The following is a 46,494-nucleotide window of genomic DNA, read 5'->3' as shown; positions in this document are numbered from 1 at the left end:
AGGTGGTCCATGACTCGCTCCTTCTGGCCGGAAGGGTTGCAAGCTCAGGGGCAAACTGCCTGCCGCTTTTGTCCACAAAGTGCTAAAGTCTAGATAAATCCGCCGCTCAAAAAGCGGGAAGCCCCGACACGACGCCCACAGGCGCCGTTCGGGGCTTCAACTGCATCGGGGCCTACGACAAGGTCACGGCCACAGTCCGCGCAGGCGGACATCGTGTCTTTCGAGGCGCGGTTTCAACCGCCGGACCGGGGTTGCCGCCGCGAGCCGAACCCGATCCCGCACCGATCCTGGGGTGTGCTCCCTCTCCCACATCTGTTCGTGGGAGAGGGTCGTCGTGCGCAGCACGCGGGGTGAGGGCGTCGCGTCCTACCCGACCTGCTTGCCGCCACGGAATACGCGCAGGCCCAGGCTGCCGCCGTGCAGCAGCAGACGCGCGTCCTGGGCGCCAAAGGTGCGCATCAGGTCCTGCATCATGGGCTCTTCGCCGGTCCACGGGTAGCCGTAGACCACGTCGAAGTCGTCCAGCGCGCGCCCGAGTTCCGGGTACGCCGAGTCGCCGGTGCCGATGGTGCCGATGCGCGCGTCGCCGCCGCCGCGGGGGCGCCAGCGATAGCTGTTGGGCAGAAAGCTTCCCGCCACGAACGTGGCCTTGGAACCGTGGCGCGCCGCCAGCCCGCGCGCCGTCTCCACGAGGCTGGCATCCAGCTCGATTCCGTACGCCTCGAACCCCAGCATGTCTGCCATGATGGTGATGACGCCCGTGGCCGAGCCCCACTCCAGGAACCGCTGTCCGGGCGCGCGTAGCGGCAGCAGCGCCCGCAGCACCTGCTCGTAATCCGCCGCTACGAACGGGTGAAAGTCCTGGGTGCGCACCTCCAGATCGAAGCGCTCCCAGATCTGCCATCCCTCGTCGATGAGCGCTGCCAGCCGGGTGCGCGTTTCGTCATCGAGCCCGGGCAGGTTCTCCAGCGTCCCGAGCCCGTCGTCTGCCTTTGCTGCGTGTGGAATCTTTCCCATCCGTGTTCGTCCCGTGCGCGAGAGCCAGCTTTTGGTGCTGCCCAGACCGTAATCGCGATTTCAAGTGCACATCGCGGTCCCGGCGGCAAACGTCGTCGCCAAGAAGAGCAAACACCCACTGCAGAACGCGGAGGACGCGGGGGTGGCGGAGGTACGCGGGGGAACAGATGGGGGATTCAAAAGGCATCCGCCACTTTCCTTTCATCCCTCCGTTTTTCCACTTCCTCCATTTCCCCCGCGACCTCCGCGCCCCCCGCGACCTCCGCGTGAGATGCCGTTTTCGCGAGTCCGGCGCTCAGAATCCGCCGGGGATGAGCACGAAAGGCGGCGAGCCCTCCGCGTTCCCCCGCTCCCTCCGCGTCCTCCGCGTTCCCGCCGTTGGTGTTGCCGTTGCGCACCTCACGGCACCGGTTGTCTGACCCGCGCGCGCCGCCTATACTCGCCGTCCGAGCAGAATCCCCGAGCCGAACAGGATCCACCGTGCCCGAACGCCGTCTTCCCCGCATCGCGATCACGTTGGGCGACCCGCGCGGCATTGGCCCGGAGGTGACCGCGGGCGCGCTGTCCGACCCGGAACTCGCATCCGCGGCGGATTACGTGCTCGTCGGCCCCCGCTCGCTGCTCCGCCCCGGCACGCAGGACGTCAGCGTAGGCGAGTGGAGCGCGGAGCAGGACGAGGCATCTGCGGGGCGGATCGCGGGCGAGGCCATCCGCCGCGCGGTGGAGATGGCGATGGTGGGAGAGGTGGATGCGCTCGTCACGGCACCCATCGAAAAGTACGCCTTTCGCGCCGGTGGATGGCACTATCCCGGTCACACGGAAATGCTCGGCGAGCTGTCCGGCGCGCCCGAGGTGGTGATGATGATGGCGGCGGAACGCACCGCGCTGGGCGGCCCGCTCCGCGTCGTGCTGGCCACCACGCACCTGGCGTTGCGCGACGTCCCCGCCGCGCTCTCCACGGATCTGCTCGTCCACCAGGCGACGATCACGGCGGAAGCGCTCACCCGGCAGTGGGGGATCGAGCGACCGCGCGTGGCCCTGTGCGCCGTCAATCCGCACGCATCGGACGGCGGGCTGTTCGGCGATGAGGAAGCGCGCATCGTCCAGCCCGCGCTGCAGCGGCTGCGCGAGGCGGGCGTCGACGCGTTCGGCCCCATTCCGGCGGACACGGTGTTCACGCGCGCCGTGCGCGGCGAGTTCGACGCCGTGATCGCGCCGTATCACGATGTCGGCATGGCGGCGTTCAAGACGGCCGCGTTCGGCGCGGGAGTGAACGTTACGCTGGGGCTTCCCTTCCCCCGCACCTCGCCGGACCACGGCACCGCGCTGGACATCGCCGGCACCGGCCGCGCCGATCCATCGTCCATGAAGGAGGCCGTGCGCCTCGCGATCCGTTTGAGCCGCACGCTTTGACAGCGGGCGGCCCGGGGACTAAATTGTTCCACTCTCCGGGCTTGCACCATTCGCTCTCCTCTCCCGCGGAAGTTTCTCGCGTGATCAGGCTAACATCCGTATACAAGGAGTACCCGCGCTCCGGCACGGCACTCCGCGACGTCACCCTGAACGTGGGCAAGGGTGAACTCGTGTTCCTGACGGGCCATTCCGGCGCCGGCAAGAGCACCGTCATGCGCCTCCTTCAGATGGCCGAGCTTCCTTCGGGCGGCGAGGTCCGCGTCTCCGGCTTTTCCTCCAAGCTCATCCGCCGCCGCGAAATTCCGCAGCTGCGCCGCAAGATCGGCGTGGTGTTTCAGGACTTTCGCCTGCTGCGCGACCGCACCGCGGAGGAAAACGTCGCCTTTGCGCTGGAAGTCACCGGCACCAAGCGCCCGCTGATCGGCCCGCGCGTCAACAAGCTGCTCACGCAGGTGGGGCTGGCGCACAAGGCGCGCGCGTACCCGGACGAGCTGTCCGGCGGCGAGCGCCAGCGCGTGGCCGTCGCGCGCGCTCTGGCCAACGAGCCGCTCGTCCTCCTCGCCGACGAACCGACCGGCAACCTGGACGAGTGGGCGGCCAAGGGCGTGTTCGAACTGTTCCGGGAAATCAACGCCATGGGGATGACCATCCTCATGGCCACCCACGACCTGGACCTGGTGCGCGCGCATCCGGAATACCGCGTGGTGGAGCTGTCGCAGGGCTCCGTGGTCTACGATTCGGCCGCCGCGGCGGTCGAGGCCGGGAGCGCCTGATGCCGTACGCCCTTCGCGAAGCGTTTTCCGCCATCCGGCGCACGCCGCTGCTCACGCTCCTTTCCGTCTTCGCCATCGCCTTTGCCCTGTTCGTCATCGGCCTGTTCGGGCTGACGGCGTTCAACATCCGCCGCGCCATCGAGCAGGTGGAGGAAAAGGTGGAGGTCATCGCCTATCTGAGCGACGCCACGACGGACGCGCAGCTCAAGCAGGCGCAGCGCGAACTGGCGGCCATCCCCGAGGTGCAGACGGTTCAGTACGTCACCAAGACCGAGGCGCTGGCCACGGCCATGGCGGAAATGGAGGAGTTCCGCGACGTCTACAACGATCTGGAGCAGAACCCCCTTCCCGCCTCGCTGGACGTGCGGATGAAGCCCGGCAACCGCGGCCCGGCGCAGGTGGAGCGCGTGGCCAAGCGGGTGCAGGCGTATCCGTTCATCGAAGACGTGCGCTTCGGGCGCGACTGGCTGGCGGCCATCTTCACCATCCGGCGCATCGCGGCCGGCGTGGCGATGGTGATCGGCGGAGCGTTCGCCATCGTCGCCGCCATCGTGATCGCCACGGCGGTGCGCATCACCGTCTTCGCGCGGCGCGAGGAGATCAGCATCATGCGCCTCGTCGGGGCGACGGACGGCTTTGTCCAGAGCCCGTTTCTGCTGGAGGGGATCGCGTCGGGGCTGATGGGTGGCCTTCTGGCGGCGGGGCTCACGTACGGCACCTACCGCCTGCTGAGCGACACCACCTTTCGCGTGGCGTGGATTCCGGGCGAGTGGATCGTGATGACCATCCTCGGCGGCACCCTCTTCGGCCTGCTCTCCAGCCTGTTCGCCGTCCGCCGCCACCTGTCCCAAGTCTGATGACGACCCACCGCCACCGCATCCGCCTCGCGCTCGGCGCGATCCTCCTGGCCGGCGCCGCCGCCGGGCCGTGGGTGGCGCGCGCGCAGCAGGACCCTTCGCGCGAGCTGAGCGAGAGCCAGCGCCGGCTGCAGCAGATCCGGCAGGAGCGCCAGCGGCTGCGCGGCGAGCTGGAGGGCATCCGCAGCCGCGTCGGCGACGTATCCGCCGAAATCCGCAACATCCAGCGCCAGCAGCAGGTGTCGTCGCAGCTTCTGAGCGAACTGAACACCCAGCTTTCCGTCACCACCCGGCAGATCGACTCCACCACGGCGGAGATGATCTGGACGGAGGCGGAACTGCAGGACAAGAAGACGCTGCTGAACCAGCGGCTGCGCGACATCTACAAGCGCGGACCGATGAGCTCGGCGCAGGTGCTGCTGAGCGCGCACTCGTTCGGCGAGCTGATCAACCGCTACAAGTACCTGCACCTGGTGGCCCGGCGCGACCGGCAGCTGGTGACGGAGGTGGCGGAGCTCGCCCGCGAGCTTCAGGTGCGCGAGCGCGAGCTGCGGCGCAGCCTGGCGGACGTGCAGTACCTGCAGAACGAGCGCGCGCAGGAAAGCGCCATGCTCAGCGACATGCGGCAGACCCGCGGGCAGACGCTCAGCAGCCTGCAGTCATCCGCGCGCTCGGCCAACGCGCGCCTCACCGCCCTCGCGCGCGATGAGCGCCGGCTGACGGGGCTGATGGCGGACCTGGAGCGCCGCCGCCGCGATGCCGACCGCCGGCGCGAAGCCGAGCGCCGCGCCGCGGCCGCCGCGCCCCGGACGCCCTCCGCCGCGGGCGCCCCCTCCGCGCCGCGCCCCGTGGAGCGCGCGGCCGCGTCCACCATGACGACGGCGGACCTGGGCGCGCTGGACTGGCCGGTGGGCGGGCGCGTGGTCTACAACTACGGGCGTGCCACGCAGGCCAACGGCACCACCATCCGCTACAACGGCATCGGCATCGGCGCCGCGGCGGGGTCGCCGGTGCGCGCCGTGGAGGGCGGCACGGTGGAGATGGCCGCGCCGTTCGAGGGGTACGGGCCGACCGTCGTCGTGAGCCACGGCGGCGGCTACTACTCGCTGTACCTGTACCTCAAGGACATCCAGGTGCGGCAGGGGCAGCAGATCGCCAAGGGCGCCGTGGTGGGCGCCGTGGGTGGCGAAGGCACGCCGGAGGGCGCGCACGTGGAGTTCCAGATCCGCGCGCCCGGCGGCGGCGCGGTGGACCCGCTCACCTGGCTGCGCCGCCGCGGCTGATCGTTCCGCACCATGCCCATCCCTCCCGTCTACGGCCACGCCGAGGCGCGCGCCATGCTCGCCTCGGCCGCGCGGCAGAACAACCTCGCGCAGTCGCTCCTCCTTCACGGCCCCGCCGGGATCGGCAAGGAGCGCGTGGGGATGTGGATCGCCCAGCGCGTCGTCTGCGAGCAGCCGGGCGCCGACGGCCCGTGCGGCGTCTGCAACTCGTGCCGGATGGTGGACCGGCTGGAGCACCCGGACGTCCACTGGTTCTTTCCCCTCCCCCGCCCCGACGCCGCCACGCCCGAGAAGCTGCGCGACAAGCTGGAGGAGGCGCGCGGCGTGGAACTGGTCGCCCGCCGCGGCGATCCGCTGCACGTTCCCCGGTATGAAAAGGCGCCCGCGTACTTCATGGGCACCATTCAGAACCTGCAGCGGCTGGCGGGGCTCAAGCCGTCGGTGGGGCGCCGCAAGGTGTTCGTGGTGGGCGACGCGGACCTGATGGTGCCGCAGGAGTCCAGCCCCGAAGCCGCGAACGCCTTTCTGAAGCTGCTGGAAGAGCCTCCGGCGGATACCACGCTGGTCCTGACCTCGTCCAACGCCGGCGCGCTGCTGCCCACGATCCGCTCGCGCGTGCTGCCCATCCGCATGAACCGGCTTTCGGTGGATGACGTGGCCGCGTACCTGGTGCGCGAGGCGAAGATGCCAGCGGACGAGGCGGCGTCGCTGGCGGGCGGATCGGAGGGCGCGATCGGGCGTGCGCTGCGGATGCTGCCCAGCGGTGGCGGATCGGGGAGCTACCAGAAGCAGCGCGAGGCCGGACGCGCCCTGCTGGCCGCCGCGCTGGCGGACAGCGAAGCGACGCGGTACGCCGCCGCGAACGGCGTGGCACCCGCGGGGGCGCGCGGCGACTTCACCGGCATTTTGGAAGCGCTGGCGCTCTGGCTGCGCGACCTGATGGCGGTGAGCGCGGGCGCGCCGGACTCCGTGGCCTACGCGCTGGCGGGGGAGCACGCCCAGCTGCGGGCGTGGGCGGAGCGCCGCGGCGTGGATGCGCGCGGAGTGGCCGCGGCCATCCTGCACGTGCAGGAGGCGCAGGACCTTGCGAGCGGCAACGTGAACCCGCAGCTGATCCTGGCCGGCCTGCTGCGCAACCTGCGCCGCGAGTTCACCCCGGCCTGACCGGCGGCTTCAGAGCGGCCCCCACCCGGGCCGGCACCACCGGCCCACCCTCCCCCAAAAAAGACTGGGGGAGGGTTGAGGCGGGCGGAGAGTTCGGCGCGAGCGGCGGAGTGAGCGCGGCGGTAAGTATCTGGAGCGAATGAATCCGCCGCTCAAACAGCGGTAAGCCCCGACACGACGCCCACAGGCGCCGTTCGGGGTTTCAACTGCATTGGGCACGCGAACAGAGGCTCGCGTTCCAGTCCGCGCAGGCGGACTTCGTGTTTTTCGAGCGCGGTTTCAACCGCCGGGCGACACCCTCGCCTCTGCCTCTGCGCGGTCCGGCGCGGAAGTCTCCGCCGCGAGCCTCCGCACCAGATTGTCCGGAGTGCACCAGACTGGTGTGTGCTCCCTCTCCCACATCTGTTCGTGGGAGAGGATCGTCGTGCGCAGCACGCGGGGTGAGGGCCCCCCGCCGACGGCCGGAACAACATCGAGAGCACGCACCCGACCGCTCCCGCGATCCGTCAGTTTCGTTGATCTCGTGCCGGGCACCCTTGCGCATGGACGCGCCGCACGCGCGCCGTCCGCGTCGCGTCCGAACGACACGGCGCATGCGGCGACATTGCCGCAGCAGGTCCAAGTCATTGCACCGCATCGATTTGGGCACTTGTGACAAAATCAGTCCCGGGCCGCTCTCCGTCTGCTCCGCGCGGGATAACGCAGCAGCAAAGCCGAAAACAAGCCGAAACCCTTCCGATCGCGTACCCGGACTCGCGCGCCCCAGCGTGGGGACACCACTCCCGCCACAGACGATGTCAACAAACTCCGGCTTCACGCACCTGGACGAGCAGGGCCGCCCTCGCATGGTGGACGTCGCCGAAAAAGCCGTCACCCGCCGTATCGCCGTGGCGGAAGGGCACATACGTACCTCGCCTGAGACGCTTTCCGCGATCGTGGAGGGGCGCACCGCGAAGGGAAACGTGCTCACGGTGGCGCAATTGGCTGGCATCATGGGAGCAAAACGCACGTCGGACCTCATCCCGCTCTGCCATCCCCTCCCCCTCACCTCGGTGGATGTGGAGATCGCTCCGGAGGCGGATGGAAGCGGGCTCAGGGTGACGGCAACCGCGAGGGTGGACGGCAAGACCGGGGTGGAGATGGAGGCCCTCACGGCGGTATCCTGCGCCCTGCTCACGGTTTATGACATGTGCAAGGCGCGCGACCGGGAAATGGTCATTGGCGGCATCCGGTTGCTGCGAAAAGAGGGCGGGCGCACGGGGACGTGGGAAGCGCCCGCGCGGGGCTAATCCGGCACACAGGTTGCCTTACAGGGTTCCGACTTGTGCAATGGAGACCCGCCCGATGCAATCCGTTATTCTGAAACTGCAGGCCGACGTCCAGGCCCGTAAGACACCGCGCCTGGACCTGTCACCCACGCTCAAGAACACCCTGATGGCCGGCGCGCTCTGCCTGTTCGCGTTCGCCATCGGCGCGCAGACGGCCAACAGCGCCGTCGCCGAACTCAGCGGGCTGGTGGGCACCACCTCGCCGGAGGGTGTGATCGAGCTGCAGAAGGTGGAGATCGACCGCCTGAAGCGCATTCACGAGGCGTCGTCCACCTACGGCATTCCCGCGGACCTCGCGGAGCGCATCGAAGACATTGCGCTGGCGGAGGGGATTGAGCCCCAGGTGGCGTTCGGGCTGGTGCGCGCGGAGAGCGAGTTCAACCGCCGCGCGGTGAGCCCCGTCGGCGCCGTGGGCCTGACGCAGCTGATGCCGTCCACCGCCAAGTACTTCAAGGCCGGCCTGGCGCGCGAAGACCTGTTCGACCGCGACACCAACCTGCGCATCGGCTTTCGCTACCTCAAGACGCTGATCGAGAAGTACGACGGCAACCTCAAGCTCGCGCTGCTGGCCTACAACCGCGGCCCGGACCGGGTTGACCAGCTGCTGGCGAACGGGGACGATCCCAACAACGGGTACGTAGAGATGGTGCTCGGCAAGCGCCGCCACCGCTGAGCCGTTCCCGCTCCTGACCGAAAGGCCCCGCGTGCATCGCGGGGCTTTTTTCGTTTTCCAGGCTGCCTCAACTGCCCTCACGCGGAGGCCGCGGGGGTCGCGGAGGTCGCGGGGAGGAACTGCAGGGGCAACAGAGATGGATAGAAAACAAAGAGGGGCGTGGAGATCGATCATCTCCACACCCCTCCGTTATGCTTTCTCTGCGTCTCTGCGGCTCTGCGTGAGGCTTTTCTGTTGCCGTCCCCGCGACCTCCGCGAACCCCCGCGGCCTCCGCGTGAGATCAGTTCAATCAGTCCCCCACGTGCGCCGCATCCTCTTCGGCGGGCTCGGCGGCCGGGCCCTGCGCGGGCTGCGGCGGATCGTCCGTGGCCACGGGAAGCGGAATCCCCTCTCCGGACACGAGACGCATGTCCAGCTTGGCGGGAAGCGTGAGGCAGAAGGTGCTTCCCTCGCCCACCTTGGACGTCACCGTCAGCGTGCCGCCCAGCAGGACGGCAAGGCGGCGCGAGATCGGCAGTCCCAAGCCCGTGCCCAGCTGCTGGTCCGGGTTGGACAGCTGCACGAACTCGTCAAAGATGCGGTCGAGGTCCTGCGGATCGATCCCGCGCCCCTGGTCCGAGACCTCCACGTGCAGCCCGCCATCTTCCGAACGCCGGCAGCGCACGGTGATGGGCTTGCCCTCGCCGAACTTGATGGCGTTGCTCAGCAGGTTCAGCAGAATCTGCCGCACCCGCCGCGGGTCCGTCGTGACCGTGGCGTCGCCCTCGCACTCCAGCGTGAGCGCCGAGCCGTGCTCGTCGGCCAGGGGACGCACGGTGACGAACAGGTCCTGCGCCAGCGCCGGAAAGGTCGCCGGCTGCACCTCCAGATCCACCTTGCCGGCTTCGATCTTGGACAGGTCCAGAATGTCGTTCACCAGTTCCAGCAGGTGCTTGGCCGCCGCGTTCGCCCGCTCGATGCCGCGCGCCTGCTCCGGCCGCAGCTCGCCGTAGATGCTGTCCAGCAGCAGCGAACTGTAGCCCAGAATGGCGTTGATGGGCGTGCGCAGTTCGTGGCTCATGCTGGCGTAGAAGCGGCTGCGCGACGCCATGGCGCTTTCCAGCTCGCGCTGGCGGGCCTGCAGCTGGTCGTTCAGCGACTTCAGCTCCGCCGAGGAGCGGGCCAGCGTTTCCGCCTGCCGGCGCAGCTCTTCTTCCGCCGCCTTGCGCTCCGACACGTCGCGCGCGATGACGGTGAAGACGCGCTCGTTCTCCAGCTGCAGGCAGCTGAGCGACGCCTCCAGCGGAAAGGTGCGCCCGTCCGCGCGAACGCCCACCAGAGCGTGCTCGCGCGGGCCGTCGTCCGCGCCCGGAGGCGTGCCGTCGCGCACGGAGCCCGCGCGCGTGGCGGCCGCGTTGCACAGCTCATCCAGCGGCGCGCCGCGGAACTCGGGCGCCAGCAGTTCATCCACCGGCATCCCCTGCGCGGTGGACGCCCGCCGCCCGAAGGTGCGCTCCGCCGCGGCGTTGAAGAGGGAGATGCGGCGGTCGTCGCCGAAGGTGACGATGGCCTCCATCGCCGAACCCACGATTTCCGCCAGCCGCGCCTCGGACTCCAGCAGCTCGGCGCGGTGGGCCAGCTGCACCTCGCGCAGCTCGCTTTCGCGCAGCCGCTTTTCCTGGTCCTGCAGCTGCTCGGTCTTCAGGTACAGATCAATGAAGACCGACACCTTGCTGCGCAGCACGTCCGGGTTGAAGGGCTTGAACATGTAGTCCACCGCCCCCACGGAGTAGCCGGTAAAGACGTACTCCTCGTCCTTGCTGATGGCCGTCAGAAAGATGATGGGCGTGCTGCGCGACCGCTCGCGGCTCTTGATGAGCTGCGCGGCCTCGAAGCCGTTCATCCCCGGCATCTGCACGTCCAGCAGGATGACGGCAAAGTCGTGCAGCAGCACCTGCCGCAGCGCCTCCTCGCCGGAGTTGGCGCGCACCAGGTCCTGCTCCAGCGGCTCCAGGATCGCCTCGAGCGCCATCAGGTTCTCGGGGCGGTCGTCCACCATGAGAATGCGGGCGCGCGGGCGCGGCTGCGGGGCGGGCACGGCTTCGGTGGTTCCCGTCATGCGTCGCGCGGCGGGCACGGGGGAACGCGGCGGCCGCGGATGCCGGCCAGGTGCGGCCCGATCTCCTCAAGCGTCAGCACGCACGCATCCGGCACCGCCTTGAGGGCGGACCGCGGCATCACCCGCACTTCGGCCGTCTCCGGGTCCTGCACCACGCAGTGGCCGCCGGCATCGGCGATCTGCCGCAGCCCGGCCGAGCCGTCCTGGTTGGCGCCCGTGAGCACCACGCCCACCGTGTCCATGCCATACGTTTCCGCGGCCGATTGAAACATCACGTCGATGGACGGCCGGCTGTAGCGCACCGGGTCATCCGTGGAAAGCGCGAAGGAGCCGTCATCCACCAGCAGGTGGTAGTCCGGCGGGCCGATGAACACGCCGGGCCCGATCTCCTGCTTGTCCATCACCTCCGTCACCGGCAGCGGCGTGCACTCCTGCAGCAGTTCGCACAGCAGCTCCGACTCCTTGGCGCGGTGCTGCACCACCACCACGGGCATGTCGAAGTCCGCGGGAAGCCCGGCGATCAGCGTGCGCAGCGCGTACAGCCCCCCCGCGGAGGCCCCCACCACCACCATGCGGTACCCGGCCTCGGACTCGCCGCTCACGCCGTTCTCCGGTAGATCTTTTCGCGCGTGTCCACCACCTCGTACTTGTCCTCGAAGTCGGTGAAGCGGAGAGTTTCCTTGTTGCCCAGCGCCAGCACGCCGCGGCGCGACAGGCTGTCGTAGAACAGGCGGTGCACGCGGTTCTGCAGCTTGCGGTCAAAGTAGATCATGACGTTGCGGCACACGATCACGTTGAACTCGCTGAAGGATCCGTCGGTCACCAGGTTGTGCTGGCTGAACACCACGTTGCGCGTAAGGGTGGTGTTGAACAGCGCCCCGTCGTACATGGCCGTGTAGTACTCGCTGAAGGAGCGCGTGCCGCCGGCCCGCAGGTAGTTCTGCGTGTACTCCTGCATCTTTTCCAGGGGAAAGATTCCCGCGCGCGCGCGCTGCAGCACGACCTCGTTGATGTCGGTGGCGTAGATGCGCGCGCGGTCGTACAGCCCTTCTTCCTCCAGCAGGATGGCCATGGAGTACACCTCTTCGCCCGTGGAGCACCCGGCGTGCCAGATGCGGATGAAGGGGTACGTGCGCAGGGTGGGCACCACCTTTTCGCGGAACGCGGCGTAGAAGCCCGGGTCGCGGTACATGGCGGTGACGTTGATGGACAGGTCCAGCAGCAGCTTCTCCATCAGGCTGGAGTCGTGCAGCACCCTGTCCTGCAGCTGGCTTACGCTGGCCAGCCCCTCCTGCGTAATGCGCTTCCAGATGCGCCGCTTGAGCGACGAGTACGCGTAGCTGCGGAAGTCGAAACCGTAGTGGCGGTACACGCCCTCCAGCAGCAGCTCCACCTCAATGCGCTCCACGTCGCGGTTGTACGCGGCGGGGGTGTCCGGCAGTTCCACCCGTTGGTTCGACACGGACCTTCGCTTCGGGACTTCCTTCGTTGCCGCGCGCGAGTCGCGCGGACCGTGCTCCCCGACAGAGGCAAGCCGCGTGCGAGAGCGGGTTTCCGCCCCCGCACGCTGAACACCTCAGTCCCAAGTGCCCAGTATCAAGTGCCCAGTACCAAGTGCCCAGTGCCCGGTCTCCAGTACTTGGCACTGGGCACTGGGCACTTGGTACTTTCCCCTGTCTATCTGTACAGCCACACCCGCATTAGCGACAGCAGCTGGTCCACGTCCACCGGCTTGGTGATGTAGTCCGACGCGCCGGAGGTGATCGACTTTTCCCGGTCGCCCTTCATCGCCTTGGCGGTCAGGGAGATGATGGGCAGGTTGGCAAAATCGGGCATGCCGCGAATGGCCTGCGTCGTTTCGTACCCGTCCATCTCGGGCATCATCACGTCCATCAGCACCAGGTCCACGTCCGGCTCGCGCTTCAGCAGCTCGATGGCGTCGCGGCCGTTCTCCGCGAACACCACGCGCATCCCCTGCTGCTCCAGCACGGAGGTGAGCGAGAAGATGTTGCGCACGTCGTCGTCCACCACCATCACCTTCTTGCCGCCGAATACGGTGTCGGTGCGGTGCAGCTGCTCCAGCATGCGCCGCTTCTCGTCCGGCAGGCTGCTTTCCACCCGGTGCAGGAAGAGCGCGGTCTCGTCCAGCAGCCGCTCGGGGCTCTTCACGTCCTTGATGATGATGCTTTCGGCGTACCGGCGCAGGCGCGTCTCTTCCTGCTGGCTCAGGTCCTTGCCCGTGTAGATGATGATGGGCAGGTCCTGCATTTCCGGATCGCTCTTGACCCGCTCCAGCAGGTCGAAGCCGCTTTCGCCATGCAGGCCCAGGTCCAGCACCATGCAGTCGAATCGCTTTTCCCGCAGCTGCGCCAGGGCGTCCTCGCCGGTGGGGACGGCCGTGATCTCCACGTCGTCCGCGCCGATGAGTTCGATGATGCTGCGGCGCTGCGTCTCGTCATCCTCCACCACCAGGAGCCGCTTGACGCCTTCCGAGAGGAACGCGTTGATGCGGTCGAACGCGCCGTCCAGCGCGTCCTTGCTGATGGGCTTTTCCAGGTAGCTCACCGCGCCCTGGCGCAGGCCGCGCTGCCGCTGCCCCGCCCCGCTGACGATGTGCACGGGAATGTGCCGCGTCTCGGGCGCGTGCTTCATGCGGTCCAGCACGGTCCACCCGTCGATGCCGGGCAGGTCGATGTCCAGCGTCACCGCGTCGGGCCGGTACTCCTGCACCAGCTCCAGCGCGCTTTCGCCGTCCAGTGCCACCAGCGCCTTGTACCCCTTTTCGCGCGCCATGTCCAGCAGAATGCGGGCGAAGGGCACGTCGTTTTCCACCACGAGCACCGCGCGGTCGCCCGGCTGAATGCTGGCGCGGTCGTCGTGGATCCCCGCGGACTGCGGATCGCGCGAGTAGCGGCGGCGCTCCTGCTCCTCCGCGTTCGCCTGCGGCCCGTGCGGCTGCGGAGACGCGGGGCGCTCCTGCGTACGCATGGGCGAGGGCGTCAGCGGCATGGTGCCCGTGAACATCCCGCGGTCCGACGGGCCGAAGGTGCTGTCGCCCCCGCCGCGGCCCGCATCCGGATCGCCCGGCCAGGTGATGGGGAGGAAGAGGGTGAAGGTGCTGCCCTTGCCCTCGTTGCTCTCCACCCGGATCTCGCCGCCCAGCAGGCGCGCGATCTCGCGGCTGATGCTGAGCCCCAGCCCGGTGCCGCCGTACTTGCGGCTCGTCGTCCCGTCCGCCTGCTGGAACGCCTCAAAGATCAGGCGCTGCTTGTCCGCCGGAATGCCGATGCCGGTGTCGGTGACCGCCATGGCCACCACCCCGTCCGCGTCGTTCAGCGCGGCGTTCATGAACCGCCGGCCCTTTTCCGCCTTGCGCATGGTGAGGGTGATGCCCCCCTCGTGCGTGAACTTGAAGGCGTTGCTCAGCAGGTTCTTCAGCACCTGCTGCAGTCGCTGGCCGTCGGTGTAGATGCTGGGCGGCAGCTCGGGGTCGATGTCGATGCGCAGCTCCAGCCCCTTCTGCTCGGCCACCGGGCGGAAGCTGCGGTCCACGTAGTTGGACACGTCGCGGAGCATGATGTCGCCCGCGTTCAGGTCCATCTTTCCCGCCTCCACCTTGCTCAGGTCGAGGACGTCGTTGATCAGGTTCAGCAGGTCCGTGCCCGAGGCCAGAATGGTCTGGGCGTACTCCACCTGCTTTTCCGTCAGGTTCTGGTCCTTGTTGTCGCTCAGCAGCTTGGCCAGGATCAGCAGCGAGTTGAGCGGCGTACGCAGTTCGTGGCTCATGTTCGCCAGGAACTCGCTCTTGTACTTGGACGAAAGCGCCAGCTGCTGCGCCTTTTCTTCCAGCTCGGCGCGGGCGGCCTCCACCTCGCGGTTCTTCTGCTCCACCTTGCGGTTCTGCTCGGCGAGCAGCGCCGCCTTTTCTTCCAGCTCCTCGTTGACCTGCTGCAGCTCTTCCTGCTGGTCGCGGAGCGCTTCTTCCGACGCCTTGAGCGTGCGGGCCTGCGCCTCGAGCTCGATGTTGGTGCGGCGCAGCTCCTCCTGCTGGGCCTGCAGCTCCTGCGACTGGCTCTGCAGCTCCTGTGTCAGGTTCTGCGACTGCTGCAGCAGCTCCTCGGTGCGCATGTTGGCGGTGATCATGTTGAGCACCACGCCCACGCTTTCCGTCAGCTGGTCCAGGAACACCTGGTGGATCTGGCTGAACGGAAGGAACGACGCCAGCTCGATCACGGCCTTGACGTCACCCTCAAAGAGGATGGGCAGCACCATGATGTTGCGCGGCGGCGCCTCGCCCAGCCCGGACGAGATGGTGATGTAGTCGTCCGGCACGCCGGTAAGGAGGATCGGCTTCTTTTCCAGCGCCGCCTGCCCGACGAGGCCTTCGCCCGGGCGGAAGCGGTTCGCCACGTTCTTGCGCGCCTTGTACGCGTAGCTGGCGATGAGCCGCAGGCTGAAGTCCTTGCCCTCGCCGTCCGCCAGGAAGAACGCGCCGTGGTGCGCGCCGACGAGGGGCGTAAGGTCGCTCATGATCAGGCGCGACACGCTTTCCAGGTCGCGCTGGCCCTGCATCATGCGGCTGAACTTGGCCAGGTTGGTCTTGAGCCAGTCCTGCTCCTGGTTGCGCTCCGTGGTCTCCTTGAGGTTGGAGATCATCTGGTTCACGGAGCGCTTCAGCTCGTCCAGCTCGCCCTTGGCCTCCACCGTGACCGTACGGGTGAGGTCGCCCTCCGTCACCGCGGTGGCCACGTCCTTGATGGCGCGCACCTGCGCCGTCAGCGAGTTGGCCATGGCGTTCACGTTTTCCGTCAGCGCGCGCCAGGTGCCGGCCGCGCCGGGCACTTCGGCCTGGCCGCCCAGCTTGCCCTCGGTGCCCACCTCTCGCGCCACGCGCGTCACTTCGTCGCCGAAGATGGAGAGGCGGTCCACCATCGCGTTGATCACGTCCTTGATCTGCAGGATCTCGCCCTGCGCCTCGACGGTGATCTTGCGCGTCAGGTCACCATCGGCGATGGCGGTGGCCACGGCGGATACGTCGCGCAGCTGCACCGTCAGGTTGCCGGCCAGCTGGTTCACGTTGTCCGTAAGGTCGCGCCACACGCCCGCGACGCCTTCCACCCGCGCCTGGCCGCCCAGCTTGCCCTCGGTGCCCACTTCCTTGGCGACTCGCGCGACTTCGGAGGCGAACGCGCTCAGCTGGTCCACCATCGTGTTGATGGTGTTCTTGAGCTGGAGCATCTCGCCCTTGACGTCCGCCGTGATCTTGCGGCTCAGGTCGCCCTTGGCCACCGCGGTGGTCACGTCGGCGATGTTCCGCACCTGGCCGGTCAGGTTGCCGGCCATGCTGTTCACGCTGTCGGTAAGGTCGCGCCACACGCCGGCGACGCCCTCCACCTTGGCCTGCCCGCCCAGCTTGCCTTCCGTGCCTACTTCCTTGGCCACGCGCGTCACCTCGGACGCAAATGCGCTCAGCTGGTCCACCATCGTGTTGACGGTGTTCTTGAGCTGAAGCATCTCGCCCTTGACGTCCGCCGTGATCTTGCGGCTCAGGTCGCCCTTGGCCACCGCGGTCGTCACGTCGGCGATGTTTCGCACCTGGTCGGTCAGGTTGGACGCCATGAAGTTCACGGAGTCCGTCAGGTCCTTCCAGGTTCCCGCCACGCCCGGCACGGCCGCCTGGCCGCCCAGCACGCCGTCCGTACCCACCTCTCGCGCCACGCGCGTTACTTCGCTGGCGAAGGTGCTGAGCTGGTCCACCATCGTGTTGATGGTGTTCTTCAGCTCCAGCATCTCGCCCTTCACGTCCACCGTGATCTTCTGGCTCAGGTCGCCGTTGGCCACCGCCGTCGTCACCTGCGCGATGTCTCGCACCTGCGACGTCAGGGACGAAGCCATGAAGTTCACCGCGTCGGTGAGGTCCTTCCACGTTCCGGCGACGCCGCCCACCTCGGCCTGGCCGCCCAGCACGCCTTCCGTACCCACCTCTCGCGCCACGCGCGTTACTTCGTCGGCAAAGACGGAGAGACGGTCGACCATGGAGTTGATGACCTCCTTGATCTGCAGAATCTCGCCCGCCGCCTCGACGGTGATCTTGCGCGTCAGGTCGCCGTCGGCGATGGCCGTAGCCACGGCGGACACGTCGCGCAGCTGCACCGTCAGGTTGCCGGCCAGCTGGTTCACGTTTTCCGTCAGGTCGCGCCACACGCCCGCGACGCCTTCCACGTTGGCCTGGCCGCCCAGCTTGCCTTCCGTGCCCACTTCCTTGGCCACGCGCGTCACTTCGGAGGCGAATGCGGAGAGCTGGTCCACCATCGTGTTGATGGTGTTCTTCAGCTCCAGCATCTCGCCCTTCACATCCACCGTGATCTTCTGGCTCAGGTCGCCGTTGGCCACCGCCGTCGTCACCTGCGCGATGTCGCGCACCTGCGAGGTGAGGGACGAGGCCATGAAGTTCACGCTGTCGGTGAGGTCCTTCCAGGTTCCCGCCACGCCCGGCACACCGGCCTGGCCGCCCAGGACGCCCTCGGTGCCCACCTCTCGCGCCACGCGCGTTACTTCGTCGCCGAAGATGGAGAGCCTGTCGACCATGGAGTTGATGACCTCCTTGATCTGCAGAATCTCGCCCGCCGCCTCGACGGTGATCTTGCGCGTCAGGTCGCCGTCCGCGATCGCGGTCGCCACCGCGGACACGTCGCGCAGCTGGACGGTCAGGTTGCCGGCCAGCTGGTTCACGTTGTCCGTCAGATCCCGCCACACGCCGGCCACACCTTCCACCCGCGCCTGGCCGCCGAGGCGTCCTTCCGTGCCCACTTCCTTGGCCACGCGCGTCACTTCGGAGGCGAAGGCGGAGAGCTGATCCACCATGCTGTTGATGGTGTTCTTCAGCTCCAGCATCTCGCCCTTCACATCCACCGTGATCTTCTGCGAAAGATCGCCGTTGGCCACCGCCGTGGTGACCAGGGCGATGTTCCGCACCTGGCCCGTCAGGTTGCTGGCCATGAAGTTCACGCTGTCCGTCAGGTCCTTCCACGTCCCGGCGACGTTGGGCACCTCTGCCTGGCCGCCCAGCACGCCTTCCGTACCCACCTCTCGCGCCACGCGCGTTACTTCGTCGGCAAAGACGGAGAGCCGGTCCACCATCGTGTTGATGGTGTTCTTGAGCTCCAGCATCTCGCCCTTGACGTCTACCGTGATCTTCTGGCTCAGGTCGCCGTTGGCGATGGCCGTCGCGACCAGGGCGATGTTTCGCACCTGGCCGGTCAGGTTGCTGGCCATGAAGTTCACGCTGTCCGTCAGGTCCTTCCACGTGCCGGCGACGTTGGGCACCTCGGCCTGGCCGCCCAGCACGCCCTCCGTGCCCACCTCTCGCGCCACGCGCGTCACTTCGTCGGCGAAGATGGAGAGCCTGTCGACCATGGAGTTGATGACCTCCTTGATCTGCAGAATCTCGCCCGCCGCCTCGACGGTGATCTTGCGCGTCAGGTCGCCGTCGGCGATCGCCGTGGCCACGGCGGACACGTCGCGCAGCTGCACGGTCAGGTTGCCGGCCAGCTGATTCACGTTGTCCGTCAGATCCCGCCACACGCCTGCCACGCCCTCGACTCGCGCCTGACCGCCCAGCTTGCCCTCGGTGCCCACTTCCTTGGCTACGCGCGTCACTTCGGAGGCGAAGGAGCTGAGCTGGTCCACCATCGTGTTGATGGTGTTCTTCAGCTCCAGCATCTCGCCCTTGACGTCCGTCGTGATCTTCTGGCTCAGGTCGCCGTTGGCGACGGCCGTGGTCACCTGGGCGATGTCGCGCACCTGGCCGGTGAGCGACGAGGCCATGAAGTTCACGGAATCCGTGAGATCCTTCCACGTTCCCGCCACGCCCGGCACCGCCGCCTGGCCGCCGAGCACGCCTTCGGTGCCCACCTCTCGCGCCACGCGCGTCACCTCATCCGCAAAGATCGACAGCCGGTCGACCATCGCGTTGATGACTTCCTTGATCTGCAGAATCTCGCCGGCCGCTTCGACGGTGATCTTGCGCGTCAGGTCGCCGTCGGCGATGGCCGTGGCCACCGCGGACACGTCGCGCAGCTGGACGGTCAGGTTGCCGGCCAGCTGGTTCACGTTGTCCGTCAGATCCCGCCACACACCGGCCACGCCTTCGACGCGCGCCTGGCCGCCGAGGCGTCCTTCCGTGCCCACTTCCTTGGCCACGCGCGTCACTTCGCTGGCGAATGCGGAAAGCTGGTCCACCATGCTGTTGATGGTGTTCTTCAGCTCCAGCATCTCGCCCTTCACATCCACCGTGATCTTCTGCGACAGGTCGCCGTTGGCGATGGCCGTGGCGACGAGCGCGATGTTTCGCACCTGGCCGGTCAGGTTCACGGCCATGAAGTTCACGCTGTCCGTCAGGTCCTTCCACGTGCCGGCGACGTTGGGCACTTCCGCCTGGCCGCCCAGCACGCCTTCCGTACCCACCTCTCGCGCCACGCGCGTCACTTCCGACGCGAACGCCGAAAGCTGGTCCACCATGGTGTTCACCGTGCTGGCGATGCGGAGGAACTCGCCCTGCACCGGCTTGCCGTCAATCTCCAGCGCCATCTTCTGCGACAGGTCGCCGCGCGCCACGGCGGTGATCACGCGCGCCACTTCCGTGGTGGGCGTGATCAGGTCGTTGATGAGCTGGTTGAGCGCGTTGATGGTGAGCGCCCACCCGCCGCCGATGGGTCCGATGGCGGCGCGGTCGTTCATCTGGCCCTGGCGGCCCACCGTGTTGGCGACGCGCTCGGCCTCGGCCGCGACCCGCTCGTTGAGCGAGGCGATGTCGTTGAAGGTGTCGGCGATCTCTTCCAGCAGCGGATCGCCGTAGACCTCGGGAAGCCGGATGCTGAAGTCGCCGCCCCGCATGGAGCGCAGAGCCAGCAGCAGACGGCGCAGCTCGCGGCGGTCATTTGCGGCCTGCTCGTCCTCCGCGCTCCCGCCGCCGCCACCTCCGCCCTGCCCGCCGCGGGAGGCGCCGCCGCCCCCGTTGCCGGCCGCGGCACCCGCGCCGGCGCGGCCCCGGCGCGATGCGGGAGCCTCGCTCTCCGCCGTGGCGCCGGTGCCGTTTCCGTCCGCGCCGGCACGCACGCGGCCACGCCGCATGGGAGGCGCGCCTCCGTCGCCGTCCGCCGGGGGAGTGGAGGGCGCGGGCACCGGTGCGGCGCCCGTGGGGCGTCGCGCGCCGCGGCGCGGTGCGGGCGCGGGGGATTCGCCGCCGCGGCCGGAGCCGCTGGCGGGAATCATGGGATCGTTGCGGTCGTCACCCTGAGGCACGGGCTCAGCTCCTGCGAGGCGGATCAGGACGGAATGCCGGGAGCCGGCGTGCACCCCTCGGGGCGCCGCCGGCAAATACTGCCGCGGTCTGGCCAGGCGCGCGTGAGCGGCCGGGCAGATTGCAAATCAAATGTTTGTACTGCGTCACAAGGACCCTGCACGCCCGCGTGGCCATCGGGCGGCCGCGGGCTGGCTGGGAACATGGGGCGGAGTTACGCAAAGAGCAAGCGGCCGGGCGGGACGCGGGCGATGCGCCATATCCCGTTGCGGATTCCGAGTTTCTGGCGGCGGTGGCGAGTGGCAGATGGCTGGAGGGTCCGGCAACTGCCTTCGCGCGGAGGACGCGGAGGACGCGGCGGTGGCGGAGGTTCGCGGGGGAACTGCATGGGGATGGCGGACGCGACGCGGTGTCCGTCCCGGGCGTCTGCGCGCGTGAGAGGCTGAAACGGCATCTCACGCGGAGGCCGCGGGGGTCGCGGAGGTCGCGGGGACTGCGGCGCATGCGGCTGGCTCGGAGCCGGCGGCGCAGTCCGCGCAGGCGGACTTTGTGTTTTTCGAGGCGCGGTTTCAACCGCCGGACGGAGGTCCGCGCATCGAGCCGCCTCTTCCCCCGCACCCATCATCCCCACGTGGCGCGATCCGTTTCTGTGGATCAGCGGCACGGGAAGGATGGATCAGGAGCGGACGGCGGCGCGGCGCTCGTTTTCGTCACGCATCCCCAGGAACTCGCCGATGGCGGCAAGGGATTCGATGTGGTCGCACAGGATCTTGAACGTCGCCATCAGCGGAACCGCCAGAAAGGCGCCCGGAATCCCCCAGATCCAGAACCAAAAGGTCAGCCCCACCAGCAGCGCAACCGGATTCAGCGCCAGCTTGTGCCCCATCAGCATGGGGCTTACGAAGTTGCCCTGGATGATGTTGATCACCAGAAACGCGCCCGGCACCAGCATCGCCTGCCCCACGGTGTCGTATACCGTGAGCGCCGCGATCGACAGCACGACGGTCATCGTCAGCGCGCCCAGGTAGGGGACGAACTCCAGAAGCGCCACCATCGCCCCCCACAGCAGCGGGCTGGGCATCCCCAGAATCCACATCGTCAGCGCCACGACGGCGCCTTCCGTGATGTTGACCGCGGCCGTCGTCAGCAGGTACGTGCTGATGGACGCCTCTGTCTTGCGCGCGATCTCCACCGCCTTGCGCTTGTCGCTGCGCGTGGGCAGCACCTTGATCAGCTTCTGCAGGAACAGGTCGCCCGCGGCAAGCAGAAAGTACAGCAGGATCAGGGTTTCCAGCGCCGCCGTCACAAAGCGCTGCGTGGTTCCGAAGATCCGTGAGATGATGCTTTCGCCCCGCACCACCACCTCCGGCGTCCGCGCCGCGCCCCCGCCCGCCACGCCGCCCGCCGCGTTCTGCACCTGCTCCGCCGTCTTGCTGGCCCGCTCCAGCGGCTTCAGCAGATCCTTCATCTTGTGCTGCGCGGTCTGCAGCGTCTGCGGCGCGCTGGCGGCCCAGCTCTGCACGGGATACGACAGCTCGTACCCCGCAAAGCTGACCGTCGCGAGCAAGCCCAGGATTACGATTCCCGCGCCCGCCGGCGGACGGATGCGCATCCTCGCCATCGCTCGCACCAGCGGGCTGAACAGAAAGCTGAGCAGAAAGGCGATGACGATCGGAAGCAGAAACGACCGCGCGAAGTACAGCGTGTAGAGCACGGCCAGCACCGCCAGCACGGTGATGCTGACGGAGTGGTTGAAGTGGCTTTCGATGGCGTGCCCCGTGGCGCCCAGGTCCGGCTGCTGGGCGTCGGCCGCGGCGGGCGTGCTGGTAGCCGCGGGGTCGACGTCCGGCGTCAGTACGGAGCCGGGCCCCGGCGCGGGCGGGCCGGCGCTCTCGGGGGCGGAATCCTGGTCGCGCGGCGGATGGGACGGCATGGCGTGTCTGCGGAGCGAGTGGGTGCTGCGGATCAACCCCGCCTGTGCACGAGTTGCGCCCCGCCTACCGCCGGATGGTCCACACCAGCGCCACCCCGCCGTCCCCGGTGGGAATGGGCGTGGTGGAAAGCAGCAGCCGGTCGATGCGGTTGCCGGGGTTCTGGTGATTGAAGTGCACGATCTTCCAGCCGCTGAACGTGCCGATGGCGGCGCCCGTCACCACGTCCGTGGCCCAGTGGCGCTGGTTGTACATCCGCGAAACGCCCACGAGCGTCGCCGCGCTGTACAGCACCACCGCGCCGGGAACGCGGTACTCCGGCGCCCAGTGCGCCAGCTCCGCGCTCGCCGCGGATGCGGCGGCAAAGGCGGTGGAGGTATGGCCGGACGGAAACGACCGGTGCTCGTCGTCCTTGAAGCCGCCCAGGAACTCCACGCCGTACGGATCGTCCGGCGAAATGGCCGGGCGCGCGCGGCCCACCAGGTTCTTGGTCACGCCCGTCACCACGTTGGCCATGACGATGGCCTCGGTCACGTGCAGGCCCGCATCCGCCAGGCCGGGCCGGTGCAGCAGGCGGCCGGTGGCATAGGTGCCCACGGACAGCAGCGGCGCGCCGGGAATGCCCAGCAGGCGGAACACGCTGGCGGTGCCGCTGAGCGCCTTGCGGCTCTGGTACGCGGGCTCCTGCAGGGCATCGTCCACCTCCCTGTCCAGCGGGGCCAGCAGCGCGGCGCCGGCCAGAAACCCGCCCGCTACGTACGCGTCGCGCCGGGTGAACAGGTGCTCGGAGCGGATGGAATCGCCGCGCTGGCGCTCGGGGGCGGGCGGCGGCGCGACCAGCGACTGGGCGCGCGCGGGCGCCGCGGCCATCACAGCCGCGGAGAACAGAACGACAAGACGCATGACAGCTAAGAGAGCAGGCGCGCCGCACGTGACGCGCGTGTGACAGATTCGATACATTGACCCGGAGCAAGACCTCTGCCGCGTCTCTTTCGATCGCATGCAGCGGCCTCCGCGAAAGCTCTCCCAAGCTGCGCTTGCTCCCGTCACAAAGAAAGACCGCTCTCCCGGCGCTGGCCGGGAGAGCGGTTGGATCGCGGACTCGCGCGCTACTGCTGGGACAGGGCGCGCCGCAGGTCGCGGACGGGGAACCCGCGCCGGGCCATGTCGTTCAGGATGATCTTCGCCTGCGGACTCTTGGCTTCCCCGCTCCGGTGCATGGCCCGCAGTGCCGCGGCGCCGTCCTCTCCCATTTCAGACAGGCGGGCGAGCGCCTGCGTGCGCCGGTCCCCGTTCGTGAACAGACCATGTATGGGATCGGTCCCGTTCAGGTCCGGCTCGGCGGCTACCGATCGTAGAAACCCCACCGCGGCGGCTCGGTCTGCCTGCTGCGGCATCTTGTCCAGAACCATGGACCGGAGACGCAAAGAATCACGCGACTGGTAGATGCGCCGAAGCCCCTCCACAATCGAAATCCGCTGACGCCAGCTGCCCGCGGTCCCGAAGTAGTTCGTCGCGTCCAGCCGAACGTTTGGATCATCGCTCTCCAGTGCCAGCCGCTGCAGCCCGTTCAGCAGCGAATCCCGGCGCGCCGGTGCAGCCGGCCTCTGCAGAATTCCCATCACCAGATCCGCGCCCCGGCTCACCAGAACCCGCTGACGCGCATCGCGCTTGAAGACCGAAAGGGTGCTGTCGACGGACACTGCGGGACTGGGCCTTACTTGCGCGGTCAGAGGAGCAGGGACGTAGGCACAGCAGAGCGCCAGCGCGAGAACGAAACGGAGAACTTCGGATGTGGTGTGCATCCTGTCCCGGACACAGCAAGTGGGCGAGAACCTCGTCGCCCGTCGATTGACGCTACTGCTGGGATAAGGCACGGCGCAGATCGCGAACGGGGAACCCGCGCCGGGCCATGTCGTCCAGGAGGATCTTCGCCTGCGGACTTCGCGCTTCGCCGCTCCGGTGCATGGCACGCAGCGCCGCCGCACCATCCTCTCCCATCTCGGACAGGCGAGCCAGTGCCTGTATGCGTAGATCGCCGTTCGAGAAGTATCCGTGCACCGGGTCCGGCCCGTTCGGGTCCGGCTCAGCCGCGACGGTCCGCAAGAACGCGGCTGCGGCGGCACGCTCCTGCTGAAGGGGCATCTTGTCCAAAACTGTCAATCGGACCAGCGGTCGCAACTGGTAGATGTGGCGAAGTTGTGCCACGACGGAACTACCTGCAATCATACCTCCTGCATCGCCCAAATAGCTGGTCGCATAGAGCTGAACGTTCATGTCCTCGCTTTCAAGCGCAAGCCGCTGCAGACCGTTCAGAATCGAATCGCGGTGCGCGGGCGACGATGACAGCCGCAGCATCTGCATCAACTCGCTTCGTGCCCGGCTGGGGATTACTCGCTCCCGCGCATCTCGCTCAAAAGCAGAAAGGATGCTGTCGACGGAACTGCTGCGACCTGAACGCTGCGCGGCCAAGGGTGCGCGGATGCATGCGCCGCAGAGCACCGACAGGAGAATGAGACGGATCATGATGGAGGATATGCGCATCAGGTCTCAGATTGTGTGAGGTCCCGACAGGACGAACCGGCCTTCGGCAGGGAGCCAACGCCAGGTCTGCCCCGACCAGTTGCCGGTAACAATGCTGCCGCCATCTGCGATGTCCCGAGTTGCCCGATCCGCAGTTGCCGCGACCCGGTAGAACTCCCGACGCACCTCGCTGATGAATTCATTGAGCGAGATCGTGTTCGTTCCAACAATCCGATCAAAGAGGATCATCGGGTCGTTTGCCGGATCGGCGACGGCGTTCCAGGCGGCGGAAAAGTGGCCGTTGTTCCCGTGGGACCCGCGGCCCTCGTGCGCGCGCAATCCCGCGATGTAGCCGTCCGCGTCGGCATGCATGCAGGTGTTGAACTCGTACCAGTTCGCCGTGGCTCTTCCGCACAGCGTCTGATGCGGATATAGCGAGGTCTGAATGAGGGGAACGCGGGGCGCCGAGGGAAACACGCCCAGGTTGTACGTGGACTCGCGGCGCAGGGAGAGCGATGCGCTGCTCACGTAATGCATTCCCCGGTTCGGTCCGCCCGGAACCGTCGACGCGATGAAACCGTCGCCTCCATCGTACGAGTCCGGCTGAATCTGCCGGCGCGTCGAAGAGCAATCGGTGGCACCGAGCGGCAGGTTGAGGCCCTCGATTGAATTGAAGGTCGGCGTGTAGTTGAGGCACTGCACGCCCGTGCCGTCCCTGTACTCGGAGACGGCACGGGTTGCCCACGTCCAGCCACGGTCCTGGACGGTCAACGTCCCCACCAGCACGGTACCGTCCCGCATGCGGACGGTCACATCCCCGCTCGCCACCACCGGGCCGGACCACTCGGTGTTCCCGCCCGGGCTCGCCACCGTGCTGGTACCATCGGTGAACGTCCACGAGATCACGTCCAGATCGCCCGCCGCGCTCACCAGGCAGCGAACCCGCTGGCCCCGCTGCACGGATGGGCACTGCACCCGCGGGACGGCCGGGCCGCAGTTCGCGCATCCCCCCGTACCTCCGGTGCCGCTGGAAGGAGAGCCGCTGTGGTCCGGATTGCAGACCGGTGCGTAGTCGCAAGGCGGCTCCTCCTCATCCACCGCCACGACGACGACGGGGTCCAGCACACACGGATTGCCGAACGAGTTGTCGATCACGCAGCCCATGACCGTCACGCCTGAGCCCGAGTCCGGCAGCGGGATCCGCAGCTGGCGCGCGACCTCGACCCTGGCCCGGGCGGTCGCGGGAATGATGCAATTGATGACTGCCCTGATCCTGCCGTCACGGGCGCGGGAGACAAACCGGAATGCCGTGACTTCGCCTTCGCGTGCCCGCAATCCGGGATCGAGCCGCAGCGCGAACCGGCTGTAAAGATAAGGGATGCTTCCCTTGGGATTCTCCACGCTGGCAAGACAGGCATGTGGCTCACCCGGGCTGGTGCTCCATCCCGGCCCGAGGTTCTGCAGTGCCCGGAGCGAGCGCGCGAACCCCGGCCCTGTCGCGCCCGGTTCAATCCGTCCCGCACTCGGCAGATCACTGCACGCTGCGGCGAGCATCCCGATCGCGGCGAGCACAATGCCAGCTCTCATCCGGCCTCCGTCACGATGTCTCGTCCACCGTCTCTGGACAGAGTAATACGGAGCAGAGCCACGTCCAAGAACTTTATGTCCCCTATCGAGCGCAGCCCAGGCCAGGCCGGCGGGAAGGCGGGGCGGGCAAAGAAGCTCCACCTAATCCCGTCGGTTCTCCCCGCGACCCCCGCGATTCCCGCGACCTCCGCGTGAGGGCAGTTTCTTCAATCCGCCACGCGCAGCCAGTCCAGCGGGTGCGCGGGGGCGTAGCGCTCCAGCAGTTCCGCCGTAACCGCGGGATCCGCAATCACCTGCGCGATCCCGGCCAGCGCGCGCAGGTGCTGCTCCGGGTGGTCTTCCGGGCTCAGCAGCAGCACGAACAGCCGCACGGGATGGGCGGCGCGCGGCAGCCGGATTCCCGCCCGGCTCACGCCCAGCACCACGCGCGGCTGCGGCAGCCCCCCGATGCGCGCGTGCGGCAGCGCGATGCCGGGGCGGATCTCCGTCGTCATGCGGCGCTCGGCGTCCACCAGGGTGCCCGCAAGCTCGCGCGCGTCCGCGGGCTCCAGCACGGAGGCCAGCATGCGCGCGTAAGCCTGCGTGTAGTCCGCCGTCTCCAGATCCACCACGCGGTCCGGCGCGAGCGCGTTCACCGCGGCTCCGGGCGCGTCCGCGGTGGGCACGGCGTCCGGCGGATACAGCGCCACAAAGTCCGCCGATACACTTTCCGCCACCTGCTCCGGCAGATGCCGCAGCCGCGGATGCCACGCAGGCCCGCCCCGCCGCGCGCTCACCAGCACCGTCAGGTCATCCGCCCGCGTCGATTCGCGCAGGGACGCGAGCAGCGACGGCCAGTCATCCGCCACCCGCCACTCCGCGGACATCGCGGGACGCGCCGCGCGCTGCGCCTCCACCAGCGGTTCGGGCGCGGCCTGCACCGTCAGCAGGGAGAGCGAGCCCCCCACGTCGGATGCAATGCGGTGCACCACGCCCAGCGCCTCCGCCAGCCCGGGGTGCCGCTCCAACCCCGGCGGTACGATCACCGTCAGCCGGGACGTGAGCTTGAGCGGATGACTGAGGCGCGCCACCACCATCATCTGCCGCGTCTGCTCCAGCAGCCGGTCCAGCACGGTGCCGAAGATGGCGAACGCGCCGCTGCGCCGTCCGTCCCAGCCGATCACGACCGTGGTGCTGCGCGTTTCCGCGATGCCGCGCACGATGCCGTCCGCCACGCTGCCGTCAACGCGCGTCACCGGCACGGCGCGCACCCCGGCGGACGCGGCCAGGTGCACCGCGTGGCTCAGCATCTGCTCCGCCTCCGCCACCCACGCCTCCGTGGCGTACCCCTCCTCCGGCGCCACCGTCAGCGGCAGCAGCGGCTCGTCGCTGTCCCCGCCGCGGATGGCGAACGCGAGCTCCATCAGCCCCTCCGCGCGTTTGGGATTGGCGAGCGGGATGAGGATCCGCCGTGGCGCCGCGTCCGCGTCGTACGGCCGCGCCCTTTCCCGTTCCGCCACGCGCGCGCCGAACCGCGCCACCGCCCACGGCCCGGCCAGGCAGGTGACCAGGATCATCAGCACCACGCCGTTGACCTCCGTCTCGTCCAGCAACCCGATCTCAAAGCCCACCAGCACGATGGCCAGCGTTCCCGCCGCGTGCGGCGCGGACAGGCCGAACATCGTCCACCCCTCGTCGCCGCTGTAGCCAAAGATCTTTGCCGCGATCCACGTGGCCAGCCACTTGGAAACGACGACCCCCGCCGTGAGCGCGACGGCGATGGTCCACGCCTTTGCCGTCGTGAGCGCGCGCACGTTCACCAGCATCCCCACGGAGAGCAGAAAAAAGGGGATGAAGACGGCGTTGCCCACGAAGTGGATGCGGTTCATCAGCGCGCCCTGCGCCGGGATCAGCCGGTTCAGCGCCAAGCCCGTGAGAAGTGCGCCGATGATGGGCTCCACCCCCGCGGAATGCGCCAGGTACGACACGGTGAACAGCGACGCGAGCACGAACACGAACTCCGCCCCGCCCTCCCCCACGCGGCGAAAGAACCAGCGCCCCAGCCGCGGCAGCGCCCACAGCACCACGGCCACGTAGATGATGAACGGCACCGCGAGCCGCACCCAGAATCCCAGGCTCATCCCGCTTTCCGCCGAGTTGGCGACCACCGCCAGCAGCAGCAGCGCCATGATGTCGGTGAGGATCGTTCCGCCCAGCGCCGTCGTCACCGCCTCGTTGCGCACGATCCCCAGCCGGCTGGCGATGGGAAACGCCAGCAGCGTGTGCGACGCGAAGGCGGACGCCACCAGCAGCGCGGACAGCAGGGAGTAGCCCAGCCCCAGTCCGACGGCCAGGCCCGCCGCGGCGGGGATGGCGAACGACAGCGCGCCGAAGACGATGCTGCGGTTGCGGTAGCGGTTGAACTCGTTCAGGTCCAGTTCCAGCCCCACCATCAGCATCAGGTACAGCAGGCCCACGGTGCCCAGCAGAATGATGGTGGGATCGCGCAGGAGCAGCCCGAAACCGTGCGGCCCCACCGCCGCGCCCGCGACGATGAGGCCGATGATTCCGGGAACGCGGAGTTTTTCGAACAGCAGGGGGACCACCAGAAAGATCACCGTCGCCAGCGCGACGATCAGGACGGGGTCGGAAAACGGAATGGTCGGTACCAGCGATGGAGATAAAGTCATCGAGCATCCGGTTGCGCCCGACGCGACGTGCACGCGGCGGGACGGCGGCCATGAGTTCGGTCGTCGAACCCGGTTTCTGCCTCAGGATGCGTGCCGCTCCGGGAACTACTCTGCGTGGGCGCGCCTCATTTGCGGCGTGAAAGGCCGGTTTCCGTGCATCGTCCCAATTGTGCAGACAGCGGTCACGCGGAGGGCGCGGAGGTTTTTACAGAGGGGTACGCGGGGAGTGTGGAGCGGAACCGGGCTCGCGCTCGCGACGCGGAGTCCGCTGAGAAACGGCAACGCTCACACAGAGTTAACAGAGTGGTTCTCCGTTGACTCTGTTGACTCTGTGTGATGCTGATCGGTTCAGTCGTGCGCGCCGGATACGCTGCGTTCGTAGACGGCCATCACCTGCTGGCGGGAAACGACGCCCAGAAGCCGCTCCGTCCCCGGCTCCACCACGGGGAGCGAGGCGATCCCGCGCGTCCCCATCCGCCGGATCACCGTCAGCAGCGTGTCCGACGGCGAAACCGTTTCGGCCGGCGCGGCGAGGTCCGCGGCCATCACCAGCCCGCCCACGGAGCCCGCCACGCCCATCAGCCGCGCCAGGTCCTGCACGGTGACCAGGCCCAGGCAGCGGCCATCCGCATCGACCACGGGCAGTTCCGTCTCATCCGCGCTCTCCAGCACGGCCAGCATCTCCGCCGGGCCGGCGTCCTCCCGCAGCGTGCGCGGCGCGCGGTCGTACAGCTCCGCGACGCGGTGGCGGGCCAGCACGCCCTCGTCCGCGCCGTGGTGAATGCGCTCGCCACGCCTTCGCAGCCATCCGCTGTACAGGTTGTCCGGCTCCAGCCATCGCGCCGCCGCGTATCCGATCACCGTCGTCAGCATAAGCGGCAGCATGATGGCGCTGTCCTGCGTCATCTCGAACACGATCAGGATTCCGGTGATGGGGGCGCCCGTCGACGCGGCCACCACGGCACCCATCCCCACCAGCGCATACGACTGCGGCTGAATGCCCATCCCCGGAAACAGCGCGGCCGCCGCCACCCCGAAGCCGCCGCCCGTGGCCGCGCCCAGGTACAGCGACGGGGTGAACACGCCCCCCGACGCGCCGCTGTTGAGCGTGATGGAGGTCGCCACGATCTTGCCGATCGCGAGAAGCGCCAGCGAGTACCACGCCATCTGCCCGAACACGTCCAGCCGCACGGCCAGGTGCCCGAAGCCCACCAGCCGCCCGCCGGACAGGTACACCATCCCGCCCACCAGCGCGCCGCCGATCCACGGAACCAGCGGCGCGGGAAGGGCCATCCGCTGCACCAGCCGCCCCACGCCGAAGTAGCAGCGGATGAACGAGGCCGACACGCCGCCCACCAGCAGGCCGAGCAGCGGATACAGCAGCACCACCTCGCGCACCAGCCCGTAGCCGTATTCCGCGGGGATGGGGAACGCCGGGTGATTGCCAAAGAACGCGCGCGACACCATCGCCCCGATCACGCTGCTGACGACCACGGCGGGGAACGCCGCCACCGCCAGCGAGCCCAGGATCTCCTCCAGCGCGAAGAAGGCGCCCGTCAGCGGCGCGTTGAACGCGGCGGAGATGCCGGCCGCCGCGCCCGCGGCCACCAGCACGCGGATGCGGCCGGGATCAAAGCGGAACGTCCGTCCCAGGAACGATCCCACCGCGGAGCCCAGCACGGCGACGGGCCCCTCGCTCCCCGCCGAGCCGCCGCACCCCAGCGTCACCGCGCTCGCCGCCGTCCGCGCCAGCGCGGGGCGAAAGGCGATGCGCCCGTCGCGCGCCACGGCGAGCTGCACGTCGGGCACGTTCATCCCCTCGTGCCCGCGGCCGATGCGCCGCATGATCCACCACGCCAGCGCAAAGCCCGCCCCGGTCACCAGCGGGCGGTACGCCAGAAAGGCGGAGCGCGGCCGGAAGCGCGCGGGAAGCGTGTAGAAGAGGGTGTACGCGGCGTCGATGAAGCCGTAGAACGCAATCACGCCCAGCGCGCTGGCCAGCCCCACCGCCGCCGCAAAGGCGAACAGGATGGTGTTCTCGCTCAGCCCCAGGGCGTTGAACCACTGGACGAACCGCTCCCACCCGGCCGCCAGCGCCTGCGCGCCCCGCCGCATCGTGCGCGCTCCCCGGCGCAGGCGCGCCCGCGCACGCAGTCGGCGGCGCGGGCGCGGAGCATCGTCCACCGGCACACTCATGCCGCGCGGTTCTTGTCGATGATGGCCACCAGAATGATCAGGAAGGCGAACAGCCGCAGGCCGTACACCCACGGCACCAGCGCCGGATCATCATCCACCAGCGCCAGCACGATCCGCTGGATGCACAGCAGCAGAAAGGATACGGAGAACAGGGCGAACAGGCGGTCGCGCGTGTCCCGGTGAAAGCGCAGAAAGAAGAGCGCGGCCACCAGGTATCCCATCGCCAGCGCGCCGGCGAACAGCAGCCTCAGCGTTTGTCCCATACCAGCCCGTAAAGAAGGCAGACGATCCCCAGCAGCGCCGGCAGCGTGCGCCAGACGGACAGGTCGAGCGTGGCGGGCGTGTGCGCGTCGATGATGAGCATGAGGTTGTTGAGCGCGAACCCCACGAAGCACAGGCCGCTCCACAGCAGCAGCGGAACGCGGCTGTTTCCGTAGCCGCGCAGCAGCAGCACGGCGCACGCGGCGCTGGTCAGGGCGCACAGCAGATACAGAGCCGTGGTCATCAGCCGTCCCTGCGCAGGCGGAACGCGTCGGCCATGCTCTGGGCCGAGCTCTTGGGCTTCTCGAAGATGCTCTGGATCACGGCGATGCGGTTGGCGGCGTACGCGGCCGCGAGTTCGTCCACGCGGCGGTCCAGCGCGGGCGTGGACGGGGCGTAGCGGTACGAGGGATTGGCCGCGCCGTCCGACGCGGCAAAGCCGGAGTGCACCAGCGACTCCAGCCGCAGCAGCGCGGCGGCCGGCACGGTGTACACCGCCGGGCTCAGCGCCTCGGCGGTATAGCTCTGCCCCGGGTTGCGGTGCAGATACAGCAGAATCTCCAGCAACTCGGCGGAGTCGACGTGCTCTCCAATCAGCTGGCGGACGGACTCCGGAAGCGGTGCGGCCACGAATCCAGTCTACGGATGAATCAAGTACCTGCGCGAAGATCGCGGCGCACGCAGGATCGGGGCCTTTCCAGCGTAGATCATGAAACGGTTTTCTCACGCAGAGCAGCAGAAGAGCAGAGAACGGCCGTTTCCTCTGCGCCTCTGCTGCTCTGCGTGATGCGCCATTTTTTGTGACCACCGCGGTCCCGCCGCCAGTGATCCGCGCACGGCACCACGCTTGCCACCCCCCGCCGCCCCTTCCGGCGCCACGTCCGGCGCGGCCGAGGGAAAGCAACCGTACTCAGGTGAGTACCCAGGGAGGACAGCATGAACGCGATCAGCACTTCACCCATCCGCACCTTCGCCGCCCTTTGCAGCGTGGCGGTACTCGGTCTCAGCACGACGGGCTGTATGGGCGGCACCGGAATGTCGCCCGCCATGACGCAGCAGGCTTCGGCGATGCACCACTTTGCCATGGCCGTGCACATGGGCGAGCTGGAGGAGGCGCAGCTCGCGCTTTCCAGGACACAGAACGCACAGGTGCGCGCCTTTGCCCAGCAGATGGTGAACGACCACACCATCGGCATGCACATGGAAGAGCAGATGGCGATGTCGATGCACATGGACGACATGGGCAACGGCTCCTCGATGTCGGGCCGCGCCTCGATGGTGGGCACCGGCACCACGACGACCGGCGGCGGCGACCCGCTTGCCGCCAACGGCGGTGCGACCCGCCAGACGGGCAGCAGCAGCAGCAGCGCTGGTAACGGCTCCGCGATGGCTGGCGGAATGCCGATGCCGATGGACCCCGAGCACATGCAGCGAATGCGGGCCGAACTCGCCAGCAACCCGGCCAGCCGCCCCGTAGTGGAAGACCACATGCGCGGCATGCAGATGCTGCAGGGGCTGAGCGGTGCGCAGTTCGACCAGGCGTACATGACGCGCCAGGTGGGCCTGCACCGCTACGCGCTGGAGCAGATGGACCGCATGATGAGCGAGGTGAACATGGGGATGGGCACGTCCGGCGGCACCATGGACCACGGCGCCATGACCAGCGGCGGCGCGGCTGGCGGGGGCAGCGCGATGAACGCCGGCGCCATCACCATGGGCACGCGCGAGGGGATGATGACCATGCACATGCAGGAGCGGCAGATGGTTGCCATGCACCTGCAGCAGGCGCAGCAGATCGTCTCCTCCATGCGCTGAGCCGCGCCGGGATTCCGGTTCCGCGGGATGATCATCAAAAGGGTTCCGGCCACGCGCCGGAACCCTTTTTTGTCCTCGATCCTCATCCGTGACCTCCGTGCATCCTCCGTGACCTCCGTGAGAAACGGCAGTTCCCCTACGCCGCCGTGGGGGGAAAGTTTGCACGAATTCTCACAGTCCGCGCGAGAAGATGCCCATCAACCCTCCCCCAGTCTGTTTTGGGGGAGGGTGGGCCGGTGGTGCCGGCCCGGGTGGGGGCCGCCCGTGAACTCCGCTCCTCGCACCCGCATCCTGCACCGCGTTGCAGTATGTCCCGTCATCAAAAGAAAAACGCACCGCGAGCACGGGGGCTCGCGGTGCGTTTCGTTCATCAGATCGAGCTGCGTCCGGACAGGATCCCGGAGCGCCGCGGAATCAGATCAGCGCGTGGTCCGGGCCGTCGCCAGCTGGCGGACCGCGGCGGACAGCATGCGGACGCGCTCCGGGTCGGCGGCGCGCGCCACGTCGCGGTCCAGCGAAGTGGCCAGCGTGTTGAGCGCCGTGCGCCGGGTCGCACCGGACATCCGCTCCGCGCGCGACAGGCTGGTGCGGATGGCCGTGAGCCGCGACGGCACCAGCGCGTTGCCGCGGGCCAGCTGGTCCACGTAGGCGCGGGCGACCACGAAGGCGGCCGGCCACTCCAGGCGCTGCTGGTTCTGCGGGTTGAACTCGCGGAACGTCACCAGCTTGGCCGCGTCGATCTCGTTCTGCGAAAGCATGTCGCTGGGCTTCAGCTGGAACACGTCCAGCCCGCGGCCGATCTCCGAGCCGTAGATGTTGCCGTTGTACCAGTACGACGACCAGTATCCGCCAATGAGCATCTGGTTGGCGTCCTGCGGCCCGCGGTCAAAGAACGCGATCTCCACCGGGCGCGCGCCATCCGTGAAGTCCACGATGGAAATGCCGCCCTGGTACCACGACTGCACCTGGATGTCGCGCCCCGGCACCGGAATCAGCGAGCCGTTGTGCGCCACGCAGTTTTCCAGCGCGGTCTGCGCCGCCGGAAGCTTGTAGTAGCCCACCTGCGTGAGCTTGCGGTTCGTCAGCGTAAAGATCGCGTCCGCGCCCCACTCCGGACGGTCGGTGTCGCGGCAGCGCGGCGCCGTTCCCCCGCCCCACTCGTCGCTGAACAGCACCTTGGTGCCGTCGTTGTTGAACGTAGCCGAGTGCCAGTAGGCGAAGTTGGGGTCGCTCACCTGGTCGATGCGCACCGGGTTGGCCGGGTCGCGGATGTCCATCAGAATGCCGTTGCCCGAGCACGCGCCCGCCGCCAGCCCCATCTGCGGATACACGGTGATGTCGTGGCACTGGTTGGTCTGCGCGGTTGTCTGCGTGCCCTCGCCGTGGTTGCCGCCCTGCCACAGCCCGGCCGGCGATCCCTCGGCGTTGGCGAACACGCGCGGCATGCTCACGATGCGCGCTTCCTGCGGGCGCGCCACCGGAACCTGAATGACTTCGATGCGGAAGTACGAGGTGTTGGGGTCCTCGCTGGGACGGCGCCCCGAGCAGCCCGCAAGCTCGCTGGGCGAGCGCACCTGGCTGGTGCCCGACACGTACACGTACAGGTTGGCGGGGTCGCGCGGGTCCGGCACCAGCGTGTGCGTGTGCGAGCCGCGGCAGGTCTGCACGCTGGCCACCTGGCGCGGGTTGCGCACGTCACTGATGTCAAAGATGCGCACGCCGCGGAAGCGCTCGGTGCTCACGGTGTCGCGCACGCCCTGCGCGCCGCAGTCCAGCCGGCCGCGCGTTTCTTCCACCGAGAGGAAGAGCAGGTTGCGGTAGACGGACACGTCGCCCTGGCCGCCCGGGCAGGCGATGGTGGCCACCACCGCCGGGGTGCGCGGGTTGCTGATGTCAAACACCTGCACGCCGTGGTAGCTGCCCATGAACAGCCGGTTGCCGCTGAACGCCATGTCGGAATTGGCGAACGCGAAGTCACCGTTGTTGGCGGGATTGGAGAATCCCGGCGCCTTGTTGTGGTGGCCCACCAGTTCCATGTTGCGCGCGGCCTCGCCGGCGTCCATGAAGCCGGCCTTGAGCCCCACGCGCGGGTCCGGCTGGCGGGGCGCCTGCGCGGCCGCGTCCGTCGCGCCCAGCAGGCCGGCGGCCAGCACCACGGGCCACACGCGCGCGGCCATGCCGCGCGGGCGCCGCGTCGTTGCTTCGGTGTTCATCGTGATTGTCTTGATGTGAGGTGGGGGGAAACTTCCGCGGCCGGCCCTGGAGGGAGCCGGTCAGCGCTGGCGAGGGCCGGCCGCCGGCCCGTTCTGCAGTTGGCGCATGCGCTCGATCTCCATGCGCTGGTCCGCGTCCACGTCCGACGCAAACTGGTACATCTCCGAATCCTGGGCCGCGCCCTGCGTGGCGAACAGCTGCGACACCATGGTCAGCGCGCCCTGGTGGTGGCGGATCATGTACTCCAGGAACAGGCGGTCGAACTCGGGGCCGGTTGCGGCGCTCAGGCGCGCCAGTTCGTCCGTAGTCAGCATGCCGGGCATCATGGCGTGGCCGGGCATGTCGTGCCCCGCGTGCGCCGACGGGTCCGGCGCGGCCTGCCCGCGGGCGCGCAGCCACCGCTGCATCCGCGCGATCTCCTCGTGCTGCGAGGCGTCGATGCGCTCGGCGATCAGGCGGACGTCGGGGCGGGTGGTGCGCTGCGGAACCAGCGCCGTCATCACCAGCGCCTGGGCGTGATGGCCGATCATCCCCTGCATGAACGCCACGTCCCCGCGGTTCACGCCCGACGAGTCCCCGCCCGCCGGCGTCGCCGTCGATGAGGCGCCGTGCATGTGGGCGTGGTCCTGCATGGCGGGCGCGGGCGCCGGCGTGGTCGTGGTGCCCGGCGAGGTGCCGCACGCCGCGAGCAGCGCCAGGCTCAGCGCGGCCGCGGACGGGATCCAGCGTGACGATCTCAGCATTCCGTCCGTGCTTCGCGTGTGGATACGTCTGATGCGCGGTATTCCGTATACCGCACAATGGCTCGCGCGCTGGTACCCCGCAAGAGCGTGCGAAAGGTCCCCGTTCTCCGCGCCTCTGCTCGCCGATGCGCTCCGGCGGATGGTCCGCCAGGCACCCGCAAACCGCCTGCTTGCGACCGCGCGCCGCACCGCTGAGCGCAACGACCTCCGCGGAGCTTCACGCCCACGGCGTCTCCCGAGAGGATGTTCGAATACGGTCTTCGGAGCCCACGCTGCCCGATGAAAACACGCACCACGCATCGCATCCCACGCATCACGCCCCAAGGCGTCATCCTGAGGGAGCGTGCGCCGTGCTCTCCTCAGCGCCGAGCTCTGCTCGACCGAAGGATCTAGCCTGCGCCAAGCCAACGTCGCGTTCCGCACCACAGTTTCTCACGCGGATTGCCTTCCTCACCGCACCTTGTGCGCGTCGGCTGTGGCGTGACACGTATTCAAGGACATCCGTGGCGGTGCCCATTGGGCTGTGGCTGGTGAAGCCTCACATCTGTTCGTGAGGCTTTCCGCTGTTGTCGCGGCAACTTCAGTGCTCCAGCATTCGCGACGTCCTTCCCCGCCCGATGCCCATCGAGGACAGATGACCCACCGCTGGCGAGCGGGCAAGTCCCGCCCTGCGCCACCTCGGTCAAAAGACGCGATCAGGTGGAGCGGTGGCGGATTCCGGCCTGCTCGAGCGGATTGGGTGCTCTCTCAAAAATGCGGATGAACTCAGCGCGGGCGCATCCGGCGGCGCCGTCCGCCGCTCCGCAGGGGAGGACAGATCAGACGTGCGCTGCGTTGGATGGTCCGCGTTTCACGCCACGTCCGTCCACGTCCAAAGGCCGGTGAACTCCCGCAGCCGCGGACGCTCCCCCGGCCCGATCTCGCGCGCCGTCTCCTCGCCAAAGAAGAACGTCACCAGTTCCTCCGCCGTGCGCCGGTCCGCGAACTCGTAATCCGTCTCCACGACGGATCGCGTGAAGCCGAACACGTCCTCCATCCGCCGGTAGTAGCGCTCCAGCCCCGGCGTGGGCGCGCCAGCGGACGGCGTTCCCGTCCCCAGTGTTTCCAGGATCACGGCCGTCCCGCCCGGGCGCAGGCAGCGGCGCATTTCCCCGATCGCGCGGTCGATCTCCGCCTCGGCGGAGGCCTCGTGCCAGTCGCAGAAGTGCCCGAACACCCACCCCGCGATCGCCACGTCCGCCCACCCGTCGCGCATCGGAAGCGCCCGCGCATCCGCCGTGCAGAACCCGATGGTCCGCGCCGCGCCAAGTCCGTTTTCCGCTACCCGCAGCATCGCCTCGGAGCCCTCCGTCGCAACGATCCGCGCCGAGTGCGGCAGCATGCGCGTCAGCCGCCCCGTCCCCGCGCCGACCTCCAGCACCCGCTCGCACCGTGGCGGGATCAGTTCGTTGATGATGCGCGGCAGGTTCCCCCGCCAGTCCTCCGCCCGCACCAGCCGGTCATACGCATCCGCCTGCTCGGCATAGATCTGATGATAGTCGACCATGTGATCCGTCGTTGTTCCGTTCGCGCGGGGGCCTGTCCCGCGATTCCGTCAGCGCTGCGGGCGGTACGGTGGATGGCGGGCCAGGATTGACGCACCTCACAGAAACGGACATCATATGCCCGTTCTGATTCCATCCCGCCCAACTTCCGTTCCGGAGAAAGCACGATGAAGAAGCTGTCGCTGACGCTTGAGTCGCTCACCGTGGAGTCGTTCGCCACCGACGCTTCCACCGGAGCGCGCGGCACCGTGGAAGGGCGCGATGGCACCACGTACGCCGACGAGAGCTGCAACGGAACCTGCATTAACACCTGCTATCCCGCCAGCTGTCTGTCGTGCGCGTTCACGTGCGAGCAGACCTGCAACGGCTGTGGCGGGAGCGGTGCGTACACCTGCGGCGGCAACACCTGCCAGGGAACGTGCGACTACGCCACCTGCGCCCAGCCGGAAACCTGCTGGCTGAACATCTGCTGATCCGGCGCGACGTATCTGGGGCTTTCGACGCCTTCCGCTGATGGCCGAAACAGAAAGGGTCCCCGTAAGACAACGTGCGAGGACCCTTTCCTGATGGCTCGACGCCTAGATGTAGCAGTTGTTGGTGGGAGCCGGTTCGTGGCAGACGCTGTGACAGCTGAGCTGGCAGGTGTACACGCACGACGCACACGTTTCCGCGCACGTGTTCCAGCACGTCTGCACGCAGCTGGCGCACGAGCCGTTGCACGACACGTAGTTGGTGCCGCAGTACCCCTGGTAGTCGCTCGCCGGCTCCTCCGGCGGAACCACGATGTGCGCGCGCACCGTTCCCGCACCGTCATCCACACCGGGAATGGCGAACGATTCCACCGAAAGCTGGTCGATGTTCAGGCGAAGCTTGCTCTTCATGGCATCCTCCAAGAGTCGATTGCCGCCACGCGCGACCGCGAGAACGGACAGGGTAGATCCATCATTTCGCCCCAGCAAACACGCATATATTACGCCGTTTTTGTCGATCGGGCAACGGCACCGCGGGACCCGCGGTAACGGCGCTGGCGGAATCTGTCCTGCCGGATGGCGGCCCGTGATTCTTTCGGGAGAGATTCGGTCCGCGTACAATGATGCGGAGAGGCCACCTTCCCCGTGCGCTCTCGATACCCCTTCCCACCCCGCGCGATGACTCTCCCCTCCCACGACGGGCCGATGCACCCGCCTGGCTCGGCGATGGCGGGAGATGAGCCGCGTGTGTCGCGCGAAGACGAGTGGCTGTGGGGATGGGATCGCACGCCGGGGATCGTTTCCGTGTGGGCGGAGCCCAGCGGCCGCGCCATCGTCTGGCGGCGGATTCCGGACACCGGCGCGCTCGTCCGCGAGGATGAGCGCTATCGGCCGTGGATTCTGCTGGACCGGATGGATGATCTGCACCATCTCGGTTCCCGCCTTGCCCGCGACGGCGGCGACGCTCCGTTCCGGTTCCGCGAGCTGGACGGCCCGGGCGCGCTCCGCTTCCTGGTTTCCGCCGAGGATGGAGCGGCGCTGGCCAACGCGGTGCTGCACGGCGCCTCCCGCCGCCTGAACCAGCAACTGCGCCATCTGCGCGACCTTGGCCCCGGCTCCGCCTTCGCGCTTCCGCCCGAGGAGCAGTACCTGGTGGCCACCGGGCGTACGTATTTTCGCGACCTCGCCTTCGATCAACTGCATCGCCTGCAGTTCGACCTGGAAACGACGGGGCTGGACGCCACGCGCAACCGCATCTTCATGGTGGCCGTGCTGGATGCGTCCGGCGCGCCGCACGTTCTGGAAGCGGACGGCGAGGGCGACGCGGCCGAGGCGGACCTCATCCGCCGGCTGGTGGCGCTGATTTGCGAGGCCGATCCGGACGTCATCGAGAACCATAACCTGCACGGGTTCGACCTCCCCTTTCTGGCCACGCGCGCGCGCAAACTCGGCGTGCCGCTCGCGCTGGGGCGGCTGGCGAAGCTGGGCCTGCGCGAGCGCGCGGCCCGGCGCGGCACCGCGCGCGGCGACGATCCCAGCCGCCGCGTGCGCTTCGTGGCGCCCGGCCGCGAGCTGATCGACACGATGGACGCGGTGATGCGCTACGATTTCTCCGCGCGCGAGCTGCCGGGGCACGGGCTCAAGGCCGTCGCCCGGCACTTGGGTGTCGCGGCGCCGGACCGCGAATACGTGCCCGGCGCGCAGATCCATACCATCTACCGCACCGACCCCGAGCGCATCCGCCGCTACGCCACGGACGACGTAGAGGAGGTCGCCGCCATCTCGCGCGTGCTGGGCGGCGCCGCGTTCGCGCTGGCCCGCATGGCGCCGCGCCGGTACGAGCGGCTGGCGGACGCCGGCCCCGCCACGGGCGTCATCGACCCGCTGCTCGTGCGCGCGTATCTGCGCGCGGGGGCGGCGCTTCCCGCGCACGCGCCCTGGGACGGCACCCCGCACAGCGGCGCCGCCCTGCACCTTTTTGCGACAGGCGTGGCCCGCCGCGTGGTGAAGGCCGACGTCGCCAGCCTGTACCCGTCGCTCATGCGCGCCTATCGCATCGGGCCGGCGCCGGACCACCTGGGCGCGCTGGTGGCGCTGGTGGACCGCCTGGTGGAGCAGCGGCTGGCGGCAAAGGCGAGCGGCCGCGCCGCGCCCCCCGGCTCCGCCGAGCGCCACACGCACGAGGCCATGTCCGCGGCCATGAAGCTGCTGGTCAACTCCGCGTACGGCTATCTGGCGGCGGGCGGCGGGCTTACGCGCTTTGCGGACGTGCACGCCGCCAACGAAGTCACCCGCCGCGGGCGCGAGACACTCAACTTCATGTGCCGCGAACTGGCTGCGCGGGGCGTAACCCTGCTGGAAGCGGACACGGACGGTGTGTACTTCGCCGTTCCGGAGGGCTGGACGGAGGCGGACGAGCGGCGCGTGGTGGCGGAGGTGGACGCCCTTCTGCCGCCACTGGTGCAACTGGAGTTCGACGGCCGGTACGCGGCGATGCTTTCGCACGAGCCCAAGAACTACGCGCTCCTGGGCTACGACGGCACGCTGCTGCTGCGCGGCGTCGCCTTTCGCTCCAGCCGGTCGGAGCCGTATGGCGAGGCGTTTCTGCGGCGCGCCCTCCCGCTCCTGTTCGCGGGCGACATCACCGGGTTGCGGGGCGAGTACCTGGCCACGCTGCGCGCCCTGCGCACGCGCGAACTGTCGACGTACGATGTATCGTCGCGCGTGCGGCTCACCAAGTCGCCTGAGCGGTACGCGGAAACCCGCGAGACGCGGCGCGAACTGGCGTACGAGGCGCTGCTCGCCAGCGGGCGCACCCGCTGGCGCGTGGGCGAGCGGGTGCGCGTGTACCGCACGCAGGGTGGCGGCGCGGGCGTGGTCGCGTCCACGGATGACGACACGGGCGGCGTCTCGGACCCGCGCGACTACGACGTAGACCACTATTCCCGCCTGCTGCGCGACACCTTTGCCGTGCGCCTCGCCCGCGCGCTGACGGCGGCCGACTTCGCGGAAGTGTTCGCGGCGGCGGACCAGCTTTCTCTCTTTGCGCCATCCACCGCGAGCATGCACACCGTCCTCGACTCACGCCCCGTCCCCGCCAGCACCGCTCCGTCCGCCGCGGCCATCACGTCATAGGAGAGTGCGTTCGAGAGGCGACGGTGAGCCGCAAGGCAAACCGTGGGTCATCCCCGTGCTGAGCCGCGGAGTGAGCGTTTTGCTCGCGTGTGGCGGGAGGTGAGTGGCGCTCAACAAAGTGCTTGGCGAACGCGGCGCGGACGATTAGACTGCGCGCTCCACGCTCGTTCCGCCGCCCCCAAAACGGAGACCCCGATGGCCCAGGACGAAGCTCCCACCGTATTGGACGGCGACGTGATCGTGCTCGCGGGGACGATGAAGGGCGCGTTCGTGCTCACGTCCGACCGCGAGCGGCGGGAGTGGCGGACGTACGGCCCGTACTTTCGCGGCGAGACTGTGTACTCGCTCGCGTTCGACCAGCGCGGCGGGCGGCGGCGCATTCTGGCGGGGACGCAGAGTTTTCACTGGGGGAGCGTGGTGCGCGCCAGCGACGACTTCGGCGCCACGTGGTCCGCGCCGGACCGCAAGAACGTCCGCTTTCCCGAGGATTCGGGGCTGGCGCTCAACAACATCTGGCAGCTGCATCCCGGGCCGGCCGCGGAGCCGGAGGTGATGTACGCCGGCGTGGAGCCCGCCGCGCTCTTCACCTCGCGCGACGCAGGCGAAACCTGGGCGCCCGTGGAGGGGCTGCTGAACCACGAGCACCGGCCGCGCTGGCAGCCGGGTGGCGGCGGGCTGTGCCTGCACACCATCGTCACGGATCCGGCGGATTCGGCGCGGATGGGCGTGGCCATCTCCACCGCCGGCTTTTACCGCACGGACGATGGCGGAAAAAGCTGGACGCCGCGCAACGCGGGCGTGCGCTGCGTCTTTCAGCCGGACCAGTATCCGGAATTCGGGCAGTGCGTGCACAAGGTCGTCAACCACCCGTCGCGGCCGGAGCGGCTGTTTCTGCAGAACCACTGGGGGCTGTACCGAAGCGACGACTGGGGCGACAGCTGGACGGACATCGCCAACGGCGTTCCATCGGACTTCGGCTTCGCCATGCAGATGCACCCGGCCGATCCCGACACCGTCTACATCATCCCGCTGGAATCCGACGAGTTCCGCTGCGTGCCTGAGGCCAGGATGCGCGTCTACCGCACGCGTGACGCGGGCGCCTCGTGGCAGCCGCTGACGGAGGGGCTCCCGCAGGAAAACGCGTACGAGACGGTGCTGCGCGATTCCATGACGTCGGACGGCGGCGCGCCCGCGGGCATCTACTTCGGGACGCGCAGCGGGCGGCTGTTCGGCTCGGCGGATGACGGCGACTCGTGGCGGGAACTCAGCGGTGTGCTGCCGCCCATTGTGTGCGTGCGCGCCGCCGTGGTGGGCGTATGAGCACGGCGGCGGTCCAGGCGGGCGCAATCACGTTCGAGCTTCCCGGCGCGCTGCGGCCGTACGCGGGCGGGCTCGCCACGGTGGCGTGCGAGGATGCGGGCACGACGGTGGGCGATGCGCTGCACACCCTGCACGCGCTCCACCCCGGCGTGGTGGAGCGCGTGCTGGACGAACCGGGCGATGTGCGGCGGCACGTGAACGTGTTTGTGGATGGCGAGAACATCCGCTTTCTGGATGGATTGCGGACGCCGCTTCCCGCCGCGGCCACCATCACCATCATCGCCGCCGTCAGCGGCGGCTGATGGTCATCATCGGATGACGGTGAAAGGTGTTCAGCGAATGAGGTGATCGCGATCAGCCGCGCGGTGGACCATCGGGTGCCGCGTGGGCGATTGGTCGAACGACCATCATCCATCATCAACAGTTCTGATCCGCGGAAGCACGCCACCGCGGCCGAGGGCGTACTCGCGTCAGGCAGATCGCGCGGTAGCGGCCACGAGAGAGCATCCTTCGCGGACGCGCACAGTACGCGAGAGTATCCTTTTCCGACGGTTCCAGCTAGATTGGATTCATCCATCGACCCACTCACGCTGGAGGAGCCATGAAGAAGATTCGCCTGGACGTCGCCGAACTCGAGGTTTCGTCGTTCACGACCGCGGAGTTCAACGAGCAGCGCGGAACGGTGCGCGGAAACAGCGGCTACACCTGCTACGCCACCGTCGCCGTCATCCGTACGCAGTGCGCCTACTACCCCGTCTCGTACTGGGGCGAGCAGACGTGCACGTGTCCCATGGTGCGCTACACCGATGACCCGCGCGACTGCCCGCCCATTCTGCAGCCCAATCCCACGATCGTGGACCCCACGTGCCCCGGCGTGACCGGCTGCTGATCCGCCGAATGCAGAAGCACGCCACCGATGCGGAGGCGTGCTTCTGTCATTCAGATCCCGTCATCAACGACTTCGTGCAGTCGCTGCGTACGGCACTCTGCCGGAGGTAATTCCTCCCGCGGATCGGGATCGCGGGCAGGGACCGCCGTGGGGCGGCCGTCCGCGCCCATGGCGACCAGGACGAACTCGCCGCGGCAGGCCAGGATGCGCTCGTCGCGGTCCATGAGCTCCACGTACATCTCCACGGGAATCGTCATGGAGGTGCGGCCCGTGGCGCTGATCCATGCCACCACCTCGGCGATGGAGCCTTCGGGAACGGGCTGCTTGAAGCTGATTTCGCTGGAGTGCACCGTCACCACCTTGGTGCGGCACCAGCGCGTGCCACAGATGAACGCGGCCTGGTCCATCCACGCCATTGCGGTACCGCCGAACAGCGTGTGGTAGTGGTTGGTGTGACTGGGAAACACGGAAAACACCATCCGCGTTTCGGCGGGAAGCATGGGCATGTGCAGATCGGGTTCAGGATCGGAAATGATCAGCCGCGCGGTCCTCACGAATGCGCGGAAGCGTCCTTTGCGGACGGTACCGGGTAGTTTGCGTTCATCCATCGCCCCACTCACGGAGGAGCCATGAAGAAGATTCGCCTGGACATCGCCGAGCTCGAGGTTTCGTCGTTCACCACCGCGGAACTGGCGGAGCAGCGCGGAACGGTGCGCGGCAACAGCGGTTACACCTGCTATCACACCGTCGCGCTGTACCGTACGGAGTGTGTGGATTACCCCATGTCGTACTGGGGCGAGGCGTCGTGCCCGTGCGAGCCGGTGGAGGACACGGACCCGAGCGTCTGCGGCATCCTGGACCTGCCCACCCTCACCGATCCCACGTGCCCCGGCGTCACCGGCTGCTGATCCGCCCCGGCGGTCGCGGTGCGGCGGGTGGATGGCGATCGCGCGCCATCCACCCGCTTTCGTTCATCAATCCCAGGAAAGCGCGGCGGACGACTGGTATTCCGTCACGGTCGTCTCAAAGAAGTTCTTTTCCTTTTTGAGGTCGATGGCCTCGCTCATCCACGGAAACGGGTTGGGCGAGCCGTAGCGTACGGGCAGGCCGATCCTTTCCAGCCGCCGGTCGGCAATGTGCTGCACGTAGTCGCGGAACAGGCCGGCGTTCAATCCCAGGATCCCGTGCGGCAGGCAGTCTTCCGCGTACGCGATCTCCAGTTCCACCGCGCGCTCGATCTTGGCGGACAAACGTGCGCGCAGTTCCGGCGTCCACACCCGCGGATTTTCCGCCACGATGCCGTTGATGAGGTCGATGCCAAAGTTCAGGTGCGTGCTTTCGTCGCGCAGAATGTACTGAAACTGCTGGCCGATTCCCGTCATCCGGTTCTGGCGGTGAAAGGAAAGCATCATCGCGAAGCCGGAGTAGAAGAAGATTCCCTCCATGATCACGTAGAAGCCCACCAGGTTCTCCACGAACTTCTGCGCGCCCTCCACCGTCTGCGTGTTGAAATCCGAGTCCATGAGCTCCGCCGTGAGCGCCATGTCGAACTCGTCCTTGCCCGCGATTGTGTTCACCTCGCGGTGCATGGTAAAGATTTCTTCCCCGTCCAGCCCCAGGCTTTCGACGATGTAGTGAAAGCAGTGCGTGTGAATGGCTTCTTCAAACGCCTGCCGCAGCAGGTATTGCCGGCATTCCGGGTTGGTGACGTGGCGGAAGATGGCAAGCACGATGTTGTTGGCCACCAGGCTTTCCGCCGTCGAGAAGAAGCCCAGGTTGCGCAGGATCACCCGCCGTTCGGCGGGGCTCAGGTCGCCGCCCTTCCACGTCGCAACGTCGCGCCCCATCGGCACTTCCTGCGGCTGCCAGTGGTTGCGGTTTCCGTTCAGGTAGTGCTCCCACGCCCAATGGTACTTGAGCGGCATGAGCTGGTTGACGTCCACGACGTCGGCGTTGATCAGGCGTTTTTCGGTCATTGGACGGGTCTGGAAGTGCGTGAGTGCTGGGTGCGTTAGTGCGTGAGTGCGAAAGATCAAAGGTTCAAGGGCGGCGGTTTTCGGCGGCTCGGTCGCGCAACCGGTTGCAGTCTCTGCCGATCCATGGAAATCCCGCCGTTCCTATTCCCTATCCCCTATTCCCTATTCCCTCACTGGCACGCTTCGCAATCCCCATCCAGGCTGCACGCCTCCGCCGGCAGCGGCGCCGGGTCGCTTCCCCGCTCCACGCGCACGTCGGACGAGGCGCTGACGGACTTCATCCACCGGGGCTGAAGTCCGCGCCGGTTCACGTCCACCGTGCTGGCCTCCACGCCGCCCGCGCCCACCGTGCGCAGGTAGTACGTGGTCTTGAGGCCGCATTCCCACGCCAGCATGTACATCTCGCTCAGGCGGCGGCCGCTGGGCCGGTCCAGGTACAGGTTCAGCGACTGCGCCATGTCGATCCACTTCTGCCGGCGCGCGGCGCAGCGGATCAGCCACTCGGCGTCGATCTCGAACGCGGTGCGGTAGCGGTCGCGCAGTTCCTGTGGTACGCGGGCGATCTCCTGCACCGAGCCGTCGTGGTACTTCAGGTCCTCCACCATCTCCGCGTCCCACAATCCCAGCGCGCGCAGATCGTCCACCAGGTGGCGGTTGATGACCGTAAAGTCGCCGGACAGGTTGCTCTTGGCGTACAGGTTCTTGTACGTGGGCTCGATGGACTGCGCGACGTCGCAGATGTTGCTGATCGTCGCCGTCGGCGCGATCGCCAGCATGTTGCTGTTGCGCATCCCGTGCGCGGCCACCGCGTTGCGCACCGGCGTCCAGTCCAGCCGCCCGCCGCGCGCCACGTCCACCGGAAGCCCGCGCTCCGCCTGCAGCAGATCGATGGTGTCGATGGGGAGCAGCCCGCGGTCCCACTTGCTGCCCGCGTAGCTCGCGTACGCCCCGCGTTCCGCCGCCAGCTCCGCCGAGCCCAGGATGGCGTGCCACGACACCAGTTCCATGCTCTCGTCCGCGAACTCCACGGCTTCGTCGGACGCGTAGGAGAGGCCCAGGCGGTGCAGCGCGTCCTGGAATCCCATGATCCCCAGGCCGACGGGACGGTGGCGCAGGTTGGCCGCCTCCGCCTCGGGAATGGGGTAGAGGTTGATGTCGATCACGTTGTCCAGCATGCGCACGGCAGTCCGAACGGTGGCGGCAAGTCGCTCCGCGTTCAGCCCCCCGGGCCCGGTGTGCGCGGCCAGGTTGATGCTGCCCAGGTTGCACACCGCCGCCTCGTCCCGGCTGGTGTTGAGCAGGATCTCGGTGCA

The 46,494-nt window shown here is 68.3% G+C and carries 36 protein-coding genes (1 of these 36 running past the window's edge); 14 read left to right on the top strand and 22 right to left on the bottom strand.

Annotation, left to right across the window (positions count from 1 at the left end):
* Window positions 1-366: 366 nt before the first annotated feature.
* Window positions 367-1,017 carry a class I SAM-dependent methyltransferase gene (locus HNQ61_RS19725; RefSeq protein ID WP_170036605.1) on the bottom strand — a complete coding sequence of 217 codons (651 nt, stop codon included), beginning with the start codon at window positions 1,015-1,017 and terminating at the stop codon, window positions 367-369.
* Between the two features lie 480 nt (window positions 1,018-1,497).
* Here HNQ61_RS19725 and pdxA point away from each other — a divergent pair, with 480 nt between their 5' ends.
* The 7 genes from pdxA to HNQ61_RS19690 all read left to right on the top strand — a co-directional run bounded on the left by pdxA (window position 1,498) and on the right by HNQ61_RS19690 (window position 8,508).
* Window positions 1,498-2,430, top strand: a complete 933-nt coding sequence (gene pdxA / locus HNQ61_RS19720; protein WP_170036603.1) for a 4-hydroxythreonine-4-phosphate dehydrogenase PdxA — start codon at window positions 1,498-1,500, stop codon at window positions 2,428-2,430.
* An 80-nt stretch (window positions 2,431-2,510) separates the two neighbouring features.
* Window positions 2,511-3,203 (top strand): cell division ATP-binding protein FtsE, encoded by a 693-nt coding sequence (gene ftsE / locus HNQ61_RS19715; RefSeq protein WP_170036601.1) that lies wholly within the window; start codon window positions 2,511-2,513, stop codon window positions 3,201-3,203.
* A complete protein-coding gene (locus tag HNQ61_RS19710) occupies window positions 3,203-4,060 on the top strand; it encodes a cell division protein FtsX (protein WP_170036599.1) in 858 nt (285 codons plus the stop codon). Before ftsE ends, HNQ61_RS19710 begins: the two co-directional genes overlap by 1 nt.
* On the top strand, window positions 4,060-5,343 hold the full coding sequence (locus HNQ61_RS19705) for a murein hydrolase activator EnvC family protein (protein ID WP_170036597.1): 1,284 nt from the start codon (window positions 4,060-4,062) through the stop codon (window positions 5,341-5,343). The genes HNQ61_RS19710 and HNQ61_RS19705 overlap by 1 nt, the downstream gene beginning before the upstream one ends.
* 12 nt (window positions 5,344-5,355) lie before the next feature.
* Window positions 5,356-6,507 (top strand): DNA polymerase III subunit, encoded by a 1,152-nt coding sequence (locus HNQ61_RS19700; RefSeq protein ID WP_170036595.1) that lies wholly within the window; start codon window positions 5,356-5,358, stop codon window positions 6,505-6,507.
* Between the two features lie 794 nt (window positions 6,508-7,301).
* A complete protein-coding gene (moaC, locus tag HNQ61_RS19695; RefSeq protein ID WP_170036593.1) occupies window positions 7,302-7,796 on the top strand; it encodes a cyclic pyranopterin monophosphate synthase MoaC in 495 nt (164 codons plus the stop codon).
* Between the two features lie 55 nt (window positions 7,797-7,851).
* Complete coding sequence (locus tag HNQ61_RS19690; protein ID WP_170036591.1) at window positions 7,852-8,508, top strand: transglycosylase SLT domain-containing protein; 657 nt, start codon at window positions 7,852-7,854, stop codon at window positions 8,506-8,508.
* A gap of 290 nt (window positions 8,509-8,798) precedes the next feature.
* On the opposite strand, the gene HNQ61_RS19685 is transcribed toward HNQ61_RS19690, so the two are convergent.
* The 14 genes from HNQ61_RS19685 to HNQ61_RS19620 form a co-directional block, all read right to left on the bottom strand.
* The gene (locus HNQ61_RS19685) at window positions 8,799-10,607 is read right to left on the bottom strand and encodes a hybrid sensor histidine kinase/response regulator (protein ID WP_170036589.1); all 1,809 of its coding nucleotides are present in this window, start codon (window positions 10,605-10,607) and stop codon (window positions 8,799-8,801) included.
* Window positions 10,604-11,209, bottom strand: a complete 606-nt coding sequence (locus HNQ61_RS19680) for a chemotaxis protein CheB (protein ID WP_205761842.1) — start codon at window positions 11,207-11,209, stop codon at window positions 10,604-10,606. Before HNQ61_RS19680 ends, HNQ61_RS19685 begins: the two co-directional genes overlap by 4 nt.
* Window positions 11,206-12,069, bottom strand: a complete 864-nt coding sequence (locus HNQ61_RS19675; RefSeq protein ID WP_205761840.1) for a CheR family methyltransferase — start codon at window positions 12,067-12,069, stop codon at window positions 11,206-11,208. Before HNQ61_RS19675 ends, HNQ61_RS19680 begins: the two co-directional genes overlap by 4 nt.
* Window positions 12,070-12,284: 215 nt before the next feature.
* Complete coding sequence (locus tag HNQ61_RS19670) at window positions 12,285-19,502, bottom strand: HAMP domain-containing protein (protein WP_183685752.1); 7,218 nt, start codon at window positions 19,500-19,502, stop codon at window positions 12,285-12,287.
* Window positions 19,503-20,584: 1,082 nt separating this feature from the next.
* On the bottom strand, window positions 20,585-21,841 hold the full coding sequence (locus tag HNQ61_RS19665; RefSeq protein ID WP_170036587.1) for an AI-2E family transporter: 1,257 nt from the start codon (window positions 21,839-21,841) through the stop codon (window positions 20,585-20,587).
* A 64-nt stretch (window positions 21,842-21,905) separates the two neighbouring features.
* Entirely contained in the window at window positions 21,906-22,742 is an 837-nt protein-coding gene (locus HNQ61_RS19660; RefSeq protein WP_170036585.1) for a phosphatase PAP2 family protein, read from the bottom strand.
* A gap of 206 nt (window positions 22,743-22,948) precedes the next feature.
* A complete protein-coding gene (locus HNQ61_RS19655) occupies window positions 22,949-23,542 on the bottom strand; it encodes a hypothetical protein (RefSeq protein WP_170036583.1) in 594 nt (197 codons plus the stop codon).
* Between the two features lie 154 nt (window positions 23,543-23,696).
* Complete coding sequence (locus HNQ61_RS19650) at window positions 23,697-24,383, bottom strand: hypothetical protein (protein WP_170036581.1); 687 nt, start codon at window positions 24,381-24,383, stop codon at window positions 23,697-23,699.
* Between the two features lie 6 nt (window positions 24,384-24,389).
* Complete coding sequence (locus HNQ61_RS19645; RefSeq protein WP_170036579.1) at window positions 24,390-25,949, bottom strand: hypothetical protein; 1,560 nt, start codon at window positions 25,947-25,949, stop codon at window positions 24,390-24,392.
* 206 nt (window positions 25,950-26,155) lie between these two features.
* Entirely contained in the window at window positions 26,156-28,618 is a 2,463-nt protein-coding gene (locus HNQ61_RS19640; RefSeq protein WP_170036577.1) for a cation:proton antiporter domain-containing protein, read from the bottom strand.
* Window positions 28,619-28,966: 348 nt separating this feature from the next.
* Window positions 28,967-30,733, bottom strand: coding sequence for a chloride channel protein (locus HNQ61_RS19635; protein ID WP_170036575.1), 1,767 nt, complete (start codon window positions 30,731-30,733; stop codon window positions 28,967-28,969).
* A gap of 77 nt (window positions 30,734-30,810) precedes the next feature.
* Entirely contained in the window at window positions 30,811-31,077 is a 267-nt protein-coding gene (locus tag HNQ61_RS19630; RefSeq protein WP_170036573.1) for a DUF5985 family protein, read from the bottom strand.
* The gene (locus HNQ61_RS19625; protein ID WP_170036571.1) at window positions 31,062-31,319 is read right to left on the bottom strand and encodes a DUF5985 family protein; all 258 of its coding nucleotides are present in this window, start codon (window positions 31,317-31,319) and stop codon (window positions 31,062-31,064) included. Before HNQ61_RS19625 ends, HNQ61_RS19630 begins: the two co-directional genes overlap by 16 nt.
* Entirely contained in the window at window positions 31,319-31,705 is a 387-nt protein-coding gene (locus tag HNQ61_RS19620; protein WP_170036569.1) for a hypothetical protein, read from the bottom strand. The genes HNQ61_RS19625 and HNQ61_RS19620 overlap by 1 nt, the downstream gene beginning before the upstream one ends.
* Before the next feature lie 306 nt (window positions 31,706-32,011).
* On the opposite strand from HNQ61_RS19620, the gene HNQ61_RS19615 reads away from it, so the two are divergent.
* The gene (locus HNQ61_RS19615) at window positions 32,012-32,890 is read left to right on the top strand and encodes a DUF4142 domain-containing protein (protein ID WP_170036567.1); all 879 of its coding nucleotides are present in this window, start codon (window positions 32,012-32,014) and stop codon (window positions 32,888-32,890) included.
* Window positions 32,891-33,309: 419 nt separating this feature from the next.
* Here the strand turns inward: HNQ61_RS19615 and HNQ61_RS19610 are convergent, their stop codons facing one another.
* The 3 genes from HNQ61_RS19610 to HNQ61_RS19600 all read right to left on the bottom strand — a co-directional run bounded on the left by HNQ61_RS19610 (window position 33,310) and on the right by HNQ61_RS19600 (window position 37,393).
* Window positions 33,310-35,103 (bottom strand): LVIVD repeat-containing protein, encoded by a 1,794-nt coding sequence (locus HNQ61_RS19610; RefSeq protein ID WP_183685742.1) that lies wholly within the window; start codon window positions 35,101-35,103, stop codon window positions 33,310-33,312.
* Between the two features lie 60 nt (window positions 35,104-35,163).
* Complete coding sequence (locus HNQ61_RS19605; protein ID WP_170036565.1) at window positions 35,164-35,847, bottom strand: DUF305 domain-containing protein; 684 nt, start codon at window positions 35,845-35,847, stop codon at window positions 35,164-35,166.
* Between the two features lie 850 nt (window positions 35,848-36,697).
* Window positions 36,698-37,393, bottom strand: coding sequence for a class I SAM-dependent methyltransferase (locus HNQ61_RS19600; RefSeq protein ID WP_170036563.1), 696 nt, complete (start codon window positions 37,391-37,393; stop codon window positions 36,698-36,700).
* Window positions 37,394-37,558: 165 nt separating this feature from the next.
* On the opposite strand from HNQ61_RS19600, the gene HNQ61_RS19595 reads away from it, so the two are divergent.
* Window positions 37,559-37,864 (top strand): pinensin family lanthipeptide, encoded by a 306-nt coding sequence (locus HNQ61_RS19595; protein WP_170036561.1) that lies wholly within the window; start codon window positions 37,559-37,561, stop codon window positions 37,862-37,864.
* Between the two features lie 105 nt (window positions 37,865-37,969).
* Here the strand turns inward: HNQ61_RS19595 and HNQ61_RS19590 are convergent, their stop codons facing one another.
* Window positions 37,970-38,272: a hypothetical protein gene (locus HNQ61_RS19590; protein ID WP_170036559.1), complete on the bottom strand. Its 303-nt coding sequence runs from the start codon at window positions 38,270-38,272 to the stop codon at window positions 37,970-37,972.
* Window positions 38,273-38,566: 294 nt separating this feature from the next.
* Here HNQ61_RS19590 and HNQ61_RS19585 point away from each other — a divergent pair, with 294 nt between their 5' ends.
* From HNQ61_RS19585 to HNQ61_RS19570, 4 genes are all read left to right on the top strand, one after another.
* Window positions 38,567-40,996 carry a ribonuclease H-like domain-containing protein gene (locus tag HNQ61_RS19585; RefSeq protein ID WP_205761836.1) on the top strand — a complete coding sequence of 810 codons (2,430 nt, stop codon included), beginning with the start codon at window positions 38,567-38,569 and terminating at the stop codon, window positions 40,994-40,996.
* Window positions 40,997-41,191: 195 nt separating this feature from the next.
* The gene (locus HNQ61_RS19580; protein WP_170036557.1) at window positions 41,192-42,316 is read left to right on the top strand and encodes a WD40/YVTN/BNR-like repeat-containing protein; all 1,125 of its coding nucleotides are present in this window, start codon (window positions 41,192-41,194) and stop codon (window positions 42,314-42,316) included.
* On the top strand, window positions 42,313-42,618 hold the full coding sequence (locus HNQ61_RS19575; RefSeq protein ID WP_170036555.1) for a MoaD/ThiS family protein: 306 nt from the start codon (window positions 42,313-42,315) through the stop codon (window positions 42,616-42,618). Before HNQ61_RS19580 ends, HNQ61_RS19575 begins: the two co-directional genes overlap by 4 nt.
* Before the next feature lie 299 nt (window positions 42,619-42,917).
* Window positions 42,918-43,205 (top strand): hypothetical protein, encoded by a 288-nt coding sequence (locus HNQ61_RS19570; RefSeq protein ID WP_170036553.1) that lies wholly within the window; start codon window positions 42,918-42,920, stop codon window positions 43,203-43,205.
* A gap of 50 nt (window positions 43,206-43,255) precedes the next feature.
* Here the strand turns inward: HNQ61_RS19570 and HNQ61_RS19565 are convergent, their stop codons facing one another.
* The gene (locus HNQ61_RS19565) at window positions 43,256-43,711 is read right to left on the bottom strand and encodes an acyl-CoA thioesterase (RefSeq protein ID WP_205761834.1); all 456 of its coding nucleotides are present in this window, start codon (window positions 43,709-43,711) and stop codon (window positions 43,256-43,258) included.
* 123 nt (window positions 43,712-43,834) lie between these two features.
* Here HNQ61_RS19565 and HNQ61_RS19560 point away from each other — a divergent pair, with 123 nt between their 5' ends.
* Window positions 43,835-44,113 carry a hypothetical protein gene (locus tag HNQ61_RS19560; protein ID WP_170036551.1) on the top strand — a complete coding sequence of 93 codons (279 nt, stop codon included), beginning with the start codon at window positions 43,835-43,837 and terminating at the stop codon, window positions 44,111-44,113.
* A 66-nt stretch (window positions 44,114-44,179) separates the two neighbouring features.
* On the opposite strand, the gene HNQ61_RS19555 is transcribed toward HNQ61_RS19560, so the two are convergent.
* Together HNQ61_RS19555 and HNQ61_RS19550 are read right to left on the bottom strand one after the other, a co-directional pair.
* Complete coding sequence (locus tag HNQ61_RS19555; protein ID WP_170036549.1) at window positions 44,180-45,181, bottom strand: ribonucleotide-diphosphate reductase subunit beta; 1,002 nt, start codon at window positions 45,179-45,181, stop codon at window positions 44,180-44,182.
* 170 nt (window positions 45,182-45,351) lie between these two features.
* A protein-coding gene (locus HNQ61_RS19550; RefSeq protein ID WP_170040303.1) for a ribonucleoside-diphosphate reductase subunit alpha crosses the window boundary here: on the bottom strand, window positions 45,352-46,494 show its 3' end. Its footprint extends 1,686 nt past the window's final position; 1,143 of the gene's 2,829 nt are visible here — the last part of the coding sequence; the start codon falls outside the window, past its right edge; the stop codon is at window positions 45,352-45,354.

This window comes from Longimicrobium terrae (assembly GCF_014202995.1).
Classification (GTDB): Bacteria; Gemmatimonadota; Gemmatimonadetes; order Longimicrobiales; family Longimicrobiaceae; genus Longimicrobium; species Longimicrobium terrae.
Note: the sequence above shows the minus strand (reverse complement) of the source record. Positions and strands in the feature narration are given on the sequence as shown.

What these genes read in the sequence shown, in the direction of transcription:
- HNQ61_RS19635 (WP_170036575.1), bottom strand. Translation starts at nt 30,733, where the DNA reads ATGCGGCGGGGCGCGCAGGCGCTGGCGGCCGGGTGGGAGCGGTTCGTC.
- HNQ61_RS19640 (WP_170036577.1), bottom strand. Translation starts at nt 28,618, where the DNA reads ATGACTTTATCTCCATCGCTGGTACCGACCATTCCGTTTTCCGACCCC.
- HNQ61_RS19575 (WP_170036555.1), top strand. Translation starts at nt 42,313, where the DNA reads ATGAGCACGGCGGCGGTCCAGGCGGGCGCAATCACGTTCGAGCTTCCC.
- HNQ61_RS19565 (WP_205761834.1), bottom strand. Translation starts at nt 43,711, where the DNA reads ATGCCCATGCTTCCCGCCGAAACGCGGATGGTGTTTTCCGTGTTTCCC.
- HNQ61_RS19625 (WP_170036571.1), bottom strand. Translation starts at nt 31,319, where the DNA reads ATGACCACGGCTCTGTATCTGCTGTGCGCCCTGACCAGCGCCGCGTGC.
- HNQ61_RS19605 (WP_170036565.1), bottom strand. Translation starts at nt 35,847, where the DNA reads ATGCTGAGATCGTCACGCTGGATCCCGTCCGCGGCCGCGCTGAGCCTG.
- HNQ61_RS19595 (WP_170036561.1), top strand. Translation starts at nt 37,559, where the DNA reads ATGAAGAAGCTGTCGCTGACGCTTGAGTCGCTCACCGTGGAGTCGTTC.
- HNQ61_RS19615 (WP_170036567.1), top strand. Translation starts at nt 32,012, where the DNA reads ATGAACGCGATCAGCACTTCACCCATCCGCACCTTCGCCGCCCTTTGC.
- HNQ61_RS19650 (WP_170036581.1), bottom strand. Translation starts at nt 24,383, where the DNA reads ATGCGCATATCCTCCATCATGATCCGTCTCATTCTCCTGTCGGTGCTC.
- HNQ61_RS19590 (WP_170036559.1), bottom strand. Translation starts at nt 38,272, where the DNA reads ATGAAGAGCAAGCTTCGCCTGAACATCGACCAGCTTTCGGTGGAATCG.
- HNQ61_RS19665 (WP_170036587.1), bottom strand. Translation starts at nt 21,841, where the DNA reads ATGCCGTCCCATCCGCCGCGCGACCAGGATTCCGCCCCCGAGAGCGCC.
- HNQ61_RS19570 (WP_170036553.1), top strand. Translation starts at nt 42,918, where the DNA reads ATGAAGAAGATTCGCCTGGACGTCGCCGAACTCGAGGTTTCGTCGTTC.
- HNQ61_RS19610 (WP_183685742.1), bottom strand. Translation starts at nt 35,103, where the DNA reads ATGAACACCGAAGCAACGACGCGGCGCCCGCGCGGCATGGCCGCGCGC.
- HNQ61_RS19555 (WP_170036549.1), bottom strand. Translation starts at nt 45,181, where the DNA reads ATGACCGAAAAACGCCTGATCAACGCCGACGTCGTGGACGTCAACCAG.
- HNQ61_RS19685 (WP_170036589.1), bottom strand. Translation starts at nt 10,607, where the DNA reads ATGACGGGAACCACCGAAGCCGTGCCCGCCCCGCAGCCGCGCCCGCGC.
- HNQ61_RS19585 (WP_205761836.1), top strand. Translation starts at nt 38,567, where the DNA reads ATGCACCCGCCTGGCTCGGCGATGGCGGGAGATGAGCCGCGTGTGTCG.
- HNQ61_RS19645 (WP_170036579.1), bottom strand. Translation starts at nt 25,949, where the DNA reads ATGAGAGCTGGCATTGTGCTCGCCGCGATCGGGATGCTCGCCGCAGCG.
- HNQ61_RS19710 (WP_170036599.1), top strand. Translation starts at nt 3,203, where the DNA reads ATGCCGTACGCCCTTCGCGAAGCGTTTTCCGCCATCCGGCGCACGCCG.
- HNQ61_RS19660 (WP_170036585.1), bottom strand. Translation starts at nt 22,742, where the DNA reads ATGCGTCTTGTCGTTCTGTTCTCCGCGGCTGTGATGGCCGCGGCGCCC.
- moaC (WP_170036593.1), top strand. Translation starts at nt 7,302, where the DNA reads ATGTCAACAAACTCCGGCTTCACGCACCTGGACGAGCAGGGCCGCCCT.
- HNQ61_RS19580 (WP_170036557.1), top strand. Translation starts at nt 41,192, where the DNA reads ATGGCCCAGGACGAAGCTCCCACCGTATTGGACGGCGACGTGATCGTG.
- HNQ61_RS19600 (WP_170036563.1), bottom strand. Translation starts at nt 37,393, where the DNA reads ATGGTCGACTATCATCAGATCTATGCCGAGCAGGCGGATGCGTATGAC.
- HNQ61_RS19560 (WP_170036551.1), top strand. Translation starts at nt 43,835, where the DNA reads ATGAAGAAGATTCGCCTGGACATCGCCGAGCTCGAGGTTTCGTCGTTC.
- HNQ61_RS19705 (WP_170036597.1), top strand. Translation starts at nt 4,060, where the DNA reads ATGACGACCCACCGCCACCGCATCCGCCTCGCGCTCGGCGCGATCCTC.
- HNQ61_RS19700 (WP_170036595.1), top strand. Translation starts at nt 5,356, where the DNA reads ATGCCCATCCCTCCCGTCTACGGCCACGCCGAGGCGCGCGCCATGCTC.
- HNQ61_RS19725 (WP_170036605.1), bottom strand. Translation starts at nt 1,017, where the DNA reads ATGGGAAAGATTCCACACGCAGCAAAGGCAGACGACGGGCTCGGGACG.
- HNQ61_RS19630 (WP_170036573.1), bottom strand. Translation starts at nt 31,077, where the DNA reads ATGGGACAAACGCTGAGGCTGCTGTTCGCCGGCGCGCTGGCGATGGGA.
- HNQ61_RS19690 (WP_170036591.1), top strand. Translation starts at nt 7,852, where the DNA reads ATGCAATCCGTTATTCTGAAACTGCAGGCCGACGTCCAGGCCCGTAAG.
- HNQ61_RS19670 (WP_183685752.1), bottom strand. Translation starts at nt 19,502, where the DNA reads ATGCGGGGCGGCGACTTCAGCATCCGGCTTCCCGAGGTCTACGGCGAT.